The sequence below is a fragment of the Variovorax sp. GW821-FHT09B01 genome (assembly GCF_059418345.1).
The window spans coordinates 220,934-271,583 of sequence record NZ_JBWKPQ010000010.1 but is presented as its reverse complement, the minus strand read 5'-3'; the positions used below and the strand labels follow the sequence as shown (position 1 = coordinate 271,583).

General features: G+C 69.5%; 46 protein-coding genes and 4 tRNA genes (1 of these 50 only partly in view). 26 read left to right on the top strand and 24 right to left on the bottom strand.

Annotation, left to right across the window (positions count from 1 at the left end; translation table 11 throughout):
- Nucleotides 1-656 (bottom strand): ABC transporter permease (locus AC07RV_RS26390; RefSeq protein ID WP_261217008.1); only part of this gene is annotated, 656 nt, incomplete at its 3' end.
- A gap of 117 nt (nt 657-773) precedes the next feature.
- Between AC07RV_RS26390 and AC07RV_RS26385 the strand changes: the two genes are divergently transcribed.
- The gene (locus tag AC07RV_RS26385; protein ID WP_296785283.1) at nt 774-1,067 is read left to right on the top strand and encodes a YfhL family 4Fe-4S dicluster ferredoxin; all 294 of its coding nucleotides are present in this window, start codon (nt 774-776) and stop codon (nt 1,065-1,067) included.
- Here AC07RV_RS26385 and AC07RV_RS26380 read toward each other — a convergent pair.
- From AC07RV_RS26380 to AC07RV_RS26345, 8 genes are all read right to left on the bottom strand, one after another.
- Nucleotides 1,053-1,532, bottom strand: coding sequence for a hypothetical protein (locus AC07RV_RS26380; protein ID WP_296785286.1), 480 nt, complete (start codon nt 1,530-1,532; stop codon nt 1,053-1,055). The two genes, AC07RV_RS26385 and AC07RV_RS26380, sit on opposite strands and share 15 nt — an antisense overlap.
- A 96-nt stretch (nt 1,533-1,628) precedes the next feature.
- Nucleotides 1,629-2,261 (bottom strand): aminoacyl-tRNA hydrolase, encoded by a 633-nt coding sequence (gene pth / locus AC07RV_RS26375; RefSeq protein WP_057595144.1) that lies wholly within the window; start codon nt 2,259-2,261, stop codon nt 1,629-1,631.
- Nucleotides 2,262-2,344: 83 nt separating this feature from the next.
- Nucleotides 2,345-2,989, bottom strand: a complete 645-nt coding sequence (locus AC07RV_RS26370; RefSeq protein ID WP_296785289.1) for a 50S ribosomal protein L25/general stress protein Ctc — start codon at nt 2,987-2,989, stop codon at nt 2,345-2,347.
- A gap of 135 nt (nt 2,990-3,124) precedes the next feature.
- Entirely contained in the window at nt 3,125-4,099 is a 975-nt protein-coding gene (locus AC07RV_RS26365; RefSeq protein WP_093341162.1) for a ribose-phosphate pyrophosphokinase, read from the bottom strand.
- A gap of 174 nt (nt 4,100-4,273) precedes the next feature.
- Nucleotides 4,274-4,350 (bottom strand) — tRNA-Gln (locus tag AC07RV_RS26360).
- 72 nt (nt 4,351-4,422) lie between these two features.
- The gene (ispE, locus tag AC07RV_RS26355) at nt 4,423-5,313 is read right to left on the bottom strand and encodes a 4-(cytidine 5'-diphospho)-2-C-methyl-D-erythritol kinase (protein WP_296785294.1); all 891 of its coding nucleotides are present in this window, start codon (nt 5,311-5,313) and stop codon (nt 4,423-4,425) included.
- Nucleotides 5,310-5,852: a lipoprotein insertase outer membrane protein LolB gene (locus AC07RV_RS26350; RefSeq protein WP_296785297.1), complete on the bottom strand. Its 543-nt coding sequence runs from the start codon at nt 5,850-5,852 to the stop codon at nt 5,310-5,312. The genes ispE and AC07RV_RS26350 overlap by 4 nt, the downstream gene beginning before the upstream one ends.
- A 1-nt stretch (nt 5,853) precedes the next feature.
- On the bottom strand, nt 5,854-7,488 hold the full coding sequence (locus AC07RV_RS26345; RefSeq protein ID WP_296785300.1) for a tetratricopeptide repeat protein: 1,635 nt from the start codon (nt 7,486-7,488) through the stop codon (nt 5,854-5,856).
- On the opposite strand from AC07RV_RS26345, the gene AC07RV_RS26340 reads away from it, so the two are divergent.
- The 4 genes from AC07RV_RS26340 (at nt 7,487) to mutY (ending at nt 11,815) form a co-directional block, all read left to right on the top strand.
- Nucleotides 7,487-7,672 (top strand): hypothetical protein, encoded by a 186-nt coding sequence (locus AC07RV_RS26340; protein ID WP_296785303.1) that lies wholly within the window; start codon nt 7,487-7,489, stop codon nt 7,670-7,672. The two genes, AC07RV_RS26345 and AC07RV_RS26340, sit on opposite strands and share 2 nt — an antisense overlap.
- A 145-nt stretch (nt 7,673-7,817) precedes the next feature.
- A complete protein-coding gene (gene mutM, locus AC07RV_RS26335) occupies nt 7,818-8,627 on the top strand; it encodes a bifunctional DNA-formamidopyrimidine glycosylase/DNA-(apurinic or apyrimidinic site) lyase (protein ID WP_093341156.1) in 810 nt (269 codons plus the stop codon).
- 109 nt (nt 8,628-8,736) lie between these two features.
- Nucleotides 8,737-10,704 (top strand): dynamin family protein, encoded by a 1,968-nt coding sequence (locus AC07RV_RS26330; protein WP_296785307.1) that lies wholly within the window; start codon nt 8,737-8,739, stop codon nt 10,702-10,704.
- A 70-nt stretch (nt 10,705-10,774) separates the two neighbouring features.
- Nucleotides 10,775-11,815 carry an A/G-specific adenine glycosylase gene (gene mutY, locus AC07RV_RS26325; RefSeq protein ID WP_296785468.1) on the top strand — a complete coding sequence of 347 codons (1,041 nt, stop codon included), beginning with the start codon at nt 10,775-10,777 and terminating at the stop codon, nt 11,813-11,815.
- 28 nt (nt 11,816-11,843) lie between these two features.
- Here the strand turns inward: mutY and rapZ are convergent, their stop codons facing one another.
- From rapZ to AC07RV_RS26310, 3 genes are read right to left on the bottom strand one after another with little or no spacing between them, the layout of a single operon-like run.
- Nucleotides 11,844-12,719 (bottom strand): RNase adapter RapZ, encoded by an 876-nt coding sequence (rapZ, locus tag AC07RV_RS26320; RefSeq protein WP_057595151.1) that lies wholly within the window; start codon nt 12,717-12,719, stop codon nt 11,844-11,846.
- A gap of 31 nt (nt 12,720-12,750) precedes the next feature.
- Complete coding sequence (recN, locus tag AC07RV_RS26315) at nt 12,751-14,436, bottom strand: DNA repair protein RecN (RefSeq protein ID WP_296785310.1); 1,686 nt, start codon at nt 14,434-14,436, stop codon at nt 12,751-12,753.
- Nucleotide 14,437: 1 nt separating this feature from the next.
- Nucleotides 14,438-15,346 (bottom strand): NAD kinase, encoded by a 909-nt coding sequence (locus AC07RV_RS26310; protein WP_093341151.1) that lies wholly within the window; start codon nt 15,344-15,346, stop codon nt 14,438-14,440.
- Between the two features lie 30 nt (nt 15,347-15,376).
- Here AC07RV_RS26310 and hrcA point away from each other — a divergent pair, with 30 nt between their 5' ends.
- The 4 genes from hrcA to greB all read left to right on the top strand — a co-directional run bounded on the left by hrcA (nt 15,377) and on the right by greB (nt 17,328).
- A complete protein-coding gene (gene hrcA, locus AC07RV_RS26305) occupies nt 15,377-16,384 on the top strand; it encodes a heat-inducible transcriptional repressor HrcA (protein WP_093341149.1) in 1,008 nt (335 codons plus the stop codon).
- A 39-nt stretch (nt 16,385-16,423) separates the two neighbouring features.
- A tRNA-Ile gene (locus tag AC07RV_RS26300) sits at nt 16,424-16,500 on the top strand.
- 70 nt (nt 16,501-16,570) lie between these two features.
- A tRNA-Arg gene (locus tag AC07RV_RS26295) sits at nt 16,571-16,647 on the top strand.
- A gap of 105 nt (nt 16,648-16,752) precedes the next feature.
- Nucleotides 16,753-17,328, top strand: a complete 576-nt coding sequence (greB, locus tag AC07RV_RS26290) for a transcription elongation factor GreB (RefSeq protein ID WP_296785313.1) — start codon at nt 16,753-16,755, stop codon at nt 17,326-17,328.
- 27 nt (nt 17,329-17,355) lie between these two features.
- Here greB and AC07RV_RS26285 read toward each other — a convergent pair whose 3' ends face one another.
- From AC07RV_RS26285 to AC07RV_RS26270, 4 genes are all read right to left on the bottom strand, one after another.
- Nucleotides 17,356-19,611: a RelA/SpoT family protein gene (locus AC07RV_RS26285; RefSeq protein ID WP_296785316.1), complete on the bottom strand. Its 2,256-nt coding sequence runs from the start codon at nt 19,609-19,611 to the stop codon at nt 17,356-17,358.
- Nucleotides 19,612-19,706: 95 nt separating this feature from the next.
- On the bottom strand, nt 19,707-19,910 hold the full coding sequence (rpoZ, locus tag AC07RV_RS26280) for a DNA-directed RNA polymerase subunit omega (RefSeq protein ID WP_057595157.1): 204 nt from the start codon (nt 19,908-19,910) through the stop codon (nt 19,707-19,709).
- A 30-nt stretch (nt 19,911-19,940) separates the two neighbouring features.
- The gene (gene gmk / locus AC07RV_RS26275; protein WP_057595158.1) at nt 19,941-20,561 is read right to left on the bottom strand and encodes a guanylate kinase; all 621 of its coding nucleotides are present in this window, start codon (nt 20,559-20,561) and stop codon (nt 19,941-19,943) included.
- A gap of 20 nt (nt 20,562-20,581) precedes the next feature.
- Nucleotides 20,582-21,505 (bottom strand): YicC/YloC family endoribonuclease, encoded by a 924-nt coding sequence (locus AC07RV_RS26270; RefSeq protein WP_296785318.1) that lies wholly within the window; start codon nt 21,503-21,505, stop codon nt 20,582-20,584.
- Nucleotides 21,506-21,596: 91 nt separating this feature from the next.
- Here AC07RV_RS26270 and AC07RV_RS26265 point away from each other — a divergent pair, with 91 nt between their 5' ends.
- From AC07RV_RS26265 to AC07RV_RS26240, 6 genes are all read left to right on the top strand, one after another.
- A complete protein-coding gene (locus AC07RV_RS26265; protein ID WP_093341141.1) occupies nt 21,597-22,604 on the top strand; it encodes a serine/threonine protein kinase in 1,008 nt (335 codons plus the stop codon).
- Between the two features lie 49 nt (nt 22,605-22,653).
- Complete coding sequence (locus AC07RV_RS26260; protein ID WP_093341139.1) at nt 22,654-23,565, top strand: PP2C family protein-serine/threonine phosphatase; 912 nt, start codon at nt 22,654-22,656, stop codon at nt 23,563-23,565.
- 66 nt (nt 23,566-23,631) lie between these two features.
- Nucleotides 23,632-24,363 carry a ribonuclease PH gene (gene rph / locus AC07RV_RS26255; RefSeq protein ID WP_296785323.1) on the top strand — a complete coding sequence of 244 codons (732 nt, stop codon included), beginning with the start codon at nt 23,632-23,634 and terminating at the stop codon, nt 24,361-24,363.
- Between the two features lie 52 nt (nt 24,364-24,415).
- Nucleotides 24,416-25,015, top strand: coding sequence for an RdgB/HAM1 family non-canonical purine NTP pyrophosphatase (gene rdgB, locus AC07RV_RS26250; protein WP_296785326.1), 600 nt, complete (start codon nt 24,416-24,418; stop codon nt 25,013-25,015).
- Nucleotides 25,006-26,280 carry a radical SAM family heme chaperone HemW gene (gene hemW / locus AC07RV_RS26245; RefSeq protein WP_296785328.1) on the top strand — a complete coding sequence of 425 codons (1,275 nt, stop codon included), beginning with the start codon at nt 25,006-25,008 and terminating at the stop codon, nt 26,278-26,280. Before rdgB ends, hemW begins: the two co-directional genes overlap by 10 nt.
- A gap of 35 nt (nt 26,281-26,315) precedes the next feature.
- Nucleotides 26,316-26,403, top strand: a tRNA-Ser gene (locus AC07RV_RS26240).
- A 58-nt stretch (nt 26,404-26,461) separates the two neighbouring features.
- Here AC07RV_RS26240 and AC07RV_RS26235 read toward each other — a convergent pair.
- Complete coding sequence (locus AC07RV_RS26235) at nt 26,462-27,166, bottom strand: L-2-amino-thiazoline-4-carboxylic acid hydrolase (RefSeq protein ID WP_296785330.1); 705 nt, start codon at nt 27,164-27,166, stop codon at nt 26,462-26,464.
- Nucleotides 27,167-27,365: 199 nt separating this feature from the next.
- Between AC07RV_RS26235 and AC07RV_RS26230 the strand changes: the two genes are divergently transcribed.
- Nucleotides 27,366-27,968: a LysR family transcriptional regulator gene (locus AC07RV_RS26230; RefSeq protein ID WP_296785333.1), complete on the top strand. Its 603-nt coding sequence runs from the start codon at nt 27,366-27,368 to the stop codon at nt 27,966-27,968.
- A gap of 3 nt (nt 27,969-27,971) precedes the next feature.
- Here AC07RV_RS26230 and AC07RV_RS26225 read toward each other — a convergent pair whose 3' ends face one another.
- Complete coding sequence (locus AC07RV_RS26225) at nt 27,972-29,654, bottom strand: InlB B-repeat-containing protein (RefSeq protein WP_296785336.1); 1,683 nt, start codon at nt 29,652-29,654, stop codon at nt 27,972-27,974.
- A 188-nt stretch (nt 29,655-29,842) separates the two neighbouring features.
- Between AC07RV_RS26225 and AC07RV_RS26220 the strand changes: the two genes are divergently transcribed.
- The 5 genes from AC07RV_RS26220 to paoC all read left to right on the top strand — a co-directional run bounded on the left by AC07RV_RS26220 (nt 29,843) and on the right by paoC (nt 36,329).
- On the top strand, nt 29,843-30,451 hold the full coding sequence (locus AC07RV_RS26220) for a response regulator transcription factor (protein ID WP_093341129.1): 609 nt from the start codon (nt 29,843-29,845) through the stop codon (nt 30,449-30,451).
- Nucleotides 30,448-32,235, top strand: coding sequence for an ATP-binding response regulator (locus AC07RV_RS26215; protein WP_296785340.1), 1,788 nt, complete (start codon nt 30,448-30,450; stop codon nt 32,233-32,235). The genes AC07RV_RS26220 and AC07RV_RS26215 overlap by 4 nt, the downstream gene beginning before the upstream one ends.
- Before the next feature lie 286 nt (nt 32,236-32,521).
- Nucleotides 32,522-33,166, top strand: a complete 645-nt coding sequence (gene paoA, locus AC07RV_RS26210) for an aldehyde dehydrogenase iron-sulfur subunit PaoA (RefSeq protein WP_296785343.1) — start codon at nt 32,522-32,524, stop codon at nt 33,164-33,166.
- Nucleotides 33,163-34,113, top strand: a complete 951-nt coding sequence (locus AC07RV_RS26205) for an FAD binding domain-containing protein (RefSeq protein WP_296785346.1) — start codon at nt 33,163-33,165, stop codon at nt 34,111-34,113. The genes paoA and AC07RV_RS26205 overlap by 4 nt, the downstream gene beginning before the upstream one ends.
- 5 nt (nt 34,114-34,118) lie before the next feature.
- Nucleotides 34,119-36,329 (top strand): aldehyde oxidoreductase molybdenum-binding subunit PaoC, encoded by a 2,211-nt coding sequence (paoC, locus tag AC07RV_RS26200; RefSeq protein ID WP_296785349.1) that lies wholly within the window; start codon nt 34,119-34,121, stop codon nt 36,327-36,329.
- A gap of 6 nt (nt 36,330-36,335) precedes the next feature.
- Here paoC and AC07RV_RS26195 read toward each other — a convergent pair whose 3' ends face one another.
- The 6 genes from AC07RV_RS26195 to AC07RV_RS26170 all read right to left on the bottom strand — a co-directional run bounded on the left by AC07RV_RS26195 (nt 36,336) and on the right by AC07RV_RS26170 (nt 44,616).
- Nucleotides 36,336-37,427, bottom strand: coding sequence for an agmatine deiminase family protein (locus AC07RV_RS26195; protein WP_296785352.1), 1,092 nt, complete (start codon nt 37,425-37,427; stop codon nt 36,336-36,338).
- A 28-nt stretch (nt 37,428-37,455) separates the two neighbouring features.
- Nucleotides 37,456-38,616: an agmatine deiminase family protein gene (locus AC07RV_RS26190; RefSeq protein WP_366929028.1), complete on the bottom strand. Its 1,161-nt coding sequence runs from the start codon at nt 38,614-38,616 to the stop codon at nt 37,456-37,458.
- A 76-nt stretch (nt 38,617-38,692) separates the two neighbouring features.
- Nucleotides 38,693-39,577, bottom strand: coding sequence for a LysR family transcriptional regulator (locus AC07RV_RS26185; RefSeq protein WP_296785355.1), 885 nt, complete (start codon nt 39,575-39,577; stop codon nt 38,693-38,695).
- A 53-nt stretch (nt 39,578-39,630) separates the two neighbouring features.
- Nucleotides 39,631-42,702 carry a D-2-hydroxyglutarate dehydrogenase YdiJ gene (ydiJ, locus tag AC07RV_RS26180; protein ID WP_296785358.1) on the bottom strand — a complete coding sequence of 1,024 codons (3,072 nt, stop codon included), beginning with the start codon at nt 42,700-42,702 and terminating at the stop codon, nt 39,631-39,633.
- 20 nt (nt 42,703-42,722) lie between these two features.
- Nucleotides 42,723-43,715 carry a tripartite tricarboxylate transporter substrate binding protein gene (locus AC07RV_RS26175; RefSeq protein WP_296785362.1) on the bottom strand — a complete coding sequence of 331 codons (993 nt, stop codon included), beginning with the start codon at nt 43,713-43,715 and terminating at the stop codon, nt 42,723-42,725.
- Between the two features lie 22 nt (nt 43,716-43,737).
- Nucleotides 43,738-44,616 (bottom strand): amidohydrolase family protein, encoded by an 879-nt coding sequence (locus tag AC07RV_RS26170; RefSeq protein WP_296785364.1) that lies wholly within the window; start codon nt 44,614-44,616, stop codon nt 43,738-43,740.
- 116 nt (nt 44,617-44,732) lie between these two features.
- Between AC07RV_RS26170 and AC07RV_RS26165 the strand changes: the two genes are divergently transcribed.
- The 5 genes from AC07RV_RS26165 to AC07RV_RS26145 form a co-directional block, all read left to right on the top strand.
- Complete coding sequence (locus tag AC07RV_RS26165) at nt 44,733-45,680, top strand: LysR family transcriptional regulator (RefSeq protein ID WP_256222360.1); 948 nt, start codon at nt 44,733-44,735, stop codon at nt 45,678-45,680.
- Nucleotides 45,681-45,812: 132 nt separating this feature from the next.
- Entirely contained in the window at nt 45,813-47,291 is a 1,479-nt protein-coding gene (locus AC07RV_RS26160) for an aldehyde dehydrogenase (RefSeq protein WP_296785371.1), read from the top strand.
- 48 nt (nt 47,292-47,339) lie between these two features.
- Nucleotides 47,340-48,821 carry an FAD-dependent oxidoreductase gene (locus AC07RV_RS26155; protein ID WP_296785374.1) on the top strand — a complete coding sequence of 494 codons (1,482 nt, stop codon included), beginning with the start codon at nt 47,340-47,342 and terminating at the stop codon, nt 48,819-48,821.
- 98 nt (nt 48,822-48,919) lie between these two features.
- A complete protein-coding gene (locus AC07RV_RS26150) occupies nt 48,920-49,891 on the top strand; it encodes a Bug family tripartite tricarboxylate transporter substrate binding protein (RefSeq protein WP_296785377.1) in 972 nt (323 codons plus the stop codon).
- 60 nt (nt 49,892-49,951) lie between these two features.
- On the top strand, nt 49,952-50,650 hold the 5' portion of the coding sequence (locus AC07RV_RS26145; RefSeq protein WP_296785380.1) for a LysR substrate-binding domain-containing protein. The gene runs 234 nt beyond the window's last position; the window shows 699 of its 933 coding nt (coding positions 1-699); its start codon is at nt 49,952-49,954; the stop codon falls past the right edge of the window.

Sequence of the window (50,650 nt, the reverse complement as noted above, 5' to 3'; positions counted from 1 at the left end):
TTGGCGCGCGCGGTGCGCACGAAGTCCTCGCGCATGACCTCCAGCACGGCCGAGCGGGTGATGCGCGCGAGGATGGCGGCCTGCACGACGGCCAGGGACAGGGCGGGCAGCAGCAGTGACTTCAAACCGGCGAAGACGCCTTCGCCCCAGCCGTCGAAGCCGCCGGCGGAGAACCACTGCAGCTGCACGGAGAAGACGAGGATCAGCAGGATGGCGAACCAGAAGTTGGGGATGGCGATGCCGACCTGGGTCAAACCCATCAGGCCGACGTCGCCGAGCTTGTTGTGGCGCGCGGCGGCGGTGACGCCCACGAGCAGGGCGAGCACGGTGGTGAAGGCCATGGCCAAGAGGGCCAGGGGGACGGTGAGTGCGAGGCGCTCGAGGATGAGGTCGAGCACGGGGGAGCTGTAGGCGTAGGAGTCGCCGAGGTCGCCGGTGAGCAGGCCCGCGATCCAGTGCCAGTAGCGGGTCCAGGCGGGCTGGTCGAGGCCGAGCTTGGTGGCCAGGGCAGCGACGGCTTCGGGTGCGGCATCCGGGCCCATGAGCATCTGCGCGGCGTTGCCGGGCAGGATCTCCAGGACGAGGAAGACGATGATGGAGGCGCCGATCAGCGTGCCGATCAGCGTGGCAAGGCGCTTGATTAAGAAGAGGCTCATGGGGCGGGGCGCAGCATAACCCGACAACTGCAACAAGCGTGCCGTAGCACCGGATCCCCGAAGGGATCGCTCTCCCACGTTGCCGCCGGGGACTCCGCCGCCTGGGATAATCGCGGCATGGCCCTCATGATCACCGACGAATGCATCAACTGCGATGTCTGCGAGCCGGAGTGCCCGAACGATGCGATCTACATGGGCGAGGCGATCTACGAGATCGATCCGCACAAGTGCACCGAATGCGTGGGCCACTTCGACGAGCCGCAGTGCGTGCAGATCTGCCCCGTGGCCTGCATCCCGATCCATCCGGACCACGTGGAAAGCCGCGAAACGCTGATGCAGAAGTACCAGCGTCTCACGGCAACGAAGGCTGCGGCATCGCAGCCTCCGTCCCCACCCTCAACCGGCGTCTGAGGCCGCGGGCTTGCGGCGCTTCTTCTTCGCGCCGCCTTCCTCCCCGGGCTTCGATCCCGGTCTCTCCCCGTAGCTGGCCGTGGCCTTGCGCGGCTCGGCCGCGAGCTTCGTGGCCCTGGCCTTCTCCAGGCGCTCCTGGGCTTCGAGCCTGCGTTGCGCGAGGGCAGCGCGCTGGGCATCCTGCGCGGCGCGTTGGTCGCGCTGATGCGCCTGCTTCTCCTCGGACAGCCGCGTGCGTTCGAGCCGGTCGGCGAGCTTTGCGTTGCGCCGCGTGGCTTCGTCGGCGGCCTGGCGGTCGTCGTCGCTGCGCGCGTCGTCCACCTTCACCGTCGTTCCGCCTGCGCAGGGGCGGTCGCTGTAGCTGTTGCCGCAGCGCCAGGTCGATGTGCCCGGCTGCTGTGCGAATGCGCTGGTCACTGCACAGACGCCGATGGCCATCGCGCTCGCGACGATGGTCCGGCGCATGCCGTGCGTTCTTCTCGTTCTCTCCCTCGTTGTCGACATCGTTCTTCTCTCCCTCTTGCTTCGCGCTCTGTCGGCGCTTCCCGCGATGAACGCTGGCTAGGGTGCGGCGGGCGCGCTGCCGTCGCCAGGCTCGCGCCGCGGCGGTTTGGGCCGGGGCGGTTTGCTCGTGTGGATGGTGGCCGTGGCCTTTTCCATTTCGCCCGCGAGCAGCGCGGGCAGGGCATGCAGGCTGCGCACGATCGCATCGTCGATCGCGTCGCGTTGTTCCTTCAGCGGCTTCTTGAGCACCCAGTTGATCACCTCCGACTTCACGCCGGGATGGCCGATGCCCAGGCGCAGCCGCCAGTAGTCGCCGGTGCCGAGCTGCGCATGGATGTCGCGCAGGCCGTTGTGGCCCGCATGGCTGCCGCCGAACTTGAGCTTGGCCTGGCCGGGCACCACGTCGAGCTCGTCGTGCGCCACGAGGATTTCTTCGGGCGCGATCTTGAAGAAGCGCGCGAGCGCCGCGACCGACTTGCCCGAGAGGTTCATGAAGGTCTGCGGCTCAAGCAGCCAGATGCTCTGGCCGCCGATGTTCGCGCGCGCCGCGAGGCCGTGGTAGCTGCGCTCGGGCACCAGGTTGAGCTTCCAGTCGCGCGCGAGGGCGTCGATCCACCAGAAGCCGGCGTTGTGCCGCGTGGCTTCGTATTCAGGCCCGGGATTGCCGAGGCCGACGAACAGTTTGATCATGGGGCGGGATTATCGGGCGGTCGCGCAATGCAAAAGGCCCGCGCGAGGCGGGCCTTTGGTTTGCAGCGCGAAGCCGAGAAGAATTACTTCTTGCCGGTCTTCTTGGCGGGAGCCGCTGCGGGTGCAGCTTCGGCAGCGCCTTCGGCAGCAGGTGCCGGCTCTTCGGCGACCAGCGGCGGCACGGCCGAGACCACGACCGGGTTGGTCTTGCCGTGGCTCACGAACTTCACGCCCTTCGGCAGCTTGATGTCGTTGACGTGCAGCGTGGCGTTCTTCTTCAGCGTCGAGAGGTCGACTTCGATGAACTCGGGCAGGTCGCTGGGCAGGCAGCTCACTTCGAGTTCGGTCAGCACGTGGTTCACGAGGTTGTGGTCGAGCTTGACGGCATCGGACTCTTCCTCGCCCTTGAAGTGCAGCGGCACCTTCATGTGCAGGCGGGTCTTGGCATCGACGCGTTGGAAGTCGATGTGCTGGACCAGCTGGCGGAACGGGTGGTACTGCACGTCGCGCAGCAGCACCTTGCTCACGCTGCCGCCGAGTTCCATCTCGAGGACGGAGGCGTGGAAGGCTTCCTTCTTGAGGGCGTGCCACAGCGCGTTGTGATCGAGCTCGATCAGTTGCGGCTGGCCTTCGCCACCGTAGACGATGCCGGGCGTCTTGCCCGAGATGCGGAGACGGCGGCTCGCACCCGTGCCCTGCTTGGCGCGCTCGAAAGCGACGAATTTCATAGTTAACTCCTTGGAGCGAAGGCACGACGGCCATTTCGCTTCTTGAGCGCCGACCGCGACCAGTGCGGCGCCGGTTTCAAAATGACTTCCCGATCAGGGAAGCCGGCTTTTTGCCCGAACGGCAGGAGCGCAATCTCAGAAGAGATTGTCCTGGTCCGAGAACAAACTCATCACCGACTCGCCCTTGGCAATGCGCTGGATCGTCTCGGCGATCAGCGGTGCCACGGAGAGCTGGCGGATCTTTCCGCAGCCGTTGGCGCTGTCGGAAAGGGGAATGGTGTTGGTCACGACCACTTCGTCGAGGGCCGTGCCCTTGCTGAGGCGCTCGATCGCGGGGCCCGAGAAGATCGGGTGCGTGCAGTAGGCGTAGACGCTCTTGGCGCCGCGTTCCTTCAGCACTTCGGCCGCTTTGACCAGCGTGCCCGCGGTGTCGATCATGTCGTCCATGATCACGCAGTTGCGGCCGTCGATCTCGCCGATCACGTTCATGACTTCGCTGACGTTGGCCTTGGGGCGGCGCTTGTCGATGATGGCGAGGTCGCAGTTCAATTGCTTGGCCAGCGCGCGGGCACGGACCACGCCGCCGACGTCGGGCGAGACCACGATCAGGTCTTCGTAGTTCTTGGCGCGCAGGTCGCCCAGCAGCACCGGCGAGGCGTAGATGTTGTCGACCGGGATGTCGAAGAAGCCCTGGATCTGGTCAGCGTGCAGGTCCATCGTGAGCACGCGCTCGACGCCCACGGTTTCCAGCAGGTTGGCCACGACCTTGGCCGAGATCGGCACGCGGCTCGAGCGCGGGCGGCGGTCCTGGCGGGCATAGCCGAAATAGGGAATCACGGCGCTGATGCGTTCGGCCGAAGCGCGCTTGAGCGCGTCGACCATGATCAGCAGTTCCATCAGGTTCTCGTTGGTCGGGGCGCAGGTGGACTGCACCACGAACACATCGCGTGCCCGCACGTTCTGGTTGATCTCGACGGTGACTTCACCGTCGGAGAAGCGACCGACGCGGGCGGCACCGAGGGTGGTGCCCAGGTTGCTCGCGATTTCTGCAGCAAGGCCCGGATTGGCATTGCCGGTGAAAACCATGAAATCAGGATGGTGAGCCTGCATGAGCGCGTCCCGGCTGAGCGATTTGGCTTGGGAAAGCCGCCAAAGAGTTACGAGTCTTGGCGACCCTGGGGCCGCCGATTATTGCAGCGGGTCGGCCGCAAACGAAGTGCCGGGTCCAGGGACCGCGGCTTCAAAAAGAAACTACGGCCCGCGGGCCGTAGTGTCTGAAAGGTTTGGCAGGGGAGAAAGGATTCGAACCTTTGCATGCTGGAATCAAAATCCAGTGCCTTAACCAGCTTGGCGACTCCCCTACACAGGTCGACGGTTTGCACCGCCTACCGATATATGTCGCATCGAAACGCCTGGGCGCTCCGATCAGTTTTTCAGGCTGCCCAACCTCGAAGTGGATGAGCGGCCAGATTGTCGCATTGGCGAACCTGCCAGCCCGTGGGGCCCGAAAGCAGTTCCGCGTTCTGCGGTTCCTGCTGCATTCTGGCGAACACCGAACTTCCGGAGCCGGTCATCCTGGCATTGAGTCCTCGAGCGCCGAGCCAATCGATGGCGTCGGTGATCGCGGGACAGAGCCGTTGGGCAACCGGCTGCAGGTCGTTGTGGCCGAAATCGAAAACTTCCTCGCCGAGGCTTAAGAGGTTTTGATCTGCGTGCTGTTCGCGTACTGCAGCAAAGCCCGTGATTATAGCAACAGGACTTGCCCGTTGCAGATCATCCGCAGAAAAAATTAAACGGGTATCGAGTCCCTCGGGTGGTTTGACCACAACGAAGCGTGCCGACGGCAGTTCGATCGGGCGGATTTTCTCGCCGATGCCTTCGACCCAGGCGTTGCGGCCCGAGAGGAAGAACGGCACGTCGGCGCCCAGCGACAGGCCGATGCGCGAGAGCTCCGCGAGCGGCAGCCGCAGATTCCAGAGCCGGTTGAGCGCCAGCAGGCAGGTCGCGGCATCGGAAGAGCCGCCACCCATGCCGGCCTGCGAGGGCACGTGTTTCGCGACGCCGATGTGCGCACCCTGGCCCGGCGCCGCATGGGCCTGCAGCGCGCGCGCGGCGCGCAGCACGAGGTCGTCGGCCGGCAGCGGCACGGTCAGGTCCTCGCGGCTCAGCTGGCCGTCGCCGCGCAGTTCGACGTGGAGCGTGTCGCACCAGTCGATCAGCATGAAGACCGACTGCAGCAGGTGGTAGCCGTCGTCGCGCCGGCCGGTGACGTGGAGGAAGAGGTTGAGCTTGGCCGGCGCGGGAAGGTCGTAGATCGCCTTCATGACGCCGGCATGCGCTCGAACACGATGCGCAGGTCGGCCCGCGGTGCCGGTGTCTCGCGCAGCGCCTGCAGCCGGCCGCTCGCGAGCTGGCCGAGGTCGGCTCGCCAGCCGGGCACGGGGTCATTGCGGCCCTCGAGCCAGCCGAACAGCGCGGCGACCGGGATCGCGGCGCCGGTGGCGGCCTCGATCAGCGCGTCGAGCGAGGCGTAGCGCCGCGTGTCGCTGCCGTTCTTCAGCAGGGCTTCGCCGGGCGACCAGTGCAACTGGGCCAGCGTGCTGCCGATCGGCGTGGTGAGCGAGAGCTCGCCGGTCTCGGGCGAGCCGCGCAGCTCGAACAGCGCCGAGAAGGTCTGCACCGGTTCGCTGTCCACGCGCAGCGACATGCGGCCGCTCCAGGCATTCGTCGCGCGCGGCACGGAGGCCTTCGAGCCGCCCGTGAGCTGCGCGCATCCCGCTATGGAAAAAGTAGCGATTGCCGCCAGCAGCAGACGCCGGCCGCCATCGGGCCGCGCGCCGCCGGAGGCCACGAGCGCCGCCATCTCAGGGCTTGACCCGCAGGCGCTTGAGCGTTTCCTGCAGGGTCTCGTTGTCGGCGTCGCTCAGCAGCGCTTCCTTCCAGATCGTGACCGCGCGGTCCTTCTGGCCGATGCTCCACAGCACTTCGCCGAAGTGGGCACCGATCTCCGGATCGGGGCGCGTCTTGTAGGCGGCCTCGAGGATGCGGATGGCCTCGGCCGTGTTGCCGAGCCTGAACTCGACCCAGCCCAGGCTGTCGGCGATGAACGGGTCTTCCGGCGCGAGCTGCACGGCCTTCTGGATCAGCGTGCGGGCTTCCTCGAGCCGGATCTTGCGATCGGCGAAGGAGTAGCCAAGGGCGTTGTAGGCGTTCTGGTTCTCGGGCTTGAGCTGCATCAGCCGGCGCAGCAGCCGCTCCATCTCGTCGAGACGGTCGAGCTTCTCGGCCATCATGGCCTGGTCGTAGACGAGGTCGGTGTCGTCGGGCGCGGCGGCCGAGGCCTGGGCCAGCATGTCGTAGGCGGCCTGGAACTGCTTGGCGTCGCGCAGCAGCTGCACCTCGGCCAGGAACTTCTGCTTCTTGTCCTCGGGCGTGCGCTCGGGCAGGCCGCGCACGAGCTCGCGTGCCTGCGGCAGCTTGCCCTGGCGTGCCAGCAGGCCAGCGCGGCGCGTCTGCGCGATCACCAGGTCGTCGGTGTTGTCGATGCGCGCGAGCCAGCGCTCGGCGCCGGTGAAGTCCTTGCGCCGCTCGGCCAGTTGCGACAGCAGCAGGTAGGCCTGCGTCACGCCGCGGTTGCGGTCGCCGGCCTCGGCCTGCGCGGCGGCGGCCGGCTGGCTGCTGGCCAGCTCGAGGTAGCGCTTGAGCGAGGTTTCGGCCGCGGCGTCCTGGCGTGCCTGGGCCTGCAGGCTGCCGAGCAGCAGCCAGGGTTCGGCGAGTTCGGGGCGCGCGACGGTCAGCGATTGCAGCTGGCTCGAGGCTTCGGCGTAGCGGCGGTTCTCGACCAGCACGCGCGAATAGGCCACGCGCAGCTCGGGCGAAGCCTTCGGATTGCCGGCCAGGTAGCGCGTGACGATCGGTTCGGCCAGCGGCTGGCCCGGATCGATGAGCTCGAGCGCGAGCGCCGGGGGCGCATCGGAGGCCGGGTCGGCCTGTTGGCCCCTGCGCGCGGCCTCGAGCGCACCCGAGTTGTCGCCGGCATTGAGGCGCAGCCGGCCCACCGTGGCCCAGGCCATGCCCGCCGTCGCGGGATTCTTGAATTCGTCGACCAGCGCCTGCTCGACCACCGTGGCGGCGAGCTTCTTGTCGGTGGCGCGCGAGTAGTTGCGCGCGATCACGGCCATCAAGAGCGGCCGCTCGACCTGCGGGCTGGCCGCGATCTCGGCGCGCAGCAGCTCGGTCGTGTCGCCGATGCGGTTGAGCAGGATCAGGATCTGCAGCTCGAAACGGCGCGCGTCGCGCGAGTTGGGCACCGTGTCCTGCCAGGCGCGTGCCGCGGCGAGGGCCGCGTCGCCCGAGCGCGACTGCAGCGCGATCTCGATCGCGCGCTGGAACAGCTTGCCGTCGCGCAGCCTGCGCGCCGCATCGAGCACGTACTGGTAGCCCGAACCGGGATCGCCCGAGCGCGCGCTGAGCTCGCCCATGAGGATCTCGTAGAACATGTCGGCGCTCAGGGCCGAAGGCTGCGGCGCGGGATCGGCCGCCGCGGCCGCCGCAGCGGGCTTCGCGGGCGCCGTCCGCGCGGGCGGCTTGGCGGGCTGCGGGCTCGCCGGCCTGGGCGGCGCGCTGCGTTCGATGATGGGAGCCGGGCTGTCCGGCGCGGCGGGGTCGGAGGACTGCGCGTGAACGTGGGCGGCGCAGGCCAGGAGCACGAGTGACGCGGCCGCCGCAAGGCGGTGTCGGCGGGGCGATGGAATCATCGAACCATAATAATCCATGCATTTGAACGAGCACCGCGTGGGGCTTCGTGTCCTGCAGTTGTTGGAGCCCCATGCCTGAGCTACCCGAAGTCGAAGTCACGCGGCGCGGAATCGCGGACCGCATCGCCGGCGCGCGCATCGATGCCGTGCGCATCGGCAAGCCGCTGCGCTGGGCGCTGATGGTGGCGCCCGAGCTGCTGGTGGGTCGCCGCGTGCGCGAGGTGCGCCGGCGCGGCAAATACCTCCTGATCGATCTCGACGTGGGCCTGCTGCTGCTGCACCTGGGCATGTCGGGCAGCCTGCGATTCGATGCCGCCTTGCCCGAGCCCGGCGTGCACGATCACTTCGACCTGGTCACCGACCGCGGCACGCTGCGGCTCAACGATCCGCGCCGCTTCGGCGCCGTGGTCTATGTCGACGACGAGGCGGCGCCCTGGGCGATCAAGCTGCTCGGCGGGCTCGGCATGGAGCCGCTGGGCGAGGCCTTCGATCTCGATGCCTTCCATGCCGGCCTGCGCAAGCGCCGCACCGCGATCAAGCAGGTGCTGCTCGCGGGCGACGTGGTGGTGGGCGTGGGCAACATCTATGCCTCGGAGGCACTGTTCCAGGCCGGCATCCGTCCCACGCTGTCGGCCGCGCGCATCAGCCGGCCGCGCGCCGCGCGGCTGCATGCCGCGGTCAAGGAGATCCTGGCGCGGGCGGTCGAGAAGGGCGGCAGCACCCTGCGCGACTTTTCCATCGACGGCCAGAACGGCTACTTCCAGCTCGAGGCCACGGTCTACGGCCGTGCCGGCGAACCGTGCAGGGTCTGCGGCACGCCGATCCGGCTGCTGCGCCAGGGGCAGCGCTCGACCTATTTCTGCCCGGTGTGCCAGAAGTAGTCCGATGATCGGTCGCAGTGCCGCAGCGCGGCCGGAGGTCAATGCGTACCGGTCACCCGGTTTTCAGATTGCGATGTTATATTTGTAAGAAAGTTTTTACATTTCCACCTTGAGCCGCTCCTTCAACCAACAACTCGACCAGCACGGTGCGTGGCGGAGCAATTTCGCCCACCGCTTGCAGTGGCTGTCCCGCTGGCTGACCGAGAACGAGCTGCTTGACCAGGCGGTGGCCGAGCGGCTGCGCGGGCTCGAATCGCAGATCCGCACCAGCAAGGTCATGGTGGCCTTCGTCGCGGAGTTCTCGCGCGGCAAGTCGGAGCTGATCAACGCGATCTTCTTCGCCGGCTACGGGCGGCGCATCATGCCGGCGAGCGCGGGCCGCACCACCATGTGCCCGACCGAGCTCGGCTACGACGCCATGCTGGCGCCCAAGCTGCGCCTGCTGCCGATCGAAACCCGCCTCGAACCGCATTCGCTCGCCTACTGGCGCGACCAGCCCGCGCGCTGGACCGAGATCGCGATCGACGTCGGCGATGCCGAACGGCTGGCCCAGGCCATGGCCAAGGTGGCCGAGGTGCGCTGGGTCTCGCAGGACGAGGCGCGCGCGCTGGGCTTCTGGAACGAGGAAACGCCCGACGACAATCCGGTGCAGGACGCCGAGGGCCGGGTCGAGATCCCGCGCTGGCGCCATGCCGTCCTGAACATGCCGCATCCGCTGCTCGAGCAGGGGCTGGTGATCCTCGACACCCCGGGCCTCAACGCGATCGGCGCCGAACCCGAGCTGACGGTGAGCCTGATCCCGCAGGCGCACGCGGTGGTCTTCATCCTCGGCGCCGAAACCGGCGTCACCCGCTCCGACCTGTCGATCTGGCGCGAGCACCTCGTGACCGAGAACGAGGGCAGCGACACGCGCTTCGTGGTGCTCAACAAGATCGACACCCTGTGGGACACGCTGAGCACCCACGCGCAGATCGAGCAGCAGATCGAGCAGCAGCGCCAGGTCGCCGCCAAGCACCTCGACGTGCCGCTCGCGCAGGTGCTGCCGGTGTCGGCGCAGAAGGGCCTGCAGGCCAAGGTGCACCGCGATGCGCGGCTGCTCGAGGCCAGCCGCCTGCCCGCGCTAGAGGCCCTGCTGGGCCAGGGCGTGCTCGGCAAGCGCGAGACCATGCTGCGGCTGGCCGTCGATGCCGGCATGGCCGCGCTGCGGACCGAGGCCGAGCGCATCCTCAAGGTGCGCCAGCGCGACCTGGCCGAGCAGGCGCTCGAGCTGCAGGGGCTGCGCGGCAAGAACGTGTCGGTGATCCGGCACATGCGCGCGCGCATCGACCTGGAACAGAACGAGTTCGAGGGCAGCAACGCGCGCATCCTGGCGCTGCGCTCGGTGCAGGGCAAGCTGCTGCGCGAGGTCTACGCGGTGCTGGGCCGCACGGCGCTCAAGGCCGACATGGTGCGGCTGTCGGCCGCGCTCAAGCGCCCCGGCGTCAAGTTCAACGTGCGCAAGGTGTACGGCGAGACCTTCGATTCGCTGCGCAACAACCTGCGCGAGGTGCAGGCGACCACGGCCGAGATCCAGTCGATGCTGCACGCCACCTTCCGCCAGCTCAATGCCGAGCAGGGCTTCACCCTGCAGGCGCCGGCCGAGCCCGACCTCAGCGGCTTCGAGCAGGAGCTCAGCCAGATCGAGCGCAGCCACATCCACTACCTGGGCGTGGGCAACATGCTCAAGCTCGCGCAGGCCGACTTCTGCGACAAGCTCGTGCGCGCGCTCGCGAGCCGGCTGCGGCTGGTGAACGAGGCCGCCATGACCGAGGTCGAGCGCTGGAGCAAGGGCGCCAGCGCGCAGATCGATGCGCAGCTCAAGGAGCGCCGCCGCAACTTCAGCAAGCGCATCGAGGCGATCGAGCGCATCCAGAACGCGGCCGGCAGCCTCGACGAGCGGCTGCTCGAACTGGCGGCGCAGGAGAGCGCGCTAGCCGGGCTGCAGCAGCGCCTGAGCGAATTCACCGCGCTGATCGCGCAGCAGGGCAAGCCGTCCGCCACGGCGGCCTCGGCCGGCGAGCTGCGTGCCGCAGCCTGAACACGGCGTGCCGGCGACCGTTGCCGCGCGCACGCGCAAGCGCAGCCCCGAGGCTGCCGCGCCCGCCGCCTTGAAACTCCCGGCGCACTTCGCCGAGCGCGTGGTTGCCTGGCAGCGCAGCCATGGCCGCAGCGAGCTGCCGTGGCAGAACACGCGCGATCCCTACCGCGTGTGGCTGTCGGAGGTGATGCTGCAGCAGACGCAGGTCACGACCGTGCTCGGCTATTTCGCGCGGTTCCTCGAGCGCTTTCCCGACGTGCGGGCGCTGGCCGAAGGCACCGAGGACGAGGTCTTCGGGCTCTGGAGCGGGCTCGGCTACTACAGTCGCGCACGCAACATGCACCGCTGCGCGCAGGAGGTGATGGCGCGCTTCGGCGGCAGCTTCCCGCAGACGGCCGCCGAACTGGCGACCTTGCCGGGCATCGGCCGTTCCACCGCCGCGGCCGTCGCGGCCTTCTGCTTCGGCGAGCGCGTCGCCATCCTCGACGGCAACGTGAAGCGCGTGCTGACGCGGGTGCTGGGCTTCGGCGAGGACCTGTCCTCCTCGGCCAGCGAGCGCCTGCTCTGGGAGCATGCGACGCGGCTGCTGCCGCCGGCCGACGACCGCGAGGCGATCGCGAGCTACACGCAGGGCCAGATGGACCTCGGCGCCACCGTCTGCCTGCCGCGCAAGCCGAGCTGCATGCTGTGCCCGGTCAACGACAGCTGCGTGGCGCGGCGCGAAGGCTCGCCCGAGCGCTATCCGGTCAAGACGCGCAAGCTGCGGCGCACGGCGCAGTCGCTGTGGGTGCTGCTGGCGCGCGATGCGAGCGGGCGCGTGTGGCTCGAGAAGCGGCCCGCCAAGGGCATCTGGGCCGGCCTGCATTGCCTGCCGGTGTTCGATTCGCGCGACGAACTGCTGGCCGCGCTGCCCGCGGCCGAACGCGATCGCTGCGAGGACCTCGCGCCCTTCGTGCACGTGCTGACCCACAAGGACCTGCACCTGCATCCGGTGCGCATCGATGGCGGAACGCCGCAGGGCAATGCGGCGCGCTGGGTCGAAGCCTCGGAATGGCTGGGCCTGGGGCTGCCCGCGCCGGTGCGCAAGCTGCTCGAGAACACCGGGGGCTGAGGCCCCCGGCCCCTCGCCCTTTTTTTCTTCAGCTCGCGTCGAGTTCGCGGTGCCGCTTGAGCGCGCCCCAGCGCGCGCCGAAGCTGCGCGCCAGCTGCTCGACCAGGAACACCGAGCGGTGCTGGCCGCCGGTGCAGCCGATCGCCACCGTCACGTAGCTGCGGTGGTCGCGTGCGAGCGCATCGAGCCAGCGCGTGAGGAACTGCTCGATGTCCTCGTACATGCGTGCCACGTCGTCGTGCTCGCGCAGCCAGTCGGCCACCGGCGCGTCGCGGCCCGTCAGCGGCCGCAGCGTGGGCACGTAGTGCGGGTTGGGCAGCATGCGCACGTCGAACACGAAATCGGCATCGAGCGGCACGCCGCGCTTGAATGCGAAGGACTCGAAGACCAGCGTCAGGCGGCTCTGCGGCGCCGAGATCAGCGACTTGACGTAGCTCTGCAGCTGCGCCGGCCGGATCAGGCTGGTGTCGATCACGTCGGCGCCTTCGCGCAGGTCGGCCAGCAGTTCGCGCTCGAGCTCGATGGCCTGCACCAGCACGCGCTGCTGGTCGGGCACGTCGGTGCGGCCTTCCTGGCTCGACAGCGGATGGCGGCGCCGGGTTTCCGAATAGCGGCGCAGCAGCGCGTCGGTGGTCGCGTCGAGGAACAGCGAGCGCAGCGACACGCCGTCGTTGCGCAGCGCCTCGAGCTGCTGCGGAACGATCGGCAGCGAGACGCCGCTGCGCACGTCCATCGCGATTGCCACGCGCTGCGCGTTCTGCGCGTGCTGCAGCGCGATGAAGGGCGTGAGCAGCTCGGGCGGCAGGTTGTCGACGCAGTAGTAGCCCGCGTCCTCGAGCGCATGCAGTGCGACCGACTTGCCGGAGCCCGACATGCCGGTGATGAGCACCAGGTCGAGGCTCATCGCACAGCCCCGTGGTCGTGGCGCACCGCCTTCATGAGGTGGCCGCCGGCGTCTTGTGGCCCAGCATCTCGCGGGCGTGGGCGAGCGAGGTCTGCGAGACCTTCTCGCCGCCCAGCATGCGCGCGATCTCGTTCGCGCGGCTGTCGTCGTCGAGCAGCGACACGCCGCTCTCGGTGCGTGGACCGTCCTTGCCGGTGGTTCCCGCGGTCTGCCGCTTGGCGACCACGAGGTGGTGGTCGGCGCAGGCCGCCACCTGGGGCAGGTGGGTGACCGCGAGCACCTGGCGGTCGCGGCCCAGCTGCTTCATGAGCCGGCCCACGGTCTCGGCGACCGCGCCGCCGACGCCCGAATCGACCTCGTCGAAGATCAGCGTCTGGGCGGCGCCGAGCTGGCTGGTGGTGACCGCGATCGCGAGCGCGATGCGCGAGAGTTCGCCGCCCGAGGCCACCTTGCCGATCGGCCGCGGCGTGCTGCCGGTGTGGCCGGCGACCAGGAAGGCGATCTCCTCGAGACCGGCCTTGCCCGGCTGGGCCAGCGGCTGCAGATCGACCTCGAAGCGGCCGCCCTGCATGCCCAGGCCCTGCATCGCCTGCGTGACCGCCTGGGCCAGCTTGGGCGCGGCCTGCTTGCGCAGCTTGCCGAGCGCGCGGGCCTCCTTCAGGTAAGCCTGCTGCGCCGTCTGCTCGGCGCGTTCCAGGCCTTCGAGGTCGCTCTGCGCGTCGAGGGCCTGCAGCTCGGCCTGCCAGCCGGCCAGCAGCGCCGGCAGCTCGACCGGCGGGCGCTTGTAGCGGCGCGCCAGCGACATCCACAGGCTCATGCGCTCGTCGAGTTCGGCCAGCCGCTGCGGATCGGTGTCGGCGTCGCGCAGGTAGCCGTGCAGCGAGTGCGCGGCGTCGGCGGCCTGCGCGATGCTCGAGGACAGCACCTCGCCGAGCGCGCGGAACTCGGGCTCGATGTGTTCGCAGTTCTGCAGCAGCGTGACGGCGCGCGAGAGCGCGGCCAGCGCGCCGTTGTCCTCGTCTTCGAGCGCATGGCTGGCGCCCTGGGCGGCGTCGATCAGCGCCTGTGCGTTCGAGATGCGCGTGTGGCTTCCCGACAGTTCTTCCCATTCGTCGGCGCCGGGCGCGAGCTTCGCGACCTCCGAGATCTGCCACTGCAGCCGTTCGCGCTCGCGCTGCAGCGAATCCTGCGTGCCGCGCGCACGCTCGAGCGCGGACAGCGCCCGGCGCCAGCCCTGCCAGGCAGCGTCGAGCGCATCGGTGCGCACGCCGGCATAGGCATCGAGCAGGCCGCGTACCGCGTCGGGCCGCGTGAGGCTCTGCCAGGCGTGCTGGCCATGGATGTCGAGCAGCCGGTCGCCGATGTCGCGCAGCTGCGTCGCGGTGGCGGGGCTGCCGTTGATCCAGCCGCGGCTGCGGCCCTGCAGGTCGACGGTGCGGCGCAGCAGCAGGGCATCGCCCGCCTCGAAGCCGCCTTCGTCGAGCCAGGCCACGAAGGCCGGGTCGTTGTCGAACTCCGCGCTCACGTCGAGCCGCTCGGCGCCTTCGCGCACCGCGCCCGCATCGGCGCGGTTGCCGAGCGCGAGCTGCAGCGCGTCGATCAGGATGGATTTGCCCGCGCCGGTTTCGCCGGTCAGCACCGTGAAGCCGTCGGACAGGTCGATCTCCAGGGATCGCACGATCACGAAATCGCGCAGTGCGATGCGTCTGAGCGCCATCTCAGGAACCTCCTTCGTTCCAATGCAGTTTCTTGCGCAGGGTGTCGAAATAGCTCCAGCCGCGCGGGTGCAGGAAGCGCACCCGGAAATCGGAGCGGCGCACCACCACGCGGTCGCCGATCGCGAGCGAGGCCAGCGATTGCATGTCGAAATTCGCGCTGGCATCGCGCCCGCCCACGAGCTCGATCACGATCTCGTCGGCATCGGGCAGCAGCACTGGGCGGTTCGACAGCGTGTGCGGCGCGATCGGCACCAGCACCCAGCCCGGCACCGCCGGATGCAGCAGCGGCCCGCCGGCCGACAGCGCATAGGCCGTCGAACCCGTGGGCGACGCGATGATCAGGCCGTCGGCGCGCTGGTTGGCCACGAAATGCTTGCCCACCGATACCCGCAGCTCGACCATGCCCGAGGTCGCGCCGCGGTTGACCACCACGTCGTTCATCGCGAGCGCATCGAACACCACGGCGCCGTCGCGCATCACCTGCGCATGCATCAGGCTGCGGTGGTCTTCCTCGTATTCGCCGGCCAGCATCGGGATCAGCGTGGCCTGGAAGTTGTCGAGCGGGATGTCGGTGATGAAGCCGAGCCGGCCCCGGTTGATGCCGATCAGCGGGATGCCGAAGGCCGCGAGTTGCCGGCCGATGCCGAGCATGGTGCCGTCGCCGCCGACCACCAGGCCGAGGTCGCACTGCTGGCCGATCTGCTCGACCGTGAGGGCTTCGTAGCGGTCGCCGGTGGGCAGGGCCTGGGCCGGTTCGTCGTCGCCGCGCGGCTGTTCGACGTAGACCTTGCAGCCCTGGGATTCGAGAAAACTCGCGATGCCTTCCATCACGCTGTCGCGCTCGCCGCACCGGGCTCCGGAAGCCTGGTATTTGCCGATCAGCGCGACGTGACGAAAGGGAGAGGTCATGGCTACAAATTACAACACTAAAATCTTGCAATGCTGGACGACCGCGCCAAGTTGCTGCTCAAGACGCTCGTCGAGCGCTACATCGCCGAAGGCCAGCCTGTCGGCTCGCGAACGCTCTCGCGTTCCTCGGGCCTGGACCTATCGCCCGCGACCATCCGTAACGTGATGTCGGACCTCGAGTCGCTCGGACTGATCGCCAGTCCGCACACCTCGGCCGGCCGCGTGCCCACGGCGCGCGGCTACAGGCTTTTCGTCGACACCATGCTCACCGCGCAGCGCGAGCACCTGGCCGCGCCGAGCCTCGCGCCCGACCAGCCGCAACGCGTGATCGCCAACGCGGCGCACCTGCTGTCGAACCTCTCGCAGTTCGTCGGCGTGGTGATGGCGCCACGGCGTTCGTCGGTGTTCAAGCAGATCGAGTTCCTGCGCCTGTCGGACCGCCGGCTGCTGGTGATCATCGTCTCGCCCGAAGGCGACGTGCAGAACCGCGTGATCTTTCCGGAGGCCGACTACTCGCAGTCGCAGCTGGTCGAGGCCGCGAACTACATCAACGCCCACTATGCGGGCCTGACGATCGAGCAGGTGCGCGACCGGCTGCAGTCCGAGGTCGACACGCTGCGCGGCGAGATCGCGGCGCTGATGCAGGCGGCCGTGAAGGTCAGCTCGGACGTGCTGAGCGAATCGCAGGAAGACGACGTCGTGATCTCGGGCGAGCGCAACCTGCTCGCGGTCAGCGACTTCTCGAGCGACATGGGGCAACTGCGCCGCGCCTTCGAGCTCTTCGAGCAGAAGGCGCAGCTGATGCGGCTGCTCGACGTGTCGAGCAAGGCCGAGGGCGTGCGCATCTTCATCGGCGGCGAGAGCCAGGTGGTGCCGGTCGAGGAGCTGTCCATCGTCAGCGCCAACTACGAGGTCGACGGCCAGGTCGTGGGCACGCTCGGCGTGATCGGCCCGACGCGCATGCCCTACGAGCGCATGATCCAGATCGTCGACATCACTTCCAAGCTGGTCAGCAACGCGCTGAGCCACCGCAAGTAGCAAGGCGCCTTTTCGGCGCGAATAGAATTGAGCCCACGTGGGCCGTTAGCTCAGTTGGTTAGAGCAGCGGACTCATAATCCGTTGGTCGATGGTTCAAGCCCATCACGGCCTACCACCCGTATTTTTGAGATTTGTTTCGACGGATCGAAAAGGCCTCAAAAATACATGCTATGATAGCAAGCTGTGCGGCTGTAGCTCAGTTGGATAGAGTACTTGGCTACGAACCAAGGGGTCGTGGGTTCAATTCCTGCCAGCCGCACCACTCTTCAAGGGTCAACTCGGAAACGAGTTGACCCTTTTCTTTTTGGTACGAGGCTCGTCCGCGCGGCGGACGCCACGCTTCTCTTTCGATCTCCGGAGGCGTCGCTTGAACAAGGCATTCACCAAGGAAACGGATTCCGACGCGGACGACGATGGCGCCGACGGCGCGATGCCGCCGCTGCCCGCGGGCGGCAAGAACTACATCACCCCCGCCGGCTACGCGCGGCTGCGCACCGAGCTGCTGCAGCTGATGGACGAGGAGCGGCCCAAGGTGGTCGAGGCCGTGCACTGGGCCGCCAAGAACGGCGATCGCTCGGAGAACGGCGACTACCTCTACGGCAAGAAGCGGCTGCGCGAGATCGACCGCCGCATTCGCTTCCTCACCAAGCGCCTCGAGATCGCCGAGGTGACCGATCCCTCGGTGCACCACGGCAGCGACCAGGTCTTCTTCGGCGCCACGGTGCGCTATGCGGACGAGAGCGGCGACGAGCGCAGCGTGACGATCCTCGGCATCGACGAGGCCGACAGCGCGCAGTCGCAGGTCAGCTGGATCTCGCCGATCGCGCGGGCGCTGCTGAAGGCGCGGGAGGGCGACGTGGTCAAGCTCGTCACGCCGGGCGGCACGCACGAGGTCGAGCTGCTGTCGGTCGTCTATCCGGCGCCGGGGCCGGGCGCTGCTTAGAGGCTGCGCCGCAGGCGCGGCGCGGACTCAGGACGCGGGAACGGTGCGCGCCGCGGACAGCACCGAGGTGGTCCGGCGCACCGAGCGCAGCACCGCGTCCAGATGCGAGCGGTCGCGTACCGCGATCACGAAGCGCAGATCGGTCGAATCCTGCGGCGTCTCGTCGGCCATCTCGACGTGGGTGATGTCGGCTTCGGCATCGGCCAGCGTCGCGGCCACGCGCGCCAGCACGCCCTTGTCGTTGCGCACGGTGATGATCACGCCGGTTTCGAAGGCGCGCGTCGGTTCGTCGGCCCACTCGACCGCGAAGAAGCGTTCGCTGTCCTTGTGGCGCAGGCGCTGGCCCACGCCGCAGGCCTCGGTGTGCACCACCAGGCCCTCGCCGTGGCCGAGGTAGCCCACGATCGGGTCGCCAGGGATCGGGCGGCAGCATAGCGCGAAGCGCACCGAGGAGTTCTCGCTGCCGTCGAGCGTGACGGCGCCCTGAGAGATGGTTTCGTGCGAGATGAAGCGCTCGCGGCTCAGCAGCAGCGCGTCGGGGCGCTCGCCGAGCTCGGCCATGAGCGCCATCAGCCGCTTGGCCACGATGCTCGCGATGCGCTTGCCCAGGCCGATGTCGGTCAGCAGCTCGGCGCGCGTGCGGTTGCCGGTGAAGCGCAGCAGCTTTTCCCACAGCGGCTGGTGCTCCGCATCGTCCTCGGGCAGCTTGCTCAGGCCTTCGGCGCGCAGGGCCTGCGCCAGCAGCTTCTCGCCCAGGCCTTCGGATTCGGCGTGGGCCAGGGTCTTGAGGTAGTGGCGGATCTTCGAGCGCGCACGGCCGGTTCGCACGAAGCCGAGCCAGGCCGGGTTGGGCGTGGACACCGGCGCGGTGATCACCTCGACCACGTCGCCGTTCTTGAGCTCGGTGCGCAGCGGCACCTGGTCGCCGTTGATGCGCGCGGCCGAGGTGTGGTCGCCGATGTTGCTGTGGATCGCGTAGGCGAAGTCGACCACCGTCGCGCCGCGCGGCAGCGCCATGATCTGGCTCTTGGGCGTGAAGACGTAGACGGCGTCGGGGAACAGGTCGACCTTGACGTGGTCCCAGAACTCCGCGGCGTCGCGCGTCTCGTCCTGGATGTCGAGCAGCGACTGCAGCCACTTGGTGCCCAGGCGGTCGTTGCTGGCCGTGCTCGGGTCCGCGGCTTTGTAGAGCCAGTGCGCCGCCACGCCCGATTCGGCCACCACGTGCATGGCGTCGGTGCGCAGCTGGAATTCGACGCTGACGCCCGCCGGGCCCACCAGCGTGGTGTGCAGCGACTGGTAGCCGTTGAGCTTGGCGATCGCGATGTGGTCCTTGAACTTGCCCGGCAGCGGCTTGTACATCTGGTGCAGGATGCCCAGACCCGTGTAGCAGGCGATCACGTTCGGCACGATCAGCCGGAAGCCGTAGATGTCGGTCACCTGGGCGAAGCTCAGGTGCTTTTCCTCCATCTTGCGGTAGATCGAATAGAGCGTCTTCTCGCGCCCCGCGATCCGCAGCGTCATGTGGGCGGCGGCGAAGGCGGTCTCGACCTCGCGCTGCACCTTCTGGATCAGGTCGCGCCGGCGGCCGCGCGCCTTGGCCACGGCCTTGGCCAGCGTGGCATAGCGCCACGGTTTGAGGTGCCGGAACGACAGTTCCTGTAACTCGCGGTACGTCTGGTTGAGGCCGAGCCGGTGCGCGATGGGCGCGTAGATGTCGAGCGTTTCGCGCGAGATCCGGGCCCATTTCTCGCGCGGCGCATCGGCCAGCGTGCGCATGTTGTGCGTGCGGTCGGCCAGCTTGACCAGGATGACGCGCACGTCGCGCGCCATCGCCAGCAGCATCTTGCGGAAGGACTCGGCCTGGTTCTCTTCGCGCGTGTTGAACTGCAGCTTGTCGAGCTTGGTGAGGCCGTCGACCAGTTCGGCCACCGGCGCGCCGAAGCGCTCGATCAACTCGGGCTTGGTGACGCCGCAGTCCTCGATGGCGTCGTGCAGCAGGGCGGCCATCAGGGCCTGCGCGTCGAGCTTCCATTCGGCGCATTGCGCCGCCACGGCGATCGGGTGGGTGATGTAGGGCTCGCCGCTGTTGCGCAGCTGGCCCAGGTGGGCCTCGTCGGCAAAACGGTAGGCGCGACGGACCAGTTCGGTGTCTTCGGGGCTCAGGTAGTCGAGCCGCGCCGTCAGGGCCGCGAAGCTGGCGGCGGCCGCATTCAGCGCCGCCGGGCTCGGCTTCGGCGTGCCCGCAGGGGCATGGGACTGAGATTTTGCGACCGCGCTCATGGCTATCACTTTAGCGTGACCGCTGTGTGGACGTGATCAGGCGTAAAAAAAGCACCGCGTCGCGGTGCTTTTCCGTTGCAAGCCTGCGTCAGCGATCAGCCGGGAACCTTCTTGAGCATTTCCAGGCCGATCTTGCCTTCGGCGATCTCGCGCAGCGCGGTCACGGCCGGCTTGTTCTTGCTTTCGATCTTCGGGGCATGGCCCTGGCTCAGCATGCGCGCGCGGTAGGTCGCGGCGAGCACGAGCTGGAAGCGGTTGGGGATCTGCTGCAGGCAGTCTTCGACGGTGATGCGGGCCATGATGGAATCTTTCGGTCGGTGAGCGTGGAATCAGGGGATGTTCAAGGCGGCGAAAGTGTCGGCACGCGCGCGTCGCTGCGCGGAATACCGGAGCCGCTGAGCGTGGACGATCGCCTTGAGATCGAACAGTGCGCGCTCAAATAACTCGTTGATTATAACGAAATCGAATTTCCCGGCCTGCGCCATCTCTTCGGCGGCGTTCTGCAGCCGCAGTTCGATGACCGCGGCGCTGTCCTCGCCCCGGCGTTCCAGCCGCGAGCGCAGCTCTTCCCAGCTCGGCGGCAGGATGAAGATCATCACCGCGTTCGCGAAGGCCTTGCGGATCTGCAAGGCGCCCTGAAAGTCGATCTCGAGGATCACGTCGGCGCCCTGGGCGATGCGTTCCTCGATCGCCTTCTTGGAGGTGCCGTAGCGCTGCCCGTGCACGTGGGCCCATTCGACGAAGGCGTCCGAGGCCACCATGGCGTCGAATTCCGAGGTCGAGGCGAAGAAGTATTCGCGGCCGTGCTTTTCCTGCCCGCGCGGCGAGCGCGTCGTGTGCGACACGGAGGGCTGCACCGCCGAGTCGAGTTCCATCAGCGCCTTCACGAGGCTCGACTTGCCGGCCCCGCTCGGTGCCGCAACCACGAAGATGTTGCCGGGATAGTCCATGCTTTCCTTCACTCGCTCGCTCACTCGATGTTCTGGACCTGCTCGCGCATCTGCTCGATCAGCACCTTCATGTCCACGCCGATGCGCGTGAGTTCCAGCGCCGCCGACTTGGAGCCCAGCGTGTTGGCTTCGCGGTGCAGCTCCTGGATCAGGAAGTCGAGTCGCTTGCCGATCTCCCCGCCCTTCTTGAGCAGCCGCTCGATCTCGTCGAGGTGCGAGTTCAGCCGCGTCAGCTCCTCGGCCACGTCGATGCGGATCGCGAACGCGGTCGCCTCGGTCAGCGCACGGTCCTGCGCCGCCTCGGGCAGCGTGCCGCCGCCGTTGGCGCCCAGGCCCATGGCCTCCTGCCAGCGCTCGAGAAAACGGGTGCGCTGCTGTTCGACCAGTTGCGGCACCAGCGGTCCGGCCTGCGCGACCAGTTCGCGCAACTGGCCCAGGTGCGCCTCGAGCATCTTGGCCAGCCGCGCGCCTTCGCGCTGGCGGGCCGACACCAGCGCCTCGAGCGCCTTGCCGCCCACCTCGAGCAGGTCGGCGCCCCAGTCGCCACGCGGCGCGCTGTCGCTGCCGGCCAGCCGCAGCACGTCGGCCACGCTGAGTTCGCGCGCGCCGGGCAGCCAGGCCTTGATGCCGTCCTGCACGCCGTTGAGCCGTTGCAGCAGCTTGACGGAAGGTTCCGCCACGCCGCCCTGGGCATTGGTTTCGATGGCCGCGCGCAGCTCGACCTTGCCGCGCTTGAGGCGGCCGGTCAGCAGTTCGCGCAGGGCGGTCTCGTGCTGGCGCAGCTCTTCGGGGAGCTTGAAGGTGAGGTCGAGAAAGCGGCTGTTGACCGAGCGGATTTCGACCCCGAGCCGGCCCGCGGCCAAGGGCCGCGCGTCGGTTTCGGCGTGGCTGCCCGAGGGGCCGTTCTGGCCGCTGGCATAGCCGGTCATGCTGTAAACTGGCATTGCGCCTCTCTGTGGTTCTGCTTGCATTCACCGAGGCACCGGCACGGCGTTCGCTTGCCGCACCATCGCCTTCGGGCGAAACTCCCGGATTATGTCAAAGGTCAAGCCGTCACCTCTGCTGCCCGATACGATCATCGGTGGCTACCGCATCGTTCGCAGGTTGTCGGCGGGCGGTTTCGGGGTGGTGTACCTGGCCATCGACCCCAGCGGCCAGCAGGTCGCGGTCAAGGAGTATCTCCCTTCTTCGCTCGCCACCCGCGGCCCCGGCGAACTCGCCCCGCAGGTGCCGGCCGAGAAGCTCTCGCTGTACCGCCTCGGCCTCAAGAGCTTCTTCGAGGAAGGCCGCTCGCTCGCGCAGATCTCGCATGCCTCGGTGGTCAGCGTGCTCAACTTCTTCCGCGAGAACGAGACCGTCTACATGGTCATGAACTACCTGGAGGGCGCGACCCTGCAGGACTTCGTGGTCACCGCGCGCGACCTCAAGCGGCAGAAGGTGTTCCGCGAATCGACCATCCGCTCGCTGTTCGACGAGATCCTGCGTGGCCTGCGCATCGTGCACCAGTACAAGATGCTGCACCTCGACATCAAGCCCGCCAACATCTTCGTCACCGACGACGACCGGGCCGTGCTGATCGACTTCGGCGCCGCGCGCGAAGTGCTCAGCAAGGAAGGCATCTTCATCCGCCCGATGTACACGCCCGGCTTCGCCGCGCCCGAGATGTACCGCCGCGATTCCTCGATGGGCCCCTGGACCGACATCTACGCGATCGGCGCCTGCATCTACGCCTGCATGCAGGGCTACCCGCCCAACGACGCGCCGCGCCGCATCGAGAAGGACCGCCTGAGCCTCTCGCTGTCGCGCCTGCGCGGCGTCTATTCCGACAACCTCATCGAGGTGGTCGAGTGGTGCATGTCGCTCGACCCGCTCTCGCGCCCGCAGTCCGTGTTCGCGCTGCAGAAGGAGCTCAGCCGCGAAGGCGAGCGCCGCTACACCAAGCTCACGGTGGGCGAGAAGGTCCGCCTCTCGATCGACAACATCCGCTCCTTCGACAAGAAGAGCGCGCCCCGCGCGGCGGCACCGACGACCCGTCCGGCATGACGACGCAGCGCATCGCCTCCTCGATCCTTGCCCGCCTGGAGGCGCGGCCATGAAGTTCTCCGTCTTCCAGGTCAGCCGCAAGGGCGGCCGTCTCAAGAACGAAGACCGCATGGGCTACTGCTACACGCGCGAATCGGGCCTGTTCGTGCTGGCCGACGGCATGGGCGGCCATCCCGAGGGCGAGGTGGCCGCGCAGATCGCGCTGCAGACCGTGGCCGCGCTCTACCAGCGCGAGGCGCGCCCGATGGTGAAGGACCCCAAGGCCTTCCTCGCCGAATCGGCGATGGCTGCGCACCAGCAGATCATGCGTTACGCCAGCAGCAAGGCCATGCTCGACACGCCGCGCACCACCGTGGTCGCGGCCGTGCTGCAGGCCGGCATGGCCACCTGGATGCATTGCGGCGATTCGCGCCTGTACGTCGTGCGCGACGGCCGCCTGCTGGTGCGCACGCTCGACCATTCGCATGCCGAGCGCCCGCGCCACCGCGGCGTGTCCGAGTCCTCGCCCGCCAACCGCAACCTGCTGCTCACCTGCCTCGGCTCGCCCACCACGCCGTTGTTCGACGTGTCGGCCCCGCTCGCGCTGCAGCGCGGCGACCGCATCATGCTGTGCTCCGACGGCGTCTGGGGCGTGCTCGACGACGCGCTCATCGTCCATACCCTGTCGTCCGGCAAGCCCGTGTCCGATGCCGCCCCCGACCTTGCCGAGATGGCGCTGCGCAAGGGCGGCTCGCACAGCGACAACGTGACGCTGATCGCGCTCGAGTGGGAAATGCCCGACGCGCCCGGCGAGGAGCCCGGCATCTCCACCGACAGCATCAGCGACGGCGTGTTCGCCTCGACCATCCAGGCCGGCATGCTCGCCGACGACGAGATCGAGGACCTCGACGAGGACGCCATCGAGCGTTCCATCGCCGAGATCAACGAAGCCATCCGGCGTTCGGCGGCCCGCAAGACCTGAATCGTTCCGCGCCTTCCCGTTCGAGGGCGCGCCCGTGTTTTTCCCTTCCTTCTTCTTCATCAGACCATGACAGCTTTCACCCGTAGCGGCGGCCGCGCCGCCGACCAGTTGCGCCCCGTGCGCATCACGCGCGGCTTCACCATCCACGCCGAGGGCTCGGTGCTGATCGAGTTCGGCCAGACCCGCGTGCTGTGCACCGCCTCGGTCGAGGAGAAGGTGCCACCGCACAAGAAGGGCAGCGGCGAAGGCTGGGTCACGGCCGAATACGGCATGCTGCCGCGCGCCACCCACACCCGCAGCAGCCGCGAAGCCGCCAAGGGCAAGCAGACCGGCCGCACGCAGGAGATCCAGCGCCTCATCGGCCGCTCGATGCGCGCCGTGTTCGACCTCGCCGCGCTCGGCGAACGCACCATCCACCTCGACTGCGACGTGCTGCAGGCCGACGGCGGCACCCGCACCGCCGCCATCACCGGCGCCTTCGTCGCCGCGCAGGATGCCGTCAACAAGCTGATCGCCGCCGGCACGCTGTCCGCTTCGCCGATCAAGGGCCATGTCGCCGCCATCTCGGTGGGCATCGTCGGCGGCACGCCGCTGCTCGACCTCGAGTACACCGAGGACTCCGCCTGCGACACCGACATGAACGTCGTCATGACCGGCGCCGGCCATTTCGTCGAAGTGCAGGGCACCGCCGAGGGCGTGGCCTTCACGCGCGAGGAGATGAACCTGCTGCTGGGCCTGGCCGAAAAGGGCATCGGCGAACTCGTCGTCCTGCAGCAGCAGGCCCTGCAGGCCAAGTAGCAGTCATGAACCGCGGCCCGCAGAAGGCCGCCGCAGTTATTCCTTTCCACGTATGAAACTCGTCCTGGCTTCCAACAACGCCGGCAAACTGGCCGAACTGCAGCAGCTCTTCGCCGAACTCGACGTCACGCTTGTGCGGCAGTCGGAGCTCGGCGTGAGCGAGGCCGAGGAGCCATTCCGCACCTTCGTCGAGAACGCGCTGACCAAGGCACGCCACGCCAGCGCCGCCACCGGCCTGCCCGCCATCGCCGACGACGCCGGCCTGTGCGTCGATGCCTTCGGCGGCCTGCCGGGCGTCGACACCGCCTACTACGCCACCCAGTTCGGCTATCCCAAGGGCGATGCCAACAACGTCAAGGCGCTGCTCGAGCAACTGGCCGGGCAGGCCAACCGCCGCGCCGCGCTCGTCAGCACCCTGGTCGCGCTGCGCCGCCACGACGACCCCGAGCCGCTGATCGCGGTGGGCCGCGTGGCCGGCGAGATCGCACCGGCGCCGGTCGGCGACAACGGCTTCGGCTTCGATCCCGTGATGTACCTGCCCGCCTTCGGCAAGACCTTCGCCCAGCTTTCGCCCGAGGTGAAGAACGCCCACAGCCACCGCGGCCAGGCCGCGCGCGCCATGCTGGCGCTGATGCGCGAGCGATGGCTGTGACCGCTCCCTCGTCCGTCGTTCCCATCCAGCCCGCGGCGCCGGTCGGCGCGCCGCATGCCAACGACGTGCTGCACTGGATGCGCCCCGGCCCGCTGCAGCTGACGGCGCTGCCGCCGCTCACGCTGTACATCCACCTGCCGTGGTGCCTGCGCAAGTGCCCGTACTGCGATTTCAATTCCCACGAGTGGCGCGCCACGAGCCCCGCCGAGGCCGACGGCATGCCCGAGTCCGCGTACATCGACGCGCTCATCGCCGACCTCGACGCCGCGCTGCCGTTGATCTGGGGCCGCGGCGTGCACGCCATCTTCATCGGCGGCGGCACCCCGAGCCTGTTCTCGCCCCAGGCCATCGACCGCCTGCTGGGCGACGTGCGCGCGCGCTTGAAGCTCACGCCCGACTGCGAGATCACGCTCGAGGCCAACCCAGGCACCTTCGAGCGCGACCGCTTCCGCGCCTACCGCGCGGCCGGCGTCACCCGGCTGTCGCTGGGCGTGCAGAGCTTCAACGACGAGCACCTGAAGGCGCTGGGCCGCGTGCACGACCGCGCCCAGGCGATCGCCGCCGCCGAGGAGGCCGCGGCCTCGTTCGACACCTTCAACCTCGACCTCATGTACGCGCTGCCGGGCCAGTCGCTCGAGCAGCTCGACGCCGATCTCACGCAGGCACTCGCGCTCGCGCCGCCGCACCTGTCGGTCTACCACCTCACCATCGAGCCGAACACCTGGTTCGCCAAGTTCCCGCCGCAGCTGCCCGAGGACGACATCGCCTACGCCATGCTCGACCGCATCACCGAACGCACCGGTGCCATCGGCATGTCGCGCTACGAGGTCTCGGCCTATGCGCGTCCCGGCCATACCTGCGCGCACAACCTCAACTACTGGCAGTTCGGCGACTACCTCGGCATCGGCGCCGGCGCCCACAGCAAGCTCAGTTTCGCCCACCGCATCGTGCGCCAGGTGCGCTTTCGCGAGCCGCGCCTGTACATGGACAACGCCCGTGCCGGCACCGCCGTCGCGCAGAGCGACGAGGTCGCGCTGGCCGACCTGCCGTTCGAATTCATGCTGAACGCCATGCGCCTGAAGGCTGGCTTCACGCTGATGCAGTTCGGCGAGCGCACCGGCCTGGCCTTCACCGCGATCCAGCGCGGCCTGGAGGAGGCCGAGCGCAAGGGTCTCGTCGAACGCGACCTGAGCCGCGTATGGCCCACCGAGCGCGGGCTCGATTTCCTCAGCGACCTGCAGACCCTGTTCCTGCCCGAGGACTGAGTGCGGGCCGGGCTCGGCATAGAATCGCCGGCTCCGGAGAGTTGGGTGAGTGGTTTAAACCAGCAGTCTTGAAAACTGCCGACGGGCGACCGTCCGTGAGTTCGAATCTCACACTCTCCGCCAGCATTGATGCCTTCCTGCGGCGCTCGGCATGCCAACGCGACGCGGATGACCCGAAGCACTATTCGCAGTCGTCCTGGTCCGACGAAAGCCGCGCAAATCGAAAATTGCAGTGGTCCGCGCCGCTAGCCAGCGTTTGCGTCCTTTCCAGACGGATGCCTCGCGTTGCATAGGCATCGAAATCGAGTCCGCAGATGTTCGGCAGGATTTCCTGATCTCCATGCCGAGCCGCGAATTTGCAGAAGCCGCAAGCCTTGTAGTCGATGCCGAATTCGAAGCTGTCACCGGGGCCAGGCTCGACGAAGTCGTAGACGAAATCGTCCGGGAATTCCTGCCGATGGCTTTCCGTGGTGCTCTTCAAGGCCTGCTCGCGCAGCAAGGCCCGATTTTCGTGCGACATGAATAGACGTCCTGACGCGAGGCGCTCCGCTTCGGGCTCGGCGAGCAGTTGCATCTTGTAGGTTTCTCGCTCGATCTCGCCGATAACAGCCAGCGGCACGCCGCGCCGCCAGAGCACACGGCTGATGGCCACGAAGCCCATGAGGCGCATGAAGAAATCGCTCATGCGACTTGCCGTGCCTCCGACGTAGGGCATCTGGGTGAGCACGATCTGGAATTCGCTCAACACCTGCTGTCGAATTTCATCCATGTCGGACAGATGCGCTTGCTCGCGCAGCATCGTTTCGGCAAGGTCGAGACGATGGCGCATGGCGGCTTCCATGGCATCGCGATGCGACTCGTAGAAGGGATGGATGATCTCGGCCATAGGGCACATCTCCAGAGCAAGGTGGGCCGGGGGGCAGGTTCGGCATGGACATTGCGCTGCGGCATGATGGTCTTCCTGATCGCGCAATCGGTGCTTGCATTCTTCATCGCGCCAGGGCACCGCTCAACCGATTCTTTCTGGCCGCCTGGAAGAGTTTTTCTATTCCGAATTCCTCGCCTTCAAGTCCGGATCCGCACCCATGAGCCATCGCCTGCCCCCTCTGAATGGATTGCGCGCCTTCGAGGCTGCCGGCCGCCACCTGAGTTTCAAGTCCGCCGCGATGGAGCTCTCCGTCACGCCCGGTGCCGTCAGCCAGCAGGTCAAGCACCTGGAACAGGCGCTCGGTGTGCCGCTGTTCCAGCGCCTGCATCGCAGCCTGATCCTCACCGCGCAGGGCGAGGCCTTGTTGCCGGAAGTGGGAGAGGCCTTCAAACGCCTGTCCGAGGCCAGCGACACGGTCGCGAAGGTCCTGAAGACGAAGCCGCTTCGCCTCGGCATCTCGCCGGCCCTGAGCGACGAGCCCGAGCGCCTGCTGGCCCGCCTCGCCGGCACGAAGCGACCGCCCGACTACGTGCGCGCGGTGGCGACCGACGACGTGGCCGATCTTCTCGCTGGCCGACTCGATGCCTTGCTCCGTCCGGGCCCCGGCCCTTATCCGGGTCTGCATGCCGAAGTGCTGGCGCTGGCGCCTGGCTTCGGGGCCCACAAGAAAGCCTCGCTGGTGGTCTGGCCCGGCCTCGCCCGCTGTCGAGAATTCACGCGGACGCGGGCGCTCCTGGCGAAGGATCGAAGCGGGACGTAGACCCTACCTCCCCGACCCATACCCCCGAACCATCACCCGCGTCCCGCTCCCCGCCTCGAACTGCTGCCAGGCCAACACCGCATTCCCCAGCTCGTTCATCCCCAGATCGGGCGTGGCGGCCGCCTCATCCGTGCTCTCCTGCAGCGCCGGCGCCCCCCAGCCCCCACCCAATGCATGCCGCGCCGCGTAGAGGTCCGACGTCCCCAAGTCATTCGCCTGCGCCCAAGCAACGAACGCATTGCTCGCATCGTCGATCCCCAACGCAGGCAGGCTGCTCAACGCCCGCGAGGCCGCCGCCCGCACCACGCTCCCCGCACCGAACGCAGCACCCGGCGCAGCCGTCGAAGCCATGAGCGCGTTGTCGAGCCGCCCCCAGCTCAGCACCGCCGCACCGGCCGCGTTCATGCGCAGCACGGGCGTGCTGAGAAAGGCCTGCGTCGACGTGAACGGCGCGCCCACACGCGCGGTGCCGCCTTGCCAGGCGCCCGCCGAGAAGCGCTTGAACCACACCGCGCTCTCCCATTGATTGCTGCCGCCGGGCAGGTCGGCCTGGCCCCAGGCCAGCAGCGCGTTGCCGCCCGCGTCGATCGCGAGGTCATGCGCACCGATCGACTGCGCGGGGCCCGCATCCGGCACGAGCTCGGCCGCCGTGCCCCAGGTACCGCCCGCATTGGCGCGGTTGGTCCATAGCGAGGCGCTGCTGCCGGTCGAACGCTTCCAGACGGCCAGCGCTTCGCCCGAGCCCGCCACCACCACCGCGGGATCGCCGTTCACGACACCCACGGTCTCGTCGGACTCGATCAACGCAGCGGTGCCCCAGCCACCGGCCTGCGTGAAGCGGTTGGCGTAGATGCTGAAGCGCGTGGCCGGACCGATCTGCGACCAGACCGCCACGGCGTTGCCATGGGCGTCGATGCCGATGCTGGCGTTGCCGACGGTGCCGCTGCCGGTCTCCAGCAGCGCGGGGCTGCCCCAGCCGGCGGCGGGATCGACCGGCAGCGCCCACAGGTCGTGGCCGGCCACGGAGCTCAGCTGGGTCCACAGCACGACGGCGCGGCCGCTGGGCTTGTCGATGGTGACGCGGATGTCGCGCACCGATCCCGCGTTGGCCTCCAGGCGCTGCGGCGCGGTCCAGCCGCTGCCGGGCAGGTAGCGGCTGCCCCAGAGGCGGTCCGCCTGCGGGTTGCCCTCGATCTGGCGCCACACGACCAGCGCGCGGCCCTGCGCATCGATCGCGACCTTGGGCAGGCTGGCGCCGGCGGCCGAGAGCGCGATCGCATCGCTCCAGCCCACGGTGGGCGGCGCGGCGACGAAGGCGGCGGTAACGCTGCGTGCGGCGTCCATGCGCACGCGGCAGGTGCTGGCATTGCCGCTGCACGCGCCGCTCCAGCCGCCGAGGACCTGGCCCGCGGCCGGGGAAGCGCTGAGGAGCACTTCGGTGCCGGTATCGAATTCTGCGTCGCAGCGGTCGGTGCAGTCGATGCCCGCGGGTTGCGATGCGACACGGCCCGCGCCGGCGATGCCGACCTCGAGCGTGTGGCGCACGGCGATCGGCGCGGGTGGGGGCGGCACGATGCCGAGGGGCGGCAACGCGCCGCCGCCCGAGCCTCCGCCCCCGCAAGCCGCCAGCAGGGCCAGGGCCCCCGCGCACACGATCCATCGTCCATAGCCGCTCGTCTTCGTCATCTCGCAGTCCTCGCTCGTAAAGAGGGGCGGATCGTAGGGACGGGACCGGCCCTCGCCCATAGCACCTTCGGGCACCTGCCCGAAGGTGCTGTTGGCCCGTGCGCCGCGCGCCTGTAGGCTGCCGGCATGGACAATGCGGCCCACGAGGAGAGGGCGCGGGCGGATCCCGCCCCGAGGATCACGGCATCATGAAACTCCTGCTCGTCGACGATCACCCCCTCTTCGGCATCGGCTTTGCGCATGCGCTGACGCACGCCCGCCCCGACTTCGAGGTGCAGACGGCGCTGTCGCTGGCGCAGGGCGTGGAACGCGCCGCGCAATGCGCGCCCGACATCGTGCTGATCGACTACCGCCTGGGCGGCGAGGACGGGCTCGAAGGCCTGCGCCTGTTCGGCGCCCGGCATCCGCTGGTGTCGCGCCTGATGATCTCGGGCGACGAGGAACCGGTGCTCGCGGCGCGCGCACGCGCGGCGGGCGCGGCCGGCTTCATCGGCAAGTCGCAACCGGTGGCGCGCATCGCGCGCGCGCTCGACGAGGTGGCCGCGGGTGGCGAGTCCTTCGACCTGCTGCAGGCGCAGGCCGGCCTGCCGGCCGCGAGCCTGACGCCGCGCCAGCTCGAGGTGCTGCTGCTGGTGGCGCAGGGGCGGCAGAACAAGCAGATCGCGGCCGAGCTCGAGATCGCGGAGCGCACGGTCAAGCTGCACATCACGGCGCTGCTCGACACCATGGATGCGCGCAACCGCACGCACCTGCTGGTGCAGGCGCGCCGTGCCGGCCTGCTGCTGGAGCAGCGGTGAAGCCCGCGCTCGGCGCGCGCCTGGCCTTCTCGGACCTCCAGCTGCAGCAGCTGGAGCAGATGATCCGCTCCACCGTCTGGTCGTGGCTGCTGGCGGCGGTGGGCGGGCTGCTGTGCTACCTCGAGTACGCGGCGGGGCCCGACGGCGCGCGCGTGCAGGCCTGGTTCGTCGTCTATGGCGGCATCGTCGCGGTGCGGCTGGGCCTCTGGATCGCCTGGGCGCTGCGGCCCGGCATGCGCGCGAACCCGCAGGCCATGGTGCTGCCGATCATGGCCAGCAACCAGGTGCTGGCGTTGTCCTGGGGCGTGCTCAGCGTGCTGCTGCGCCACGAGGGGCCGGCGCAGGCCGAGGCCATCCTTCACATCGCGATGGTCACGGTGGCGCTGGGCGGCGCGATCCGGCTCTCGACGATGGGGCGCGCGGCCATCGCCTACGTGGTGCTGATCCTCGGGCCACTGGTGCTGCGCGACATCTGGTTCGGCAGCAGCTACCACCTCGCGATGGCGCTGATCGTGACGCTGATCGGGGTCTACACGCTGCTGAGTTCCAGGGAGCTGTCGTCCGCGCTGCACGAGATCCAGGCGCAGCGCCGGCGCAATGCGGAGCTGGTGATCGCGCTGCGTGCCGAGAACGAGCGCAGCAGCGCGGCGCGGCGCACGGCCGAGGAAGCGGTCGCCGCGCGCATGCGCTTCTTCGCCTCGGCCAACCACGACCTGCGCCAGCCGCTCAATGCGATGGCGCTGCTCGCGCAGACGGTGCACACGGTGAGCACCGAGCGCGCGGTCAAGGAGATGTCGGAGCAACTGGTGGCTTGCGCCGACGGCATGACCGACGTGGTGGACGACCTGCTCGACATCACGCGCGCCGATGCCGGCTCGGCCAGCCCGCAATGGGCGCCGCTGGCCATCGACGAACTGGTGCGCGAATGCTGCCGCCCGCACCAGGCGATGGCCGCGGCCAAGGGCCTGCGTTTCGAGACGGCGGTCGAGCCCTGCATGGTGCACAGTGACCGCGCCCTGCTGGCGCGCGTACTCACCAATCTGCTGGCGAATGCCATCCGCTACACGCACGCGGGCCAGGTGCGTGTCGACGGCCGCATCGACGACGGCCGACTGCGGCTGCGCATCGAGGACACGGGCATCGGCATCGCCGCCGAGCACCTGCCGCAGATCTTCGACGAGTTCTACCAGGCCGGAAATCCCGCGCGCGACCGGCGGCTGGGCTATGGCCTGGGCCTGGCCACGGTGAAGCGATTGAGTGACCTGCTCGATCTTCGCGTGGCCGTTCGTTCCTTGGCCGGGCAGGGCAGCGTGTTCGAACTGCATCTGCCGCTGGTCGATGCCGGAGCGAGCGACGGCATGGGTGACGCAGGGCGGTCCGTGCCAGCGTTGCCGACCGCCTTGGCGGCTCGCGTGCTGGTGGTCGACGACGATCGCGATTCGCTGCAGGCCCTGCGCGGGTTGCTCGTGTCGTGGGGCATGGACGTGCGCTCTGCGAGCGGCATCGCAGGCGCACTGGACGTGCTGCAGGCGGGCTTCCGCCCGAACGCGCTGGTGGTGGACCTGCGCCTGGGCTCGCAGGCCGGCGGCGTCCAGGCCATCGAGGCATTGCGCTCGTCGCTGAACGATGCGGCACTGCCCGCGCTGATCGTCACCGGCGACGTGGGCGGCGACTACCTGAGCGCGGCACAGGCGGCGGGGCTACCGGTCATCGTCAAGCCGGTGCGGCCCTCGCAGCTTCGCGCCTTCCTCGGCCATGCGCAGGCCGTGCGCGATCCGGTGTAGGGCGCCCGGCGTACTTGCGCCGAAGCTGTAAGGCCGCCTTCTTACACGCGCACCATCGCGCGGCCGCGGAGCGGCGCAGGCTCGTTGGATCAGGCAAGAAAACGCGTGAAACGCGCCATCGATCCCGCGGGCCGTTCCCAAGAATGGTGCTTCGCCTCGCCGGCGTCCTCGCGCGACGAGCCCCCCGCGGGACCCAACAACATCCCTTCTCCTACTGCGAACCCCGGTGGCTCGCGCTATCAGAGTGTTCCCACGCGCACCCGACCCTCGAACAACAGGAGTCCCCATGGAAAGCCCCACGACATCGATCACCCGGCGCGACGCGCTCATCGCGACCGCCGCCACCGCCGCGGCGGTCTCGTCTCATTTGCCCGCCGCGGCCGCGCCGGCCGCGGCATCACCACCGCCCACGAACATGCCTCCCACCAGACTCTCGCTGCAGGTCAACGGCCAATCGCATGCGCTCGAACTCGACACGCGCACGACCCTGCTCGACGCACTGCGCGAACACCTGCACCTGACCGGCACCAAGAAGGGCTGCGACCACGGCCAGTGCGGCGCCTGCACCGTGCTGCTCGACGGACGCCGCATCAATTCCTGCCTCACGCTCGCGGTCATGCACGAGGGCGCCCAGGTCACGACCATCGAAGGACTGGGCACGCCGCAGGCCATGCATCCGCTGCAGGCCGCCTTCGTCAAGCACGACGGCTATCAGTGCGGCTACTGCACGCCGGGCCAGATCTGTTCGGCGGTCGGCGTCATCGACGAGGTGCGCCGCGGCGTGCCCAGCCACGTGAGCGCCGATCTCACGGCGCGGCCGCTGCTGTCGGCCGACGAACTGCGCGAGCGCATGAGCGGAAACATCTGTCGATGCGGCGCCTACTCGAACATCGTCGACGCCATCACCGAGGTGGCCGGGAGCCGCGCATGAAGCCCTTCACCTACGAACGCGCGCAGACGCCCGCGCAGGCCGCGGCGGCCGTGGCCGGCCATCCTGGCGCCAAGTTCATCGCGGGCGGCACCAACCTGCTCGACCTGATGAAGCTGCAGATCGAGGCGCCGGTGCACCTGGTCGACGTGAACACATTGAAGCTCGACCGCATCGAGCCGACCGCCGACGGCGGCCTGCGCATCGGCGCGCTGGTGCGCAACACCGACCTGGCGTCCGACGAGCGCGTGCGCCGCGACTACGGCGTGCTGTCGCGCGCGCTGCTGGCAGGCGCCTCGGGCCAGTTGCGCAACAAGGCGACCACGGCCGGCAACCTGCTGCAGCGCACGCGCTGCCCCTACTTCTACGACACCGACCAGCCCTGCAACAAGCGCCGCCCCGGCAGCGGCTGCAGCGCCATCGGCGGCGTGACGCGGCAACTCGCGGTGATCGGCGCCAGCCAGGCCTGTATCGCGACCCATCCGAGCGACATGGCGGTGGCGATGCGCGTGCTCGACGCGGCCGTCGAGACCGTGAAGCCCGACGGGCGCACCCGCGTGATTCCGATCGCCGACTTCCACCGGCTGCCCGGCGACACGCCGCACATCGAGACCGCGCTCGAGCGCGACGAGCTGATCACCGGCGTGACCTTGCCGCGGCCCGTGGGCGGCACGCAGATCTATCGCAAGGTGCGCGACCGCGCTTCCTACGCCTTCGCACTGGTGTCGGTGGCGGCCATCGTGCAGCGCGATGGCACCGGGCGCGTGGCGCTCGGCGGCGTGGCGCACAAGCCGTGGCGCATCGAGGCCGCCGAGGCCGCGATGCCGCAGGGCGCGCGCGCGGTGAGCGCACGGCTGCTGGCCGATGCGCAGCCGACCCACGAGAACGCATTCAAGTTGCCATTGGCCGAACGCGCGCTCGCGGCGGCCCTGGCGCAGGCGAGGAGCTGAACATCATGAAATTCGACACCCCCGCGACCACCAACGCGATCGACCAGCTCAAGGTCATCGGCCGCCCGACCGACCGCATCGACGGCCCGGTCAAGACCACCGGCAGCGCGCGCTATGCCTACGAACGCCATGCCGAAGTGCCGGGCGCGGCCTATGGCTACGTGATCGGCGCCGGCATCGCCAAGGGCCGCATCGCCTCGATGGACTTGCGCGCCGCGCAGGCCGCGCCGGGCGTGCTGGCGATCGTCACCGCGCGCAATGCCGGCAAGCTCGCCAAGGGCGACTTCAACACCGCCAAGCTGCTGGCCGGGCCCGAGATCGACCACTACCACCAGGCGGTGGCCGTGGTCGTGGCCCAGAGCTTCGAGCAGGCGCGCGCCGCGGCGCAGCTGGTGCGCATCGAGTACACGCGCGCGGCCGGCCGCTTCGACCTCGCGGCCGAGATGGCGTCGGCCAAGCCGCCCAAGGCCAGTGCTTTTTCGGGCGAGCCGGATACCAGGGTCGGCGATTTCGCGGGCGCCTTCGCCGCGGCGCCGGTGCAGCTCGACGTGACCTACAGCACGCCCGACGAGTCGCACGCGATGATGGAACCGCATGCCTCCATAGCGCAGTGGCAGGGCGACCGGCTCACGATCTGGACCGCCAACCAGATGATCGCCTGGGGCGTCGGCGACGTCGCCAAGACACTGGGCATCCCGAAGGAGAACGTGCGCCTGGTCTCGCCCTTCATCGGCGGCGGCTTCGGCGGCAAGCTGTTCGTGCGCGCCGATGCGCTGCTCGCCGCGCTGGGCGCGCGTGCCGCGCGCCGGCCCGTGAAGGTGGCGCTGACGCGGCCGCTGATGATCAACAACACCACGCACCGGCCCGCGACCGTGCAGCGCATCCGCATCGGCGCCGCGCGCGACGGCCGCATCACGGCCATCGCGCACGAGGGCTGGTCGGGCGACCTCGAGGGCGGGCAACCCGAGACGGCGGTCAACCAGACCCGGCTGCTGTATGCCGGCGCGAACCGGCTCACGGCCACGCGGCTCGCGGTGCTCGACCTGCCCGAGGGCAACGCGATGCGCGCGCCCGGCGAGGCGCCGGGCCTGATGGCGCTCGAGGTCGCGATGGACGAGATGGCCGAGAAGCTGGCGCTCGATCCGATCGCGTTCCGCGTGCTCAACGACACCCAGGTCGATCCCGAGAAGCCCGAGCGCCCGTACTCGCAGCGCAGCCTGATCGAATGCCTGCGCACCGGCGCCGAGCGCTTCGGCTGGAACCGGCGCAACGCGTCGCCGGGCCAACAGCGCGACGGCCGCTGGCTCGTGGGCATGGGCGTGGCCGCGGCCTTCCGCAACAACCTTCTCACGAAGTCGGCCGCGCGCGTGCGGCTCGACAACCGCGGCGTGGTCACGGTGGAGACCGACATGACCGACATCGGCACCGGCTCGTACACCATCATTGCGCAGACCGCCGCCGAGACCATGGGGCTGCCGCTCGACAAGGTGCAGGTGCGGCTCGGCGATTCGGCCTATCCGGCCTCGGCCGGCTCGGGCGGGCAGTGGGGCGCGAACAACTCGACCTCGGGCGTGTTCGCGGCCTGCATGAAGCTGCGCGAGGCGGTGGCGGGCAAGCTGGGCTTCGCGGTGGCCGATGCGAGCTTTGCCGACGGCATGGTGCGCGCCGGCGAACGCGCGGTGCCGCTGGCCGAGGCCGCGGGCGCCGAGGGCCTTTCGGCCGAGGACGGCATCGAGTACGGCGACCTCGACAAGAAGTACCAGCAGTCGACCTTCGGCGCGCACTTCGTCGAGGTCGGCGTCGATGCCGTCACTGGCGAGATCCGCGTGCGGCGCATGCTCGCGGTCTGCGCCGCGGGCCGCATCCTCAACCCCAAGGCCGCGCGCAGCCAGGTGATCGGCGCCATGACCATGGGCGTGGGCGGCGCGCTGATGGAGGAACTGGCGGTCGACAAGCGGCACGGCTTCTTCGTCAACCACGACCTCGCGGGCTACGAGGTGCCGGTGCATGCCGACATCCCGCACCAGGACGTGGTCTTCCTCGACGAGACCGATCCGATCTCCTCGCCGATGAAGGCCAAGGGCGTGGGCGAGCTCGGCATGTGCGGCGTCGCGGCCGCGGTCGCCAACGCGGTCTACAACGCGACCGGCATCCGCGTGCGCAGCTATCCGATCACGCTCGACAAGCTGCTCGATCGACTGCCGCCGGTGGCCTGAGGAACTTCAGCGCGGCTGCTGCTGCGTGGTGCAGTGGATGCCGCCGCCGCCCGCGGCGATCGCATCGATGTCGAGCTGCACCACCTCGCGCTTCGGGAACAGCTCGCGCAGCAATGCGCGGGCGTTGCCGTCGGCGCGCGCATCGCCGAACTGTGGCGCGATGACGGCGCCGTTGCAGACGTAGAAGTTGATGTAGCCGGCCGCGAACTCCTCGCTGTCGTAGGCGTCGCGCACCGTGTCCGGTCCCGCGAGCACTTCCACGCGCAGGCGCTGGCCGCGCGCGTCGGTGGCCTGCCGCAGTATCTCGAGGTGGCGCCGGGTCAAGGCGTGGTCGTAGGAATCGGGATCGTTCTCCAGGCCCGCCACCACGATGCCCGGTGCCGCGAAGCGCGCATAGAAGTCGGTGTGGCCGTCGGTGATGTCGCGGCCCGCGATGCCGGGCAGCCAGATGATCTTGCGCAGGCCCAGCAGGCGCCGCAGCTCGGCCTCGCAGTCCTCCTTGCGCCAGCCGGGATTGCGGTTGGCGTTGAGCACGCAGCTCTCGGTGATCAGCGCCGTGCCCGCGCCGTCGACCTCGATGCCGCCGCCTTCGAGCACCAGCTCCGTCGCCAGCGGCCGTGCCTTGGCGGCACCGCTCACATAGCCGGCCACCTCGGCATCGTCGGCATGGGCCTGCTTGCCACCCCAGCCGTTGAAGTTGAAGTCGACGCCGCCCCATTCGCCCGCGCCATTGCGCACGAACACCGGCCCGGTGTCGCGCATCCAGAGGTCGTCCACCGGCTGCACCTCGAGCTGCACGCGGTTGCCGCACAGGCGCGCGGCGAGGTCGTGTTCGCGTTCGCGCACCAGCAGGTGCACGGGTTCGAACTCGGCGATGGTGCGCGCGATGCGGGCCAGGTGCTGGCGCACCGGCGTCAGCAGGCGCCGGCCCCAGATCGCCTCGCTCGGGCCGAAGGACATCCAGGTGGCGCGGTGCGGCGCGGCTTCGTCGGGCATCTGCCAGCTGTCGGGCGCGGCGGCGGGCGAGGCGGCGATGCAGCCCAGCGGCGCGAGGCCGAGGGCGCTTGCAAGGCGGCGGCGGGTCATCGAGAAATGCATGTCGGTCTCCTGGCGAAAGCGTTCGGGATCACGCCGGCTCCTGCTGCGTGGTGCAGTGGATGCCGCCGCCGCCCGCGGCGATGGCATCGATGTCGAGCTGCACGACCTGGTGGCTCGGCAGTTCCGCGGACAGCGCCGCGCGGGCCGCCCCGTCGGCCGCCGCATCGCCGAACTCGGGCAGGAATACGGCCTTGTCGGTCAGCAGGAAATTCACGTAGCCGGCCGCGAACTCCTTGCGTGCGTAGGTGGGGCGCACCCGGCCTGGCGTGGCCAGCGTGACGATGCGCAGGGCGCGTCCGCGCGCATCGGTCGCCGTGCGCAGCAGTTCCAGGTGGCGCCGGGTCACGGCATGGTCGAAGGACTCGGGGTCGTTGTCCAGTGCCGCCACCACCACGCCCGGCTTGAGGAAACGTGCATAGAAGTCGGTATGGCCGTCGGTGATGTCGCGGTTGGCGATGCCGGGCAGCCAGATGATCTTCGTGAGTCCCAGCAGGCGCCGGAGCTCTTCCTCGGCCACGGCCTTGGAGACACCCGGGTTGCGGTTCTCGTTGAGCACGCAGCTCTCGGTGACGATGGCCGTGCCTTCGCCGTCGACCTCGATGCCGCCGCCTTCGAGCACCAGGCGGCTGCGCAGCAGCGGCACGCCCGCGAGTTCGGCCATGCGCGCCGCCACCGTGGCGTCGCGCGCATGCGGCTGCTTGCGGCCCCAGCCGTTGAAGTTGAAGTTCACGGCGGCCCGCTCGCCGCGGTCGTTGCGCACGAACACGCAACCGGTGTCGCGCGCCCAGAGGTCATCGATCGGGTGTTCGATCAGCTGCACGTTGGCGCCGCAGAGCTGGCGCGCCGTGGCGGCATCCTCGGCGTTCACGAGCATCTTCACCGGCTCGTAGACGCTGATCGCATTGGCGATGCGCGCCAGCGCGCGCTGCACCGGCTCGCGCAGCTCGGCGCTCCAGATCGATTCGCGCGCGGCGAAAGCCATCCAGACGGCGCGATGGGCACCGCCCTCGTCGGGCATGCGCCAGGCGCTGGCGGGCGCGGGGGAAGGCGCGGGCGCGGGAGCGGGCGCCGGCGGCGGAAAGGGGAGCGTGGGGCCGCCGGCATTGCCGCCGCCACCGCCGCAGGCGCTCAGCAGTCCATGGAAGAGGCCCAGGCCACCGAGGCCCAGGAGCGTTCGTCGAGTCGTCATAAGAATCAGGGTTTCTACGGAGTCCCGGATTCTGTAGACGCTCATTCATCCGCACAATTGATCTTTTCTGGCCATATCAATCGATCTGGCTCATGAAATGGCCGTCCTCGCGTGCAAACGCCCGCAGGCTGTCGAACACTTCGCGCACCAGCGGCAGCCGCGACGGGCCCTGAGTGCGCGAGATCCAGAGGCTGCCGAGCGACAGGCTCGGCCAGGCCGCCAGGTGGCGCAAGCGGCCGCTGCGCAGCGCATCGTCGGCCAAGAGCCGCGACACCAGCGCAAGGCCGCGGCCGCGCAGCGCGGCGTCGAGCAGCAGGCGCGGATCGTCGTAGATCGCGGCCTTGCGCAGCGGGCCGAAGTGCTCGCGGATGAAGGGGCCGATGCGGTCGCTGGTGAGGTCGGCCTCGAGGCACAGCAGGCCGGGCGTGGCATCCGTGTCGGCGTCGGGCAGGCCGACCGCCACCAGCTCGTCGCTCAGCAGCGGCACCTCGAACACGTCCGGCTGCTGCAGCGGCTCGCGCGTGATCGCGATGTCCACGTCGAGCTCGTCGATGAAGCGGGCGCTCTCGTCGACCGAGACGATCGGGCACAGGTCGGGATGCGCCTGCAGCAGCCGGTCGATGCGCGGCTGCAGCCAGCCGTGGGCGACGGGCGCGGGGCAGACCAGCGTGACGAGGCGGTCGTCCATGTAGGTCTCGATGCGATGCAGGCCGTGGCGGATCTGCTCGAGCGACTTGCCCACGCTGTCGAGCAGCAGGCCGCCGGCCACGGTCAGCTCCACGCCGCGCCCCTTGCGCCGGAACAGCGGCTGGCCGACCTGCTGCTCGAGCTGCGCGATCTGGTGGCTGATGGCCGATTGCGAGACGTGAAGCTCCTCGGCCGCGCGCGAGTAGTTGCCCAGGCGCGCGGCCGCTTCGAAGCCGATCAGGAATTTGAAGGAGGGCAGTCTGGCGTTGGACATGGGAACCTGGTCGATGGATCGGCGCACAAGATAGCGCCTTTCATCGCCGGGGTTCAACGCGCGGCGGCCACGTCCTCTTCGTCACCACCGCCATACAGCTGCGCCAGCACCTCCACCGGATGGCGCAGGCGACGCGCCTGCAGCCGCTCGACCTGGCTGCGGCACGAATAGCCGGTGGCGAGGAATTCCGCCGGCGCGGGCTCGGCTTCCAGCAGCGGCGCCCACGACTGCGAAAAGATCCGCTGCGAGGTCTGCAGATTGCGCTGCTCGTGGCCGTAGGTGCCCGACATGCCGCAGCAGCCGCTGGCCTGCGCCTCGAGCCGCAGGCCGGCGCGCGCGAACACCCGAGGCCACAGCGCGGCGGCCGCGGGCGCGTTGGTCTTCTCGGTGCAGTGCGCGAGCAGGCGGAAGTCGCCCGGCGCGGCGCGCGGCGGCGCCTCGGCGGGCAGCGCATCGAGCAGCCATTCCTGCGGCAGCAGCACCGAAGGCAGGCGCGCCATCTGCGGCAGCTTGGCGTACTCCTGGCGGTAGACCAGCGTCATCGCGGGATCGAGGCCGACCAGCGGCACGCCGCATTGCACCAGCGCATCGAGCATGTCGGCGTTGCGGCGCGCCGCGCGGTCGAAGGCGCGCAGGAAGCCCTGCACCTGCAGCGGCTTGCCGTTGGGCCGGAAGGGCGCGAGCCACACGGAGCAGCCCAGCCGCGCGGCCAGCGCGATGAAGGCCGCGAGCACGGGCGTCTCGAAGTAGCGCGTGAAGGCGTCCTGCACCAGCACCACCGAGCGCGCGCGCTCGTCGGCGCTCAGCCGCGCCAGCGCCGAGGGCGTGGCATGGCGCACGTTCCAGCGTCGCAGGGTGGCGGCGAAATCGAAGCGGCTCAGCAGCGGCGCGTCGACCATGCCGGCATGCCGCGCGAGCAGGCCGCGCACCGCGGGCAGGGCCATCAGGCCGTTGTAGAGCGCCGGCATGCGCGCGAGGCCGGGCATGCTGTATTCGAGCGAGCCGATGAAGTAGTCCTTGAGCGGGCGCAGGTAGCGCGCGTGGTAGAGCTCGAGAAAGCGCGCGCGGAACTCCGGCACGTTGACCTTCACCGGGCATTGCCCCGCGCAGGACTTGCAGGCCAGGCAGCCGGCCATCGCTTCGTAGACCTCGTGCGAGAAATCGTCGGCGGCCTTCGCGCGCCGCCGGCCGTTGCGCCAGCGCGCGGGCAGCCCGGCCAGGAACGAGGGCTGCCGCGCCGCGGCCTGCAGCACGTCGACGCCGGCCTCGCCCTGCAGCCGCAGCCATTCGCGCAGCAGCGAAGCGCGCCCCTTGGGCGAATGGCGGCGCTCGCGCGTGGCCTTCCACGAGGGGCACATGGCCTCGTCGGGGTCGAAGTCGTAGCAGGCGCCGTTGCCGTTGCAATGCAGGCCGCCGGCGTAGCTTTGCCACACGCGTTCGTCGATGCGGCGATCGGCGTCGGCGCGCATCGGCACCTCGTCGATGCGCAGCAGCGCCGCATCGACGCCCGCGGGCGTCGCGATCTTGCCGGGGTTGAGCTGGTTGTGCGGATCGAAGGCGGCCTTGAGTTCCTGCAGCGACGCGTACAGCGGGCCGAAGAAGGCCGGTGCGTATTCGGAACGCACGCCCTTGCCGTGCTCGCCCCAGAGCAGGCCGCCGTACTTCCGCGTGAGCCGCGCCACTGCGTCGGAGAGCGGGCGGATCAGCGCGGCCTGGGCCGGGTCCTTGAGGTCCAGCGCGGGCCGCACGTGCAGCACGCCGGCGTCCACGTGGCCGAACATGCCATACGAGAGGCCATGGCCGTCGAGCAGCGCGCGGAACTCGGCGATGTAGTCGGCGAGCCGCTCGGGCGGCACGGCGGTGTCTTCCACGAAGGGCTGTGGCCGCGCCTCGCCCTGCACATTGCCCAGCAAGCCCACCGCGCGCTTGCGCATCGCATAGACCCGGGTCACGGCGGCATGGCCGGCCGCGATGGTGTGGCCCAGGCGCGCCGCGCCGGCATCGCGCGCGAGGTGCGCGACGAAGGCCGCGACGCGGGTCTCGAGTGCCTCCAGCGAATCGCCGCTGAACTCGACCATGTTGATGCCGCGCGTGGGCGCACTGTCTTCGCTCGATGGGAAGTATTCGGCCACGCCCTGCCACACGATGTCCTCCATCGCAAGCATCAGCACGCGCGAGTCCACGGTCTCGATCGACAGCGGCGCATGCGCCATCAGCGCCTGCGCATCGCGCAGCGCATCCATGAAGCTCGCATAGCGCACGTTGACCAGCACCGTGTGGCGCGGAATCGGCAGCAGGTTGAGCTCGGCCTCGACGATGAAGCCCAGCGAGCCTTCGGCGCCGCAGAGCACGCTGTTGAGGTTGAAGCGCCCATCGCGCTCGCGCAGGTGCGCGAGGTCGTAGCCGGTGAGGCAGCGGTTGAGCTTGGGAAAGCGTTGCGCGATCAGCGCGGCATCGCGCTCGGCGATCCGGTGCGCGCAGCGCCAGGCATCGCCCACGCGGCCGGGGCGCGCCAGGTGGGCCTGGAGTTCGTCGGGTCCGGCAGGGCGGCTCGTGAAGCGTTCGCCGCCCGGCAGCACGACCTCGAGCGCGAGCACGTGGTCGCGCGTCTTGCCGTAGCTGCAGCTGCCCTGGCCGCTCGCGTCGGTGCTGACCATGCCGCCGATGGTGGCGCGGTTCGAGGTCGACAGCTCGGGCGCGAAGAACAGGCCATGCGGCGCGAGCGCCGCGTTGAGCTGGTCCTTGACCACGCCGGCCTGCACGCGCGCCACGCGCCGCACCGGATCGATCCAGACGATGCCGTTGAGGTGCCGCGAGAGGTCGACCGCGATGCCGTCGGTCAGCGACTGCCCGTTGGTGCCGGTGCCGCCGCCGCGCGGCGCGAGCACCACGCGCCGGTGCTCGTCGCGGTCCATCAGCGTCGCGAGCCGCACCACGTCGTCGGCATGCTTCGGAAACACCACGGCCTGCGGCAGCCGCTGGTAGATCGAGTTGTCGGTCGCGAGCACCGTGCGGTCGGCATGACGCTGGCTGATCTCGCCCTCGAAGCCTGCGGCGGCCAGCGCCGCGAGAAACTGCCGGTAGTGCTGCGCCAGCGTGACCGGGGGTGGAACGTGGGCGATCATGGCCGGCCGTGCAGCGCCGCTCAGTCCGCCTTGAGGCGGCCTTGCTTGACCAGCCGCGTCGCCAGCACGGCGTCTTCCTGCACCAGCCGCTGCAGGTAGGCCGCGCTCTCGGCGAGGGGCTCGCTGCCCAGTTCGCGGATCGGCTTCGAGAACTCGGGCTCGGCCACCGACTTCGAGATCCAGCCCTGCAGGCTCGCGACGGTCTGCGGCGCGATGCCCCTGGGCGCGAACACGCCGACGAAGGTGGTGGCGTCGAAACTCGGAATGCCCTGCTGCGCCAGGTTCGGCACGCCGGCCAGCATGCCGCCGACCTGCGGGCCGAGCACCAGCAGCGCGCGCAGGCCGCCGCTCTTGAGGTGCGGCGCCGAACTCGTGACCTGGTCGATCACGGCGTCGATCTGGCCGCCGAGCAGGTCGACCACGGCCGGGCCCGAGCCCTTGTAGGGCACGGCATTGACGCGTGCCTTCCCGGCATCTTCGAGCTGCAGCAGCGCCAGATGATTCGGCGAGCCCGGGCCCGCGTGGCCGATGGTCACGTTCTCGCTCCTGGCCTGGATCGCCTGCAGGAAGTCGCCGGCGGTTTTGAAGCGCGCATCGTTGGCGCGCACCACCACCACCACGGGCGTGCGGCTCAGCACGGCCACGGGCACGAAGTTGTCGGCGCGGTAGGGCACCTTGATCATCTCGGGCAGGGTGCCGAGCTGGCCCGGCGTGGCCACCAGCAGCGAATGGCCGTCGTTCTCGGCGCGCGAGGCCCAACCCGTGCCCACGGCACCGCCGCCACCGGCGCGGTTGTCGACGATCACCGACTGCCCCGCATGCCGCGTCAGCGGCACGCCCAGGGTGCGGGCCGTGATGTCCACGTTGCCGCCCGGCGCGAAGGGCACGATCAGCGTGAGGGGCTTGCTCGGAAAGGCGCGGCCCTGCGCCCTGCCGGGCCAGGCCGCCGCGGATGCGGCGAGCGCGACGCCGCCCTGGATGAAGGTCCTGCGGTTGAAGTTGTTGTCGGTCATTCGAACGTCTCCCTGTGATGAATCAATGGTTCCAGTAAAGCTGCGTGGGGTTGCGCACCAGCACCTGACGCAGGTCGCCGTCGGGCAGCCAGGCGCGCAGCGCCCCGGCCAGTTCGCTGCCGGCGGTGGCGCGCGCGTCGATGCCGGGATGCGGCCAGTCCGATCCCCAGAGGATGCGTTCGGGGTTGGCGCGCGCCAGCGCATGGGCCAGCGGGATCACGGCGGGATCGGTGGCGCAGGCCGATGCACTGAGCCGGTAGGCGCCCGAGAACTTGACCCAGGCGCGCCCTTCCGCGAGCAGCGCGCGCAGGTTCGCGAGACCGGGGCCCTGCGGTGTCGCGCCGGGCGCCGGATGGCCGAAGTGGTCGACCACCACCTGCAACCCGGTGGCGGCCACGCGCGGCACCAGGTCGGGATCGTGCTCGACGTCGACCAGCAGCTGCAGGTGCCAGCCGAAGGCCGCGATGCGGCTGGCAATGGCGCGCAGGCTGGCGGCCGACACGCCGCCCGAGAACAGCGCGTTGCAGCGCGCGCCGCGCACGCCCAGCGCATGCAGTTCCTCGATCTCGCGTTCGCTCGTGTCCTCGAAGATCACGGCCACGCCGCGCATGCTGCCGGGCGCCGCCTCGCGCAGCATGCGCTTGAGCAGCGAATGGTCGCGGCCGTAGACGCTGGGCTGCACCAGCACGCAGCGCTCGACGCCCACGGGTCCGAAGGCGGCCCAGTAGTCGGCCATCGAAGCCGGGGCCGGCGTGTACGAGCGCTCGTCGATCAGCGGGAATTCACGCGCATCGCCGAACACGTGGAAGTGGGTGTCGCAGGAACCTTCGGGGAATATCCGGGCGCTGTCGGGAATGGCGGGGGTCGGGGGAAGCCGGTCGTGCATGGAAAGCGATGCCATGGAGAAGAAGATCGATGCCATGGAGAGGAGGCTGGGGATGCGGGCTATTGTTCTGAGAGGCCCCCGCGTGAGGCAAGATCATCTTTGTCATCTTCATCGTGAATCGGATTCATCCCATGAACGCTGCCGGCGGCCCGCCTCTGAACCTGCGCAGCATCGACCTCAACCTGCTGGTCATCTTCGAAGCCCTGTTCGAGGAGCGCAGCGTGGTCAAGGCCGCCACCCGGCTCGGCCTGACCGCCTCGGCCGTGAGCCATGCGCTGCGCCGCCTGCGCACGCAGTTCAAGGACCCGCTGCTGACACGCACGCCGCAGGGCATGGCGCCCACGCCCGAGGCCGTGCGCCTGGCCACGAGCTTCCGCAAGGCCTTCAGCGAGATCGAAAGCGCGATCGAGGTGCGCGGCGGCTTCGATCCCGCGACCGCGCGCCGCACCTTCCACCTGCGGCTGTCGGACTACGTCGGCGTGCTGCTGCTGCCGCGGCTGTGCATCCACCTGAGCTCGGTGGCGCCCGGCGTCAGCCTGTCGGTGCAGTCCTTCGACATGTACCAGCCCTCGGACCGCGTGGAGTACGAGGGCGTGGAGATCCGGCTGTCGGTGTCGCGCGGCCGCTCGGTGCTGTCGGCCTCGCGGCGCATCCTCGACGACCAGTGGATGGTGCTGATGCGCAAGGGCCATCCCGCGGCCTCGGAACCGATGACGCTCGACAGGTACCTCTCGCTGGGCCACCTCAAGGTCTCGGGCGTGGGCAGCAGCATCCTCGACGAGATCCTGGCCGAGCGCGGGCTCGCGCGCCGCGTGATGATCCAGGTGCCGACCTGGCTCGGCATGGTGCCCGTGATCGAATCCACCGACCTGATCGCGGCCATGCCCGCGCACTGGATGGACAGCGTGCTCTCGGGCTCGGACTGCGTGGCGATGCCGATGCCGCTGCCCGAGCTGGGCCTGTCGATCGACGCGGTCTGGCATCCGCGCAACGAGCACGACGCGGGCCACCGCTGGTTCCGCGAACTGATCCACCAGATCTTCGAGGAGGCCTACGACAAGTCACGCGTGCTGCGCTGAACGCCGCCGCGGCCATCGATGACGAAAGCTCACGAGAGGCCCAGGACTCATCGCTTGTGCCCCCGCGTGCCGCGCCGGAAACTGAACGCCATTCATCCAGTTCACCCGGCCCACCCACGGAGCACGCAAGCAATGCAGCAGTACAGACTCTTCATCGGCAACGAATGGCAGGCGAGCGCATCGGCGCAGTGGTTCGATTCGCTCGACCCGTTCACGGGCGAGCCCTGGGCCCGCATTCCGCAGGGCAATGCCGAGGACGTCGATCGCGCGGTGAAGGCGGCCGAGGCCGCGATGCAGGGCCCCTGGGGCCAGATGTCGGCCACGCAGCGCGGCATGCTGCTGCATCGCCTGGGCGCGCTGATCGAGGCCAACCTCGACACCCTCACCGAGGCCGAGGCGCGCGACAACGGCAAGCTGCGCAGCGAGGTGCGCGGCCAGGTGTCGTACATGGCGAAGTACTTCTATTACTACGGCGGCCTGGCCGACAAGATCCAGGGCGCGGTGATCCCGATCGACAAGCCCAAGGTCTTCAACTACACGCGCCTCGAGCCGATCGGCGTGGTCGGCACCATCACGCCGTGGAACTCCTCGCTGCTGCTGACGGCCTGGAAGGTGGCGCCGGCGCTCGCGGCCGGCAACGCGATCGTCGCCAAGCCCTCGGAGCACACCTCGGTGTCGCTGCTCGAGCTGGCGCGGCTGTTCGTCGAGGCGGGCTTTCCGCCGGGCGTGTTCAACGTGGTCACGGGCTTCGGCAAGGACGTGGGCGAGCCGCTGGTCGAGCATCCGGGCGTGGCCTGCATCGCCTTCACCGGCGGCGACGAGGGCGGGCGCCGCGTGAGCGTGGCGGCGGCCAAGCACTTCAAGCGCGTGACGCTCGAGCTCGGCGGCAAGTCGCCCAACATCGTGTTCGACGATGCCGACCTCGCGCGCGCCGCCAACGGCGTGATCACCGGCATCTTCTCGGCCGGCGGCCAGACCTGCATGGCGGGCTCGCGGCTGCTGCTGCAGGAAAGCATCCACGACGAGTTCGTCGAGCGGCTGGTCGCGATCGCCTCCAAGGCCAAGCTCGGCGACCCTTCGCTGCCCGACGTGCAGGTAGGCCCGGTGGCCACGCGGCCGCAGTTCGACAAGGTGGTGAGCTACATCGACATCGCCAAGGCCGAGGGCGCGCATTGCGCCTTCGGCGGCAAGGTGCGCAGCGGCCCGGGCTACGGCGCGGGCCAGTTCGTCGAGCCGACCATCTTCACGGGTGTGGACAACGGCATGCGCATCGCGCAAGAAGAAGTGTTCGGGCCGGTGCTGTCGGTGCTCAAGTTCAAGGACGAGGCCGACGCGGTGCGCATCGGCAACGACATCCGCTTCGGCCTCGCGGCCGGCGTGTGGACGCGCAGCCTGCACCGCGCGATGCACATGTCGGAGCGGCTCAAGGCCGGCACGGTGTGGATCAACAACTACCGCTCGACCAGCTTCACCACGCCCTTCGGCGGCTTCAAGGACAGCGGCCAGGGCCGCGAGGGCGGCGTGGAGGCGGTGAAGGAATTCCTCGAGACCAAGAGCGTGTGGATCTCGACCGAGCTCGACATGCCCGACCCGTTCATCCGCAAGTACTGAGCGGGTTCGCTCCAGGCATGCCGGCGCCAGAAGAAGGAAAGTAGAGACATGAATGAAGCATCCCTGCCCATCGACCGCTGCGACGTGCTCGTCGTCGGCTGCGGCATCTCGGGCCTGAGCGCGGCGGTGGCCGCGGCCGCCGCGGGCGCGACCGTGACGGTGCTGGAACGCGCCACGCCCGAGGAGTTCGGCGGCAACACGCGCTGGACCGAGTCCTACTTCCGCATGAAGAGCGATACCGAGGTCAGCGACGATTTCGAAGAACTGCTGGTGGCCAACGCCGGCCACCACATCGACCCCGAGATCGTGCAGCACGCGGCCGCGCCCTACGAGGACTGGCCGCCGCACGTGAAGGCGCACGGCATGCCCGACCCCGAGCTGGTCGCCACGCTGGCCGGCGAGGCCGGCGCCACGGTGCGGTGGCTCCAGGGCTTCGGCGTGCGCTTCGCGGCGCTGCCGACCTACTTCGTGACCGCGGCCGCGCCGCGGCTGATGCCGGTGGGCGGCGGCCTCGCGCTGATCGAGGCGCTGCGCGACGAAGCGCTGCGCCTGGGCGTGGCGATCCGCTACCGCAGCACCGCGCAGCAACTGCGGCGCGCCGATGCGCGTGGCGAGCTGGCGGTCGACACCGTCGGGCCCGACGGCGGCGTGCGGCGCATCGTGGCGCGCGGCGTGGTGCTGGGCACGGGCGGCTTCGAGGGCAACCCCGAGATGCTGACGCGCTACATCGGCCCGCAGGCGCGCTACCTGCGGCCGGTGGCGCGCGGCGGCTACTACAACCGCGGCGAGGGCATCCGCATGGCGCTCGATGCCGGCGGCGCGCCGGCCGGCGACTTCGGCTCCTACCATGCCGAGCCGATGGACCCGCGCTCGGCCCAGGTCGAGCCGCTGGTGATGAGCTTCTCGTACGGCCTGCTGGTCAACAAGGAAGGCCGGCGCTTCGTCGACGAGGCGCCGGGACCGGTCGACGTGCACTACGACCCGATCGCGCGCGCCATCAAGGACCAGCCCGACGGCATCGCCTTCATGGTCTACGACCAGCGCATCCACGAGGTGCCGAACTGGAAGAAGGGCATCCGCACCGACCAGCCGCCGATCGAGGCCGAGTCGCTGGACGCGCTCGCGCGCGCCTGCGGCATCGACCCGGCCGGCCTGCTGGCCACGGTGGCGGCCTTCAACGCGGCCTGCGCGGGCGATGCCGACGCGCGCTTCTCGCCGCTCGCGGTGGACGGCGTGGCCACCGCGGGCCTCGCGCCGCCCAAGTCGAACTGGGCGCTGCCGCTGGCGCGCGGTCCCTTCTGCGCCTATCCGGTGATGTCGGGCATCTGCTTCACCTTCGGCGGCGTGAAGACCAACCGCGATGCGCAGGTGGTCGACAACGACGGCCGCACCATCCCCGGCCTCTATGCGGCCGGCGAGGCCGCGGGCCTCTACCACCAGGTCTACACGGGCGCGACCTCGGTGCTGCGCGGCGCCGTGTTCGGACGCATCGCGGGCGCGCATGCCGCGCGCCACGCGGCGCCGCGCTAGCGCGCCGGCGCGGCCCCCGCTTTCTTTCCGGCTGCTTCGCCGCCACCGCCCGCGCGGTGCGGCGCGGCACGTCCACACACACCACCAAGGAGACAGACATGCCCTTCATCACGACGCGCCGCCTCGCGGCCCTGGCCATCGCCTGCGCGGCCCTCGGCGGCTTCGCGGCCCGCGCCGACTGGGCACCGCCCGGGCCGATCCGCCTGGTCGTGCCCTATGCGCCCGGCGGCGGCACCGACGTGCTCGCGCGGCTGGTCGCCACGCAGATCGGCAGCACGCTGGGTCAGCCGCTGATCGTCGAGAACCGGCCCGGGGTCAACGGCATCCTGGGCGCCAACTACGTCTATGCCGCGCCGGCCAACGGCACCACGCTGCTGTTCGCGGCGGCCGACTTCATCTCGGTCTCGCCGCACATCTACAAGAAGGCCGTGCGTTACGACCCCGACGGCTTCCAGCCGGTGGCACTGGTCGCGAAGATGGGCTTCGTGATGGCCGCGCGGCCCGCGAGCGATACCAAGGACGTGGCCGACTTCGTGGCCCGCGCGCGCGCCAGGGAGGTCACCTATGCGCATTGGGGACCGGGCAGCATGGCGCAGATGGGCATGGAGCTGCTGCGCTCGCGCGCCGAGGGCACGAAGGCGCTGCCCGTGCCCTATGCGGGCGCCGCGCCCGTGATGTCGGCCGTGATGGCCGGCGACGTCGAGTACGGTTTCGTGCCCACGCCGCTGGCGGTCGCGAGCCGCAGCAAGCTCAAGCTGTTCGCGCTCGGCTCGCCCGAGCGCTTCGCGGGCCTGCCCGACGTGCCGACGCTCAAGGAGCTCGGCTACGCGGTCGATGCCGACACCTGGTTCGGCATCCTCGCGCCGCCGGGCACGCCCGCCGCCGTGGTCGAGGCGCTGCAGGCACAGGTCGAGAAGGTGGTGCGCGATCCGGCGGCACGCGCGCGCATGACCGACATCGGCTACACGCCCTCGAACATCGCGCCGCGCGACTTCGGCGCCTTCGTGAAGAGCGAGAACGCGCGCTGGGGCGCGGTGGTGCGCGCCGCGCGCATCCAGGTGGAGGAATAGGTGCCGCCGCGGCTCGTCCTGGTCAAGAATGGCGCCTCGATCCAAGGGCCGCGATCCGTCATGAAGCGAAAAATCCCCAGCACCGTCGCCTTGTCGCTGTTCGAGTCGGCCGCGCGCCACGAGAGTTTCGCGCGCGCCGCGGCCGAGATGTACCTGACCGAGAGCGCCGTGAGCCGGCAGATCGCCGTGCTCGAGGGCTTCCTCGGCGTGAAGCTGTTCAGCCGCGGCAAGAAGCAGGTGGTACTGACCGACGCGGGCCGGCTCTATGCGCGCAACATCCGCGGCAACCTCGACGAGATCGAGCTGCACACCAAGTCGCTGATGCAGCACAAGGGCGCGGGCGGCGTGCTCGAGCTCGCCGTGATCCCGACCTTCGCGAGCCGCTGGCTGCTGCCGCGGCTGCACGACTTCCTGCGCAAGAACCCGGGCATCACCGTCAACCTGTCGGAGCGCGCCGAGCCCTTCGCGTTCCGCGGCACCAACCTCGATGCCGCGCTGCACTTCGACGACCCGGTGTGGGACGCGGTCGAGAAGGTGCACCTGTTCGAGGAGGAGGTGGTGCCGGTGCTGAGCCCGGCCCACTTCGACCTCTCGAAGCTGAAGAAGGCCGCCGGCCTGATCGCGCTGCCGCTGCTGCACAAGCGCGTGCGGCCCGAGGCCTGGCAGCGCTGGTTCGAGGCCGCGGGCTCGACGCAGCCGGTGCCGCCGCCGGCGATGCGCTTCGAGCTCTATGCGATGGTGATCGACGCCGCGCGCGCG

Bases quoted from the DNA above. Each gene is read 5' to 3' on its own strand.
- AC07RV_RS26345 (WP_296785300.1), bottom strand. From the start codon at position 7,488: ATGTTCTACGAGATCCTCATGGGCGAGCTCAGCGCGCGCTCGGGCGAT.
- AC07RV_RS26340 (WP_296785303.1), top strand. From the start codon at position 7,487: ATGTCGGCGCTCAGGGCCGAAGGCTGCGGCGCGGGATCGGCCGCCGCG.
- AC07RV_RS26185 (WP_296785355.1), bottom strand. From the start codon at position 39,577: ATGTCCAACGCCAGACTGCCCTCCTTCAAATTCCTGATCGGCTTCGAA.
- paoC (WP_296785349.1), top strand. From the start codon at position 34,119: ATGAAATTCGACACCCCCGCGACCACCAACGCGATCGACCAGCTCAAG.
- ispE (WP_296785294.1), bottom strand. From the start codon at position 5,313: ATGAAGGCGATCTACGACCTTCCCGCGCCGGCCAAGCTCAACCTCTTC.
- AC07RV_RS26265 (WP_093341141.1), top strand. From the start codon at position 21,597: ATGTCAAAGGTCAAGCCGTCACCTCTGCTGCCCGATACGATCATCGGT.
- AC07RV_RS26195 (WP_296785352.1), bottom strand. From the start codon at position 37,427: ATGCATTTCTCGATGACCCGCCGCCGCCTTGCAAGCGCCCTCGGCCTC.
- AC07RV_RS26235 (WP_296785330.1), bottom strand. From the start codon at position 27,166: ATGGCCGAGATCATCCATCCCTTCTACGAGTCGCATCGCGATGCCATG.
- AC07RV_RS26385 (WP_296785283.1), top strand. From the start codon at position 774: ATGGCCCTCATGATCACCGACGAATGCATCAACTGCGATGTCTGCGAG.
- AC07RV_RS26370 (WP_296785289.1), bottom strand. From the start codon at position 2,989: ATGAAATTCGTCGCTTTCGAGCGCGCCAAGCAGGGCACGGGTGCGAGC.
- rapZ (WP_057595151.1), bottom strand. From the start codon at position 12,719: ATGAGCCTCGACCTGGTGCTCATCACCGGCATGTCGGGCTCCGGCAAG.
- AC07RV_RS26225 (WP_296785336.1), bottom strand. From the start codon at position 29,654: ATGACGAAGACGAGCGGCTATGGACGATGGATCGTGTGCGCGGGGGCC.
- mutM (WP_093341156.1), top strand. From the start codon at position 7,818: ATGCCTGAGCTACCCGAAGTCGAAGTCACGCGGCGCGGAATCGCGGAC.
- AC07RV_RS26155 (WP_296785374.1), top strand. From the start codon at position 47,340: ATGAATGAAGCATCCCTGCCCATCGACCGCTGCGACGTGCTCGTCGTC.
- AC07RV_RS26175 (WP_296785362.1), bottom strand. From the start codon at position 43,715: ATGACCGACAACAACTTCAACCGCAGGACCTTCATCCAGGGCGGCGTC.
- AC07RV_RS26170 (WP_296785364.1), bottom strand. From the start codon at position 44,616: ATGGCATCGCTTTCCATGCACGACCGGCTTCCCCCGACCCCCGCCATT.
- AC07RV_RS26260 (WP_093341139.1), top strand. From the start codon at position 22,654: ATGAAGTTCTCCGTCTTCCAGGTCAGCCGCAAGGGCGGCCGTCTCAAG.
- AC07RV_RS26380 (WP_296785286.1), bottom strand. From the start codon at position 1,532: ATGCGCCGGACCATCGTCGCGAGCGCGATGGCCATCGGCGTCTGTGCA.
- AC07RV_RS26350 (WP_296785297.1), bottom strand. From the start codon at position 5,852: ATGGCGGCGCTCGTGGCCTCCGGCGGCGCGCGGCCCGATGGCGGCCGG.
- hemW (WP_296785328.1), top strand. From the start codon at position 25,006: ATGGCTGTGACCGCTCCCTCGTCCGTCGTTCCCATCCAGCCCGCGGCG.
- gmk (WP_057595158.1), bottom strand. From the start codon at position 20,561: ATGGACTATCCCGGCAACATCTTCGTGGTTGCGGCACCGAGCGGGGCC.
- AC07RV_RS26160 (WP_296785371.1), top strand. From the start codon at position 45,813: ATGCAGCAGTACAGACTCTTCATCGGCAACGAATGGCAGGCGAGCGCA.
- rpoZ (WP_057595157.1), bottom strand. From the start codon at position 19,910: ATGGCCCGCATCACCGTCGAAGACTGCCTGCAGCAGATCCCCAACCGC.
- AC07RV_RS26365 (WP_093341162.1), bottom strand. From the start codon at position 4,099: ATGCAGGCTCACCATCCTGATTTCATGGTTTTCACCGGCAATGCCAAT.
- AC07RV_RS26285 (WP_296785316.1), bottom strand. From the start codon at position 19,611: ATGAGCGCGGTCGCAAAATCTCAGTCCCATGCCCCTGCGGGCACGCCG.
- AC07RV_RS26150 (WP_296785377.1), top strand. From the start codon at position 48,920: ATGCCCTTCATCACGACGCGCCGCCTCGCGGCCCTGGCCATCGCCTGC.
- AC07RV_RS26205 (WP_296785346.1), top strand. From the start codon at position 33,163: ATGAAGCCCTTCACCTACGAACGCGCGCAGACGCCCGCGCAGGCCGCG.
- AC07RV_RS26230 (WP_296785333.1), top strand. From the start codon at position 27,366: ATGAGCCATCGCCTGCCCCCTCTGAATGGATTGCGCGCCTTCGAGGCT.
- AC07RV_RS26190 (WP_366929028.1), bottom strand. From the start codon at position 38,616: ATGACGACTCGACGAACGCTCCTGGGCCTCGGTGGCCTGGGCCTCTTC.
- AC07RV_RS26165 (WP_256222360.1), top strand. From the start codon at position 44,733: ATGAACGCTGCCGGCGGCCCGCCTCTGAACCTGCGCAGCATCGACCTC.
- pth (WP_057595144.1), bottom strand. From the start codon at position 2,261: ATGATCAAACTGTTCGTCGGCCTCGGCAATCCCGGGCCTGAATACGAA.
- recN (WP_296785310.1), bottom strand. From the start codon at position 14,436: ATGGCGCTCAGACGCATCGCACTGCGCGATTTCGTGATCGTGCGATCC.
- rdgB (WP_296785326.1), top strand. From the start codon at position 24,416: ATGAAACTCGTCCTGGCTTCCAACAACGCCGGCAAACTGGCCGAACTG.
- rph (WP_296785323.1), top strand. From the start codon at position 23,632: ATGACAGCTTTCACCCGTAGCGGCGGCCGCGCCGCCGACCAGTTGCGC.
- paoA (WP_296785343.1), top strand. From the start codon at position 32,522: ATGGAAAGCCCCACGACATCGATCACCCGGCGCGACGCGCTCATCGCG.
- AC07RV_RS26270 (WP_296785318.1), bottom strand. From the start codon at position 21,505: ATGCCAGTTTACAGCATGACCGGCTATGCCAGCGGCCAGAACGGCCCC.
- ydiJ (WP_296785358.1), bottom strand. From the start codon at position 42,702: ATGATCGCCCACGTTCCACCCCCGGTCACGCTGGCGCAGCACTACCGG.
- hrcA (WP_093341149.1), top strand. From the start codon at position 15,377: ATGCTGGACGACCGCGCCAAGTTGCTGCTCAAGACGCTCGTCGAGCGC.
- AC07RV_RS26310 (WP_093341151.1), bottom strand. From the start codon at position 15,346: ATGACCTCTCCCTTTCGTCACGTCGCGCTGATCGGCAAATACCAGGCT.
- AC07RV_RS26220 (WP_093341129.1), top strand. From the start codon at position 29,843: ATGAAACTCCTGCTCGTCGACGATCACCCCCTCTTCGGCATCGGCTTT.